A 56,928-nucleotide genomic window follows, 5' to 3' on the forward strand; every position below is an offset into this window, starting at 1 on the left:
GCCCCACGGGAGCAATGCGGATCATGAAGTGTCTCCTTCATTCCAGGCCGGGATCCGTCAGCACCGCCGAGCGTTCCCGATCGAATGCAGGAAACGTACAAAACCGTCGCATGATCCAACCAGATGCGGTGGGGAACTGTCGGCACTTGGATGCGGAGTCGTAATCACTCCTCAACTTACGGACCTGGGCAAGGACGCTTAATGTGCGATAGGTGAAGCGCATAACCCCCGTTCTTGCGACGGTGCTGCTCGCGGCCGGTTGCGGCACCACCGAACCGGCTTCATCTGCCCCTGCCGCGCCGCCGCCAGGGGTCACGGTCTCGCTGGCGCAATATCGCTCGGATGAAGCGGCCCACCGGCTTCTGGTGGCCGTCCGAAACATTTATGAAACACGCGTTTATTTCGCCGATGTCCAGCTCGTGTCGGCGTCCTTCAAGACCTTGCCGCCGCAGCGCGCCGACGCCGTCATCGGCAAAACCGAACGCACCGACCTCCCGCTCCCCTACGGCCCCGCCAACTGCCTGCCCAAGGGCCTGCCCGAGGTCGCACCCGCCAAGATCGTCGCCAGGATCAGCGTCGGTGACGAGCCGCCCAGGACCGTCGCCTTCCCGGTGCCGCACCCCGACCCGCTGCTGGCCAGGGTGCTGCGCGACGAATGCTCCGAATACCTGGTCAAACAGGCCGTCAACATCGAGTTCGGGCCGGAATGGAAGGAGACCGGCTCCGGCGCGGACGCGGTCATGCGGGGCGACCTCATCGTCACGCGGCGCGGCCCCGGCGCCGTCCGCCTCGTCTCCATGGGCGGCACCACCCACTACATCGTCGGCCACGACGAGCCGCTCGGCGTGCTCGACCCGGGAACGCAGCAGATCCGGGCGCCGATCCGGCTCTCCCCCGGCCGCTGCGACGCCCACGCCTTCGCCGAGGCCAAGAAAGCGTTCCTGTTCCCCGTACGCGTCACGCTCGACGGCGGAGAGGAGCGCGTCGTGATCGTCTCACCGCCCAAGCCCCTGCAGGACCGGCTCATCCTGTACGCCGCCCGCACCTGCGGCCTGCCCCAGCAGCCCGGAAGCCCCAAATGAAAGACCGCCTCCCCCGCGGGCGCGGCGCGGGAGAGGCGGTCTCGGTGACAGGCGGGATCAGCCCGCGATCTTGCCCGTCCGGTACTCGAGAGCCTTGCTCGGGTACTTGTTGTCGTCCCCGTACTGGTAGACGCCGATCGTCGCCACCTGCGGGTCACCGTTGTCGTCGAACTCGACCGGACCGCTGATGCCGTCGTAGTCGATGTCCTTGCCCGCCTTCAGCAGCTCGACGCACTCCTTGAAGCTCTTGCACTTCTCGCCTTCCTTGCTGACCTCGGGCAGCTTGGAGGCGATGGAGCGGCCGCTGTCGTCCTTGGCGGCCTCGGCGGCCAGCGCGATCAGGTTCGCGGCGTCGTAGGACTCGGCGGCGTAGGTGTAGTCGTCGAGGTCCTTGTTGATGTCCTTGAGCTTGTCCCTGAAGGCGTCCGGCGCCTCAGCGCCGGGAATGGTGCCCTTGACGCCCTTCAGCGTGCCCTTCGGCATGCCCGCGTAGTTGGTGTTCGACATGTTGCCGTCCACCATGTACCACTTGTGCTTGTCCGCCGTCAGGCCCTGCTTGACCAGCTCGGCCACGACCTTGGCGCCCTCCTCGAAGCCGATCAGCACGATCGCCTTCGGGTTCTTCGCCTTGATCTTGGCGACGTCAGCGGAGAAGTCGGCCGCCTTCGGGTCGTAGTCGACCCGCTCCACCACGCTCGCACCGGCCGCCTCGGCCGTCGCCGTCACCTGGTCGGCCAGGCCGGAGCCGTACGAGTCCTGCATCGCCAGGATGCCGATCGTGTCGTTGCCGTCGGCCGCGATCACGTCACCGAGGACGCGGCCCTGCAGCTTGTCCGGCGGAGCCGTACGGAAGTACAGGCCGTCGTCCTTGATCGTGGTGAACTTGTCGGAGGTGTTGGCCGGCGAGAACTGCACGATCCCCGCACCCGTGATCTTGTCGATGATCGACTCCGACACCGACGAGGACGCGGCGCCGATGATGGCGTCGGCGTTCTGCGCGATCAGCTTGTCCACCGACTGCGAGGCGATGTTCGTGCTGGTGTCGCCCGAGTCCGTGTGCACCACGTTGATCGGCTTGCCGAGCACGCCGCCGGCCTCGTTGATCTCCTTCACCGCGAGATCCACGCCTGCGAACTCGGGCGGGCCGAGGAACGCCAGCGAACCGGTCTGGGGCAGGACCGTGCCAAGCGTCAAGGTGCCGTCGCCCTTCGCCGCCGGGGCCGAGGAGGCCGCCGAGGACGCCGGGGCGGCGGACTCCTGCGCGGCCGTGTCGCCGCCGCCACTGCCACATGCCGTCAAAGCCAGGCTCGCCGCGGCCGCGACCGCCAGGACGCGCCCAGCCGGAGCAATGCGGTTCATCAAAATGAGACTCCCCCTATCTCAACGAAGGGACGATCGCCTTCGCCGGGTTTAACGGGCTCAGCATGCCCGGTGTGGGGTGAAATGGGGAGTTCTCCCGATGTTTTTATGCCGATTCGTAATGTCGCAAGCACGGATGGTAATGGTTTGTTTCATGAGCGTTACGAGCGTGGCCGACACCAGGACAGGGAGGTGATATTTCGGGATCAGCGGTCAAATACACCAACAGTCCCTTGCGTCCCAATTTCTGGGGCGACCGGGCGGCCACAGGGCGATCCGCGCCCAGGGTTCCGTACGGACCGAAACTCCCGGAAGCACGCCGAAAAGGCGTGCCCGACCGCGACACACACCGGAGCACGGCCGGGCACGCCCGACGACAGGGGCGGACACCGCCTTCAGCCCAGGCGCCACCCGCCCGAGAACCGGCGCACAGGAGCGCCAGGGAACCGCCCCCTCAGAGCTCAGAGGAGGCGCCCGCAGAAGCCCGGATCGGCACCCTCAGGAACGCTCCGCCGCGTCCTGGATGACGATCTGCGCGACCTCGCGCATGCTCAGCCGCCGGTCCATCGACGCCTTCTGGATCCAACGGAACGCCTGGGGCTCCGTCCACCCGTGCTGCGCCATCAACTGACCCTTGGCCCGCTCGACCAGCTTGCGGGTCTCCAGACGCTCGGACAGGTTCGACACCTCGTTCGCGAGCGCCACCATCTCGTCGTGCCTGCTGACCGCCATCTCGATCGCCGGCACCAGATCCGCCTTCGTGAACGGCTTGACCAGGTAGGCCATCGCCCCCGCATCCCGCGCCCGCTCCACCAGGTCACGCTGGGAGAAGGCGGTCAGGATGAGGCACGGGGCGATGCGCATCTCGGTGATCCGCTCGGCCGCCGAGATGCCGTCGAGCACGGGCATCTTCACGTCGAGGATGACCAGGTCGGGTTTCAGCTCGGCGGCCAGCCGGATCGCCTGCTCACCGTCACCGGCCTCGCCCACGACGACGTAGCCGTCCTCCTGGAGCATCTCCTTGAGGTCGAGGCGGATCAGGGCCTCGTCTTCCGCGATCACTACTCGCCGCTGCGTACTCACGAGCAGAAGAGTACCGACGTCCGGTAGATTAGATCCACGCTGGATCGATCCGGCCCATGCTTAGGCTAGGATTCCAACGCGCGGGACCCCCACGCCTCCGGACATATCCGGATCTCAGCCCCGGTATTCCAATTGGCAGAGAAGGCGGATTCAAAACCCGCACAGTGTGGGTTCGAATCCCACCCGGGGCACCTGACACGACCGCCTGGCATCCGGCCGGGCGGTTTTGTCGTACCCGGATGCGACACTCTCCGCGTGTACGATCTCACGGTCCGTGAGCAGGCCCTCCGCCTGCTCGCCTCAGGGCTCAGCATCAGCGAGGCGAGCCGTCAGACCGGAGTCAGCCGCGCCGCCATCCGCGAGTGGCGCGACCGTCCGGCGCACGACTCCCCCATGACCGGCACCTGCCCCCGCTGCGCGGCGGCGCCTCATCTCCCTGCGCCCACCGGCGACTACGCCTATCTCCTGGGTCTCTATCTCGGCGACGGCTGCATCTCCTGGGTCGGAGACCGGGCCAAGCGCGTCTGGTCCCTGCGGATCATGTGCGCCGACAGCTGGCCCGGCCTCGTGCGGGAGTGCGTCGAGGCGCTACGGGCGATCCGGCCGACCAACAAGGTCCGGGTGCTGCGGCGGCAGGGGTGCAGCGAGGTCAACTCCTACTCCAAGCACTGGCCGCACCTCTTCCCCCAGCACGGCCCCGGCAAGAAACACGACCGCGAGATCACCCTCCTCTCCTGGCAGAGGGAGATCGTCACCACGCATCCGGGGCGCTTCGTGCGCGGGCTGATGCACTCCGACGGCTACCGCGGGGTCAACCGCGTCCGCCGCGACCTGCCCAGCGGTGTCCGCTGGTACGAATACCCCCGCTACCTGTTCAAGAACGAGTCGGCGGACATCCTCGCCCTGTGCGGCGAGGCCCTCGACCTGCTCGGCGTCGCCTGGCGCTACAACAAGCGCAACGAGTTGTCCGTCGCGCGGCGGGAGGCCGTTGAGCTGCTCGATCGCCACGTCGGCCCCAAATACTGACCGTTTCTGCGGCAGATGGGGCGGGTGTGCGTGGAGGCGTCAGGGAGAGAACAGCGAAGGATGGTGGGTTCGGGACTTTTCGGAATCCCGCACAGCGGGAATCACCGTTCCAGATCGACGAACGCACGGGGGTGGGGTGGCATGCCGTTGAGCCTGGCTGACCGGGAGGAGTTCCTGGCGGAGCCGCACATCGCGAGCCTGGCGGTGGAGTCCGGTGACGGGCGGGGCCCGCTGACGGTCCCCGTCTGGTACGACTACTCCCCGGGTGGCGACGTGAGGTTCCTGACCGATGGGGATTCTGTGAAGGCCAGGCTGATCGCGAAGGCCGGGCGGTTCTCGCTCCTGGTGCAGCGTTCGAGCCCGACGTACCGGTACGTGTCCGTAGAGGGTCCGGTGGTGCGGTCGGGGCCGACGACGCTGGAGGACCTGACCAGGATCTCCTCCCGCTATCTGCCGCCCGACGCCGTGTCGGGCTATGTGCAGGGGTCCGATCTCAACGTGCTGGTGACGTTCAGGATGCGGCCGGAACATTGGCTGTCGGCCGACCTGGGCGCGCTGGGCTGAGCTGCGGACCGGTATTTTTGGGCCCGTGACTGCTATCGACCCGACCTCGATCGGTGCCTTCGGCACCGGCCTGGCGACCATCGCCGCTGACGGCACCGTACTCGACACCTGGTTTCCCGCCCCTGAGCTGGGCGACGCGCCGGCCGCGGGCACGCGGCGGCTGTCCGGCGATGAGGCCGGGGAGCTGGCCGAGCTGACCGGCCCCGACGCGGCGCGCGGGGTGGAGGTGGTGGCGGTGCGCACCGGCATCGCCAAGCTCTCCGAGCCTCCGGCCGACGCGCACGACGTCTACCTGCGCCTGCACCTGCTGTCCGCGCGTCTGGTCCGCCCGCACGGGGTGAATCTCGACGGCATCTTCGGCCTGCTGGCCAACGTGGTGTGGACCAACTACGGGCCGTGCCCGGTGCCGGACTTCGAGCGGACCCGGCTGCGGCTGCGCGGGCGTGGGCCGGTGACGGTCTACGGGGTGGACAAGTTCCCCCGGATGGTCGATTACGTGCTGCCCTCCGGGGTGCGCATCGCCGACGCCGACCGCGTACGGCTGGGCGCCCACCTCGCCCCGGGCACCACGGTCATGCACGAGGGCTTCGTGAACTTCAACGCCGGCACGCTGGGCGCCTCGATGATCGAGGGCCGGGTGTCGGCCGGTGTGGTCGTCGGTGACGGCTCCGACGTGGGCGGCGGCGCCTCGATCATGGGAACGCTGTCGGGCGGCGGCAAGCAGGTCATCTCCATCGGCGAGCGCTGCCTGCTGGGCGCGAACGCGGGGCTCGGCATCTCGCTGGGCGACGACTGCGTGGTGGAGGCCGGCCTGTACGTCACGGCGGGCACCCGCGTGTCCCTGCCCGACGGCACCGTCGTCAAGGCGGCCGAGCTGTCGGGGTCCAACGGGATCCTGTTCCGGCGTAACTCGCAGACGGGCGTCGTGGAGGCGCTGCCGCGCCAGGGCGGCAAGGTCGAGCTCAACGCCGCCCTGCACGCCAACGACTGACTTGGCGAATGACTCCAGGTGGGCCGCCGTGGAGCGGGCGGCCCACCTCAGGGCGGACCTGGGGCAGGACCGCCCGGGGCGGACGCAGGCGGACGAGCGTCGCCGTCGGCGGCCCCAGCGCTTCCTTACCGGCGGCCCGAGCGCCCCACTGACCAGGCGGGTTGGGTGAGCGCCGAACGCGGGGCAAGCCCTGGCGGACCCGGCGGGTGCCCAACGAGCCGTGTCAGCACCATCACCACCGAACCGAGCAGGCACCTCACTAGCCGCGGGGCGACCAGCGGAGGGACCGAGCGGGCGTCCGGAGGGAGTTAGCGGGCGTCGAGCGGGCGCGAAGCGGGCCGTAGATCCAGCCCCGCCACGGGGCGAGCTGCGGTGCCCGGCACGCCGGCCGCGTCAGGAGCCGGTGGGGCGTCGCGCCGCCAGAGGGCCAGCGCCTCGGCGACCACGCCGAACACCGGACCGGCGAGCGGGCGTCGAGCGGGGCCAAAGCGGCACCGGAGGCAACCCCAGGACAGTGGCCACGCCAGGCAGACCGGGCGGGCCCGGCCAGTGCAGCCCCCGACCCCGGACGGGCCAGGCCCGTGCCTGCCTACCCTCCAGGCGAGCCGCACCGGTCGGATGGCCGGTGCCGGACCGGACCGGCGGGCCAGTCGAACGCCGGACGGCCCGGAACGCCGCCTGTCAGTGGGCGTGAGAGACCGCGGAACCGATGGTGTGGACGCGGAGCGCGTTGGTGGAGCCGGGCGTGCCGGGAGGCGAGCCGGCCACGATGACGACCTTGTCGCCCTTCTCCAGCCGTCCGAGCGACAGCAGCGACGCCTCGACCTGGCGCACCATGTCGTCCGTGTGGTGCACGAACGGCACGTGGAAGGTCTCCACGCCCCACGTCACCGAGAGCTGGCCGCGCACATGGGGTGCGGAGGTGAAGGCCAGCAGCGGGATGGGCGAGCGGTAGCGGGCCAGGCGGCGGGCGGTCTCGCCGGACATGGTGAACGCGATCAGCGCCTTGGCGCCGACGATGGCGCCCACCTCGGCCGCGGCCCTGGCGATGGCGCCGCCCGTGGTCTCGGGCATGCGGTCGAGGGTGTGGGTGGCCTGCAGGGAGGACTTCTCCGCGGCGCAGGCGATGCGGTCCATCGTGGAGACGGCCTCGACCGGGTAGTTGCCGACGGAGGTCTCTCCGGAGAGCATGATCGCGTCCGCGCCGTCCATGACCGCGTAGGCGACGTCGGAGGCCTCGGCGCGGGTGGGGCGCGGGGAGTTCATCATGGAGTCGAGCATCTGGGTGGCCACGATGACGGGGTGGGCCTTCTCGCGGCACAGCTCGATGATGCGGCGCTGGACGATCGGCACCTGCTCGAGCGGCAGCTCGACGCCGAGGTCGCCGCGGGCGACCATGATGCCGTCGAAGGCGTCGACGATCTCGGGGAGGCGCTCGACGGCCTGCGGCTTTTCGATCTTGGCGAGCAGCGGCAGGCGTACGGCCTCCTGCTCCATGATGTTGCGCACCACGTCGGCGTCGGACGGGCGGCGCACGAAGGACAGGGCGATCATGTCGAAGCCGGTGCGCAACGCCCAGCGCAGGTCGGCTTCGTCCTTGTCGGTCAGCGCGGGGGCGCTGACGTTGACGCCGGGCAGGTTGAGGCCCTTGTTGTCGGAGATCATGCCGCCGATGACGACGCGGGTGATGACGCGCTCGCCGTCGACCCTGGTGACCTCGAGCACGAGGCGGCCGTCGTCGACGAGGATGGTGTCGCCCGGGTGGACGTCTTTGGGCAGCCCCTTGTAGGTGGTGGAGACCTGCTCGCGGTCTCCCGGCACGTCTTCGGTGGTGATGGTGAAGACGTCGCCGAAGCCGAGCCTGACGGGGCCCTCCTCGAACGTGCCGACGCGGATCTTGGGGCCCTGCAGGTCGGCGAGCACGCCTACACCGCGGCCGAGGTCGGCCGCCACCTCCCTGACCCGGTCGTACACCTCTCTGTGCATGTCATGGTTGCCATGGCTGAGGTTGAACCGTGCGACGTCCATGCCGGCGGCGATGAGCTCGCGGAGGCGTTCCTTGGACGATGTGGCGGGGCCTAGAGTGCAGACGATTTTCGCGCGACGAGTCACGAGTCCTACCTTAATTGGTACAGACCACTTAACAGTCACTGACGACGGAGAACGTACCCGGCATAAGAGAACAGAACGAGAACGGCGACCCCCAGTCGCGCCACGTTCGTGTACTCCTCCGGGTAGATCACGCCTTCGATGTAGTGGTCGATGAAGCCGCTGGGGGGCAGGCCGTCCTGGCCCGCCTGGCGACGTGCCCAGTCTTCCACGAGTGTGAGCGGGCATTCGACGCCTGTCACGACCGACATGGCTCCCCAGGCGGCGACGGCGAGGTGGATCCAGATCGTGCGCGGCCAGCGCCAGGCCAGGAAGCCGCCCACGGCCATGTAGGCGAGAAAGGCGAAGTGCACCACCATCGCGGCGTCGGCGAGGAGGCGGTACATCATGGCTCGGCGGTTGCCGCCTTCCAGGCGTTCACGACGCCGTGACCGTAGAAGCCGTTGTCGGAGGTGCCGCCCTCGCACAGGTGTTTCTGGGTCTGTCCGAGTGAGTCGTAGGAGTACTCGCGCGGCGTGGGGCACGCCTTGGGTGTGGCGGTCTTGTAGAGCAGCTCCTGGACGGTGTCGGGGGCGAGTTCGAGCCCGCCCTTGCCGGGCTTGCCGAAGCGGCTGATGAGGATGGCGGCGACGCCGGTGGCGTGCGGCGCGGCCATGGAGGTGCCTTCGAGGTACTGGTAGTAGGAGCAGGTGCCGCGGGTGCAGTCGCGTACGACGTCGGCGCCCTTGGGCTTGCCGTCGCGGTCGATGCGGCCGGTGGCGCGCAGCACGTGTTCGGGTGCGGCGGCCAGGATGCCCCTGGTGGCGTTGATGCCCTGCCCGTCGAGTACGTCGCCGCCGGGGGCGGACAGGTCGGTCTGCTCCACGCCGTAATCGCTGTAGGCGGCCTTGCGGCCGGAGGGGCCGAGCGCGGAGACGGAGATGACGCCCTTGGACTCGGCGGGCACGTTGATGCAGGAGTTGTCGATCGTGCGGGTCTTCTCGTCGCCCTTGGGGTAGCCGGGGCTCTGCCTGTCGATCTTGGGCTTGCCGAGGTCGGTGGAGCCGTTGCCGAGGGCGGAGATGAGCGTGACGCCGCGTTCGCGCGCGTAGTCGAGCGCACGCTGCATGCCGGTGATGATGGCGCGCTGTTCGAGCTGCTGCTTCTTGGTGTCGGACTTGTTGGCGCGGCAGTTGAACAGCCAGGGGTCGACGTAGTAGCTCATGTTGACCACGTCGACGCCGATGTCGGCGGCGTAGGTGAGGGCGTCCATGCTGGGCTTGAGGAAGAAGAAGCCGGAGTCCTGGCCCGCCCTGATGTTGACGATCTGGACGCCGGGCGCCACGCCGGCGATGCCGATGCCGTTGATGGGCGAGGCGATGGTGCTGGCGACGTGGGTGCCGTGGCCGTCGTCGTCGACGTCCACGGGGTCCTTGCAGTCGCGGGCCTCGCAGGGGCCGTCGAGCGTCTCGCCGTAGTCGTCCTTGGGACGGTCGGTGACGAAGTTGCGGCTGAGCTCGCGGTTGAAGTTGGGCGCGATGTCGGGGTGCTTGCCGTCCACGCCGGTGTCGATGACGCCGACGAGGACCTTCTTGCTGCCGGGGACCTTGGCGTTGGCGCGGTCGGCGCCGATCATGCGCATGTCCCACTGGCGGGGGGCGAGCGGCTCTCCCTTGCGCTTGGTGAACGCCTGCTCGTCGGGCAGGGCCGCGGGGTTGGTGATGAATCGTCCCGCGGTACGGCCGATGCTGCGATCGGGGGTGACGCCGACGACGGAGGGGTCGTCGCCCACGGCCGCCTGGAAGCCGTCGCCGCCGCTGGCCAGGAGGTAGCCGAGCCTGGTGTCGTCGGAGAGGGCGGTGCCGCCGGCGCGTTCGACGGCGGCCTTGGCCTGGCCCTGGTGGCCCCACTCGTAGAAGACGAGGTATTCGGGCCGTCCTGGTTTCGGTTCCGGCTTGCGGTCGGCCTGGCTCGGTTCCGGCTTGGGGCCGGCCTGGCTCGGGTGCGGCGCGGTGGCCGAGCAGGCGGCGAGTGCGAGTGCGGCGGCCAGAGCCGTCATGCCCGAGGCGACACGCCGCATATCTCCCCCTACGCCTGAATGCCGCAGAATCTGAATCTTCCCGACAGTCAACCAGTGATGCAACCGAGTGGTGAAATTTCGGTCGATGGTGGGCGAAGGGGACCCCTCGTCCTGCCCCAGCTCACGGGCGCGTGACGGCCGTGCCTGCCCGTCGCTCGGCGACGGGCAGGCGGACAGGCGGACAGGCGGGTAGGCGGACAGGCGGGTAGGCGGGTAGGTGGGCAGTCAGCCGATCGGGCGTCAGGCGTGGTGACTCGGCTGGGCGTCGGGCTCGCGACGGCCGGGCCGTACGTCCGCGGCTTCCGACCCCAGCCGTACGTCCGGCAGGAAGGCCAGCAGCGCCGCCGCGACCAGCATGATCGGCCCCGTCCACGCGAACACCCCGGTGATCGCGTCGGCGAAGGCGAGCTGCGTGGCGTGCCGGGTGGCCTCGGGCAGCGCCTGGATGGCGGCGGGGGTGAGTGACTCCTGGCCGGGCGCGAGTCCGGCGGCGAAGACGCCGCCGAGCACGGACACGCCCACGGCGCCGCCGACGTTCCTGGCGAACGTGACGGCCGAGGTGGCGGCTCCCCGGTCGGCCACGGGCGCAGTGGTCTGGACGGCGAGCATGAGGTTCTGCCCCATCACGCCGAGCCCGAGCCCGCACAGCACCATGTACGCCCCCGACACGACCGGGCCGGTGGTCACGTCCATGGTGGAGAACAGGATTCCGGCGATTCCGGAGCAGACGGCACCGCCCACGATGATCCACTTGTAGCGGCCGAGCCTGGTCACGATCTGCCCGCCGAGCGTGGAGGCGACGATCATGCCGCCCATGAGCGGGAGCAGCAGCAGCCCGGAGTCGGCCGCGCCGGCGCCGCGCACGAGCTGGAGGAACATGGGCAGGAACGTCGCCATGCCGACCAGGGCGGTGGCCAGGAGCACGATGGTGACGACGGGGATGGTGAAGGAGCGCGAGCGGAACAGCCGCAGCGGCAGGATGGGCTCGGCGGCGGTCCGTTCGACGAGGACGAACAGCAGGCCGAGGAGCACCGCGCCGGCGCCGAGCCCGATGATGACGGGTGAGGTCCACGCGTATGTGCTGCCGGCCCATGAGGCGAACAGGGTCAGGCAGGTGAGCACCCCGGCGAGGAGCGCGGCGCCGAGCCAGTCGATGTGGTGCGGCGAGGTGCGCTTGGGCAGCTTGAGCACGGTGAAGGCGACGGCCAGGGCGAGGGCGCCGAGCGGCAGGTTGATGTAGAAGATCCAGCGCCAGGAGATGTGCTGGGTGAGGAAGCCGCCGACGAGCGGCCCGGCGATGGAGGCGATTCCGAAGACGGCGCCGAACAGGCCTTGGAAACGGGCGCGTTCGCGGGGTGTGGACACGTCGGCGACGATGGTCAAGGTCAGCACCATGAGGCCGCCCGCGCCGATGCCCTGGAAGGCTCGGAAGGCGATGAGCTGCCCCATCGACTGGGCGACGCCGCACAGGGCGGAGCCGATGAGGAAGAGCACGATGGCCGCGAGGTAGAGGGTGCGGCGGCCGTACATGTCGCTGAGCTTGCCGAACAGCGGGGTGGCGATGCCGGAGGTCAGGGCGAACGCGGTGACCACCCAGGACAGGCTCTCAAGCCCGTGCAGCTCCCCCACGATGGTGGGCATGGCGGTGGCCACGACGGTCTGGTCGAGCGCGGCCAGGAACAGGGTGAGCATGAGTGACCCCATGACCACCCACAGTGTTCGCCGTGAGGTGGACTGCTGGGGGTTTGTCGCTACCATGAGCAGACTCCTTGCTTCTTTTTCGCGAGAGGGCAGGAGTGATCCGCGGCGATCGGGGGTGCCACCCCGGTCGCCGCCTTTGTCTTCAGGAGAGTCGAAATCCGTTTTCGAGCAGGGTGAACGCCTCCTCGATCAGCTCCTCGACCGGCCCGCCGCCGGCCACCGACTCCTGCACGGCCGAGACGGCCGCGCCGAAGGTGGCGACGACGAGGAGCCTGGCGTGCAAGGCGCCGGTGACGCCGGGACGGCTCCTGACGGCGCCCAGCAGGCTCTCCAGCAGCTTCGTCTCGTCGGCGGCCCTGGCCTTGGCGGCCAGCTCGGGGTAGCGGTTGCGCAGCTCCATGAACGGCTTGAGGTCGGCCATGACCGGCCGCAGCCGCTGCGCGAGCGCACGCGCCACGACCTTGAGCGACTGGAAGGCGGGCTCGTCCGCGGGCCTGGCGCTGAGCAGCTCGATGAACTCCTCGGGCGTCCACAGCGGCACGGGAGCGAGCGCCTCCTCCTTGGAGGCGAAGTAGTTGAAGAAGGTGCGCGGCGAGATGTCGGCCGCCGCGCTGATGGCCTCGACGGTGGCGGCTTCGAGCCCCTGGTCGAGCGCGATGCGGACGGCGGCGTTCCTGATCGCCTGCCGCTTTTCGGCTCGGCGGCGCTCGCGCCGCTCCTGCGGACTCTCCATGCTTTGCACTATATGCACCTTTTGCAGACTCTGCAAGTCATGCAGGTCATGCAAAGAATGCATGACCTGTAATCCGTACAGACCCTGCAAAAACCAAAGCGCCCGCCACAGGGGCGGGCGCTTCAGAAGAGGCGGGCTCAGACGAGCGGACGCGCGGTCGGCAGGATCGGGTACGGCAGCGCCGTGTCGCCCGTGAGGTACCGGTCCACGCCGGAGGCGGCGGAGCGCCCCTCGGCGATGGCCCACACGATGAGCGACTGGCCGCGCCCCATGTCACCGGCCACGAAGACGCCGTCGACCTTCGACATGTACGTCTTGTCGCGCGCCACGTTGCCCCTGGCGTCGAAGAAGCCGTCACCGGCGACCTCGGCCAGGTCCTGCAGCAGCGGGCCCTTCTCCGGCCCCAGGAAGCCCATGGAGAGCGTGACCAGCTCGGCCGGGATCTCCCGCTCGGTGCCGGGGATGGGCTTGAACCCGGTCTGCGGCCCCTCGACCTCGACCAGGCGCAGCGCCCGCACGTTGCCGTCCTCGTCGCCGACGAACTCGGTGGTGGAGACCGCGTACATGCGCTCTCCGCCCTCCTTGGCCAGCTCCTCGTGGGCGCTCTCCATCTTGAACAGCATCGGGTACGTCGGCCACGGCTGGCTGGCCGGCCGCGTGGCGGGCGGCTGCGGCATGATCTCCAGCTGGGTGACCGACTTGGCGCCCTGGCGGATGGCGGTGCCGATGCAGTCGGCGCCGGTGTCGCCGCCGCCGATCACGACGACGTGCTTGCCCTCGGCCGAGACGGGCGAGACGGGGAAGTCGCCCTCCTGGACCTTGTTGGACAGCGGCAGGTACTCCATCGCCTGGTAGATGCCCTTGAGCTCGCGCCCCGGCACCGGCAGGTCGCGCCACTGGGTGGCGCCGCCGGACAGCACCACGGCGTCGAACTGCTCGCGCAGCTCGGCGGCGGTGATGTCGACGCCGACGTTGACGCCGGTGCGGAACTCGGTGCCCTCGGCCCGCATCTGCTCCAGGCGGCGGTCGATGTGCCGCTTCTCCATCTTGAACTCGGGGATGCCGTAGCGCAGCAGGCCGCCGATGCGGTCGGCCCGCTCGAACACCACCACGTCATGCCCGGCCCTGGTGAGCTGCTGGGCGGCGGCCAGACCGGCCGGTCCCGAGCCGACGACCGCGACCTTCTTGCCGGTCTTGACGGCCGGCGGCTGCGGCCGCACCCACCCCTCGGCGAACGCGCGGTCGATGATCTCGACCTCGACCCGCTTGATCGTCACCGGGTCGGAGTTGATGCCGAGCACGCACGCCGCCTCACACGGAGCCGGGCAGAGCCGGCCGGTGAACTCGGGGAAGTTGTTGGTGGCGTGCAGCCGCTCGATCGCCTCGCGCCAGTCGGTGCGATAGACCAGGTCGTTCCACTCGGGGATGAGGTTGCCCAGCGGGCAGCCGTTGTGGCAGAACGGGATGCCGCAGTCCATGCAGCGGGCCGCCTGCTTGGTCAGCTTCTCGCGGGGGAAGTCCTCGTAGACCTCCCGCCAGTCGCTGATGCGGACGTCGACGGGACGGCGCGCCGGCAGCTCCCGCTCGTGCGTGAGGAAACCCTTCGGGTCAGCCATTCGGTACGCCTCCCTTAACCCTGAACCGCGGCCGCCATGACGGCCTCGTCGATGTCCCTGCCCTCGATGCGCGCGGCCTCGGCGGCCTCGAGCACCCGCTTGTAGTCGGTCGGCATGATCTTGCCGAACCTGGCCAGCGCCGCGTCCCAGTCGGCCAGCAGCTGCTTGGCGACCGGCGAGCCGGTCTCCGCGAAGTGCTTCTCGACGGTCTCCTTGAGGAACTCGGCGTCCGCCTCGGTGAGCTCCTCGATGGCGACCATCTCGCGGTTGACCCGCTCGGGCTTGAGGTCCAGCAGGTACGCGATGCCGCCCGACATGCCGGCCGCGAAGTTGCGCCCGGTGGGTCCGAGCACCACGGCCCGGCCGCCGGTCATGTACTCGCAGCCGTGGTCGCCGACGCCTTCGACGACGGCCGTGGCGCCGGAGTTGCGCACGCAGAACCGCTCGCCCACGACGCCGCGGATGAACACCTCGCCGGAGGTGGCGCCGTAGAGGGCGACGTTGCCGGCGATGATGTGGCCGTCGAGCGGCGCCTCCTCGTGCGGCCTGACGATGATGCGCCCGCCGGACAGCCCCTTGCCGACGTAGTCGTTGGCGTCGCCGGTCAGCCGCAGCGTGATCCCGCGCGGCACGAACGCGCCGAACGAGTTGCCCGCCGAGCCGGTGAAGGAGATGTCGATGGTGTTGTCGGGCAGCCCCTTGCCGCCGTGCCGCTTGGTCACCTGGTAGCCGAGCATGGTGCCGACCGTGCGGTTGACGTTGCGGATGGGCAGCTCCAGCGTGACCGGGGTGCCGTCGTCGATGGCGCCCTCGGCGAGCTGGATGAGCGTGTTGTCGAGCGCGTGCTCCAGCCCGTGGTCCTGCTCGACGACCTTGCGCAGCGCGGTGCCCGCGGGCAGCTCGGGCTTGTGCAGGATCGGCGACAGGTCGAGGCCGTTCGCCTTCCAGTGCTCCTCGGCCGCGGTGGTGTCGAGCATCTCGACGTGGCCGATCGCCTCGTCGAGCGAGCGGAAGCCCAGTTCGGCCAGGTATTCGCGGATCTCCTCGGCGATGAACTCGAAGAAGTTGACCACGAACTCCGGCTTGCCGGTGAAGCGCTTGCGCAGCTCGGGGTTCTGCGTGGCCACGCCCACCGGGCAGGTGTCGAGGTGGCAGACCCGCATCATGACGCAGCCGGAGACGACCAGCGGCGCGGTGGCGAAGCCGTACTCCTCGGCGCCGAGCAGCGCCGCGATGACGACGTCGCGGCCGGTCTTGAGCTGGCCGTCCACCTGCACCACGATGCGGTCGCGCAGGCCGTTGAGCAGCAGCGTCTGCTGGGTCTCCGCCAGGCCGAGCTCCCAGGGGGCGCCGGCGTGCTTGAGCGAGGTCAGCGGCGATGCGCCGGTGCCGCCGTCGTGGCCGGAGATGAGCACCACGTCGGCGTGCGCCTTCGACACGCCGGCCGCGACCGTGCCGACACCGACCTCGGCGACCAGCTTCACGTGGACCCGAGACTCCGGGTTGGCGTTCTTCAGGTCGTGGATGAGCTGGGCGAGGTCCTCGATCGAGTAGATGTCGTGGTGCGGCGGCGGCGAGATGAGGCCGACGCCGGGCGTGGAGTGGCGGGTCTTCGCGATCCACGGGTAGACCTTGTGGCCGGGAAGCTGGCCGCCCTCGCCGGGCTTGGCGCCCTGCGCCATCTTGATCTGCAGGTCGTCGGCGTTGACCAGGTATTCGGAGGTGACGCCGAAGCGTCCCGAGGCGACCTGCTTGATCGCCGACCTGCGGGCCGGGTCGTACAGGCGCTCGGGCTCCTCGCCGCCCTCACCGGTGTTGGACTTGCCGCCGAGCCGGTTCATCGCGATGGCGAGCGTCTCGTGGGCCTCCCTGGAGATGGAGCCGTACGACATCGCGCCGGTGGAGAACCGCTTGACGATGCTCTCGACGGGCTCGACCTCCTCGATGGGGATCGACTTGCCCTTGCGGAGCTTGAACAGGCCGCGCAGGGTCATCAGCCGCTCCGACTGGGAGTCCACGAGCCTCGTGTACTCCTTGAAGATCTCGTAGCGGCGGGTCCTGGTGGCGTGCTGCAGCTTGAAGACGGTCTCGGGGTTGAACAGGTGCGGCTCGCCCTCGCGCCGCCACTGGTACTCGCCGCCGACCTGGAGCCTGCGGTGCGGGTTCTCCACCCGCGGGTAGGCGTGGCGGTGACGCTGGGCGACCTCCTCGGCCAGCACGTCGAAGCCGACGCCGCCGAGGCGCGAGGTGGTGCCGGTGAAGCAGGAGTCGATGACCTCCTGGCTCAGGCCGAGCGCCTCGAAGATCTGCGCGCCGGTGTAGGAGGCCACCGTGGACACGCCCATCTTCGACATGATCTTGATGACGCCCTTGCCGTACGCCTTGATCAGGTTGCGCACGGCCTTGTGCTTGTCGACCTTGAGCACCCCGCTGTCGACCAGGTCCTCGATGGTCTCGATGGCGAGGTACGGGTTGATCGCGGCGGCACCGTAGCCGATCAGCAGCGCCATGTGGTGGCACTCGCGGGCCTCGCCGGTCTCGATGACCAGGCCGATCTTGGTGCGGGTCTTCTCCTGGATGAGGTGGTGGTGCACCGCGCCCGTCAGCAGCAGCGACGGGATGGGCGCCAGCGTGTCGTTGGAGCCGCGGTCGCTCAGCACGATGATGCGGGCGCCGTCGGCGATCGCCCTGGACGCCTCGGCCCTGATCTCCTCCAGCCGCCGCAGCAGCGCCTGGCCGCCGCCGGCGACCTCGTACAGGCCGCTGATGACGTACGGGTGGAAGCCCGGCAGGTCGTGCTCGTCGTTGATGTGGATGATCTTGGCGAGCTCGTCGTTGTCGATCACCGGGTACGGCAGCACGAGCTGGCGGCAGGAGCTCGGCCCCGGGTCGAGCAGGTTGCCCTCGGGCCCGAGCGTGCTGGCCAGCGAGGTGACCAGCTCTTCCCTGATGGCGTCCAGCGGCGGGTTGGTGACCTGCGCGAACAGCTGGGTGAAGTAGTCGAACAGCAGCCGCGGCTTCTCGCTCAGCACGGCCACGGGCGTGTCGGTGCCCATGGAGCCGATCGGCTCCTGGCCGGTGCGCGCCATCGGCGACAGGATGATGCGCAGCTCCTCTTCGGTGTAGCCGAAGGTCTGCTGCCGCTTGACGAGCGCCTCGTGCGTGGGGATCTCCCGCTGGCGGGCGGGCAGCTCTTCGAAGCGGACGAGCCCGGCGTGCAGCCAGTCGGCGTACGGCTGCTCGGCGGCGAGCTCCGCCTTGATCTCGTCGTCCTCGATGATCTTGCCGCGGGCGGTGTCGATGAGGAACATCCGGCCCGGCTGCAGGCGGCCCTTGCGGACGACGTCCTCAGGGGCGATGTCCAGCACGCCAGCCTCGGAGGCCAGCACGACCAGGCCGTCGGCGGTCACCCAGAAACGACCGGGGCGCAGGCCGTTACGGTCGAGCACGGCGCCCGCGACGGTGCCGTCGGTGAACGTGATCGAGGCGGGGCCGTCCCATGCCTCCATCATCGTGGAGTGGAACTCGTAGAACGCGCGCCGCGCGGGGTCCATCTCCGTGTGGTTCTCCCACGCCTCGGGGATCATCATGAGCACGGCGTGAGGGAGGCTGCGGCCGCCCATGTGGAGCAGCTCGAGCGCTTCGTCGAAGCTGGCGGTGTCGCTGCCATCCGGGTCACAGATGGGGAAAAGTCGCGAAATATCGCCCGGGATGTGGGCAGAGGCCAGCATCGCCTCGCGCGCCCGCATCCAGTTGCGATTGCCCTTGACCGTGTTGATCTCGCCGTTGTGGGCGATGAAGCGGTAGGGGTGGGCCAGCGGCCAGCTCGGGAACGTGTTGGTGGAGAAGCGCGAGTGCACCAGCGCGATCGCCGTCTTGTAACGCTCGTCGCTCAGGTCGGGGAAGAACGGCTCGACCTGCTCGGGCGTCAGCATGCCCTTGTAGACGATCGTCCGCGAGGACAGCGAGGGGAAGTACACCTTCGCCTCGTGCTCGGCCCGCTTGCGCAGGCAGAACGCCAGCCGGTCGAGGTCGAGCCCGGAACGACCGCCCGGGTCGGCCACGAACAGCTGCGCGAAGTGGGGCATCACAGCCCGCGCGCTCGGACCCGGCAGGTCGCGGTCGACGGGCAGCTCCCGCCAGCCGAGCACGGTCAGGCCCTCCTCGGCCGCGATCTCCTCGATCAGGCGGACGGCGGCCGCCCTGGCCTCGTCCTCGACCGGAAGGAAGGCGATGCCGGCCGCGTACGAACCGGCTTCGGGCAGCGTGAACGGCACACTGGCCCGGAAGAACTCATCGGGGATCTGCGTGAGGATACCGGCTCCGTCGCCGGTGTCAGGCTCGCTACCCTTGGCCCCCCGGTGATCGAGATTGCACAACGCCGTCAGCGCCTTGACCACAATGCCGTGATCACGCCGTCCCGCGACGTCGGCGACCATGGCGACACCGCAGGCGTCATGCTCGTTGGCGGGGTGGTAAAGACCCTGAGGCTCGGGGAACCCGAGGCGGGCAGCAGGCATTGAATCCCTCCCGTCGTCTTTCGTCTGTCTGGAACCGCTGTACAGGCGAGGGACGACGTTGGCCCTGCTGCATATCGTGGGTAGAGGTTACCTCACCCTGCCGGAATGGTGCCCGCCGCGTCCGTATTGCGAACATTTGGGCAGGTCCCGGCATCCGAACTTCCCATCCCAAACCCCGGACACCTGGCGCGGAATTCCCGCTGTAGACGGCGATCCCGGCGAGCGGGATCGAGTCCTCCCCCGGCCCCTTGAGGCCGGCACACGCTACCCCAGCCCGCGCCCCTGGCCCGGCTCCACGCGCGCCTTCCCCACCTCCACCCGCACCAGCCTCCGGACGCGCTTACTCCACACCTCCACATCCACCCCCACGAGCCCATGGGTGCGCTCCTCCCCCGGCGCCTCCGTCTTCGCCCGCACGGCCCCCACACCCCGGTCTCCCTGACCAGCGCCCACCCTCACCAGCGACATCGACGACCTGGCCGCAAGCGGGCGGCGTCAGGCGAGATCTTGGGGCCGCGGCACCGATAGGGTTCGCTCATGGAGCGCGACGGGGTGGAACGGCTGCTCACCGAGGCCGGGGCCGACAGCAGGCGGCTGCGGCACGCCCTGGCCCTGCTGTGCGACGGCCAGTGGTGGACGCTGCCCGACCTGGTCAGGGAGACCGCGACGTCACGGCGTACCATCGAGGCCCTGCTCGGAGAGCTGGTCCTGGAGCGCGACGGCGACCGGATGCGGGTCCCGCCCATCGACACCCCCGCCTATCAGGACCTCATCGCGGTCGCGCCGCCTCCTGAGGACCCGGTCGCGCACCTCGTCCCCCATTACGCCCACGTGCTCGACCGCCTCACCGGCCTCGTCGCCAAGGCGCCGCGCGCCCGCCACGTGCTCGACCACGTCTCCGCGACGCCCGGCACCGTGCTGCGGCGGGCGCTGCTGCTCGGTGCCCGGTTCTGGCTGCCCGGCGCGCGGCTGCTGTGCGTGGGCGACCACGACCTCACCTCGCTGGCCGTCAAGCTGGTGCATCCCGAGACGGACGTGACGGTGGTGGACGTCGACGAGCGCATCCTGGCCTACATCGACGAGCAGCGGCTGGGGGTCCGTACGCGCTGGGCCGACCTGCGGCTCGGCCTGCCTGCCTCGGCACGCGACCACGACCTGGCGCTCACCGATCCCCCGTACACGCCGGAGGGCATCGGCCTGTTCGTGGCGCGCGCGGTGGAGGGGTTGCGCGAGGACGGGCGGGTACTGCTGGCGTACGGGGCGAGCGAGCGTACGCCGATGCTGGCGTTCAAGGTCCAGCAGGAGCTGACCGAGCTGAACCTCGCCTACGAGGCCATCTATCCCGACTTCAACCGGTATCTCGGGGCGGAGGCCATCGGCTCGGCCGCCGACCTGTACATCCTGCGTCCCACCAGCAAGACCCGCCCCGCTGTGCAGTCACGCCTGTCACGCCAGTCCACGGCCATCTACACGCAGGGGCCGCAGGCGGTCGAAAGCGCGGGTCCGTCCGTGGCCCCGGCCGAGGCGCTCGCGGACTTCGAGCCGGACCTGCTGGTCGGCGAGTGGCCCAAGGAGCTCTCCCAGCCCCGGGTCAGGCTCTCGACGTGGCTCGCCAAGCCCTACGCCGCCACGCCGTCCCGGGTGGCCGTCGCCGTGCCGCCCGGCCTGGAGGCGGCGCTTGCGCGCCTGCTGCTGGCCACGCGCGCGGAGCACGTCCGCGTCGTCGGCTCGGCTCTGCCGCCTCTCCCCGAGGTTCTCACCACCGTGTACGAGGTGCGCAACGCGAGCGAGACGGCCTTCGACGCCGTACGACGCCCTCAGCCCACCGGCGAGGCCGAGACGGTGCTGCGCAGGATCCTCGACAATGGGCACGGCAAGCTCGCCAACTCCTGGCGCGAGGGCCTGATCGCGGTCGCCCGGGCCCAGGGCACGACGCTCACCAAGAACGAGGCCCGCGCCCTGATCCGCGAGGCCGCGGGCTGGTCGGAGGGGCTGACCCCGATCGAGGCGCCCCTGCACCGGCTGTCCGCCCTGCCGTCCGCCGTTCAGACGACGGTGACCGCGCTCACCAGCACGACTTGACCACGCGTCAGATGCGGCTCCGAACCAGACGTCAGGTGGCCGTCACGATACGGCTCCGGGCCAGGCGTCAGGTGGCCGCCACGATGCGATCCTGGACCACCCGTCCCAGGCCGTCGAGCGCGATGAGTGCGGTGACCAGGTCCTGTGCGGACGCCTTGCCGCCCACCCAGCTCACCGTCACGTAGTGCCCCATGGCCCGGACCTGGGCGCTGCTGCCTTTGACGTCGAACGGGATGTCCTGCCGTACGAACGCGTCCTGGCGCAGCGCCGCCACCAGCGCGTCGGCCGCCTTGCCGTCGGCGAGGTTGAAGATGACGAACTGGCCGGCCAGGGAACCGCCCTTGTACGTCGCCCGCAGCGCCTGCGTGCACCCCTCGGCCGAGGCGCCCACGAGGAGTTCGGAGCAGTCGGTGAACGCGTCCGCCGCGACCCGCTTCAGGGTCCCCAGGGTCTCGGACGAGGCGGGGAAGACCTCATCGGGGGTGAGCGGCGCGGCGTCGCTCTGACGGCTGTCGATGGCCGCGTAAAAGGCGGAGGTGGACTCGGCACGCAGGGCGGACGGGCGCGGTGTCTCGGCCCCGAACCACAGCCACCCGGCCACGCCGAGGCCCACGACCAGCACAAGGGCCGCCACGGACAGAAGCACACGCCTGGACATCAGGACGACGGCCCCGTGATCGACACGACCCGGCGGTAGACCGCCTTCTCGGCGCCGCGCAGGGCGAGGGTGAGCGTGACGTAGTCGTCCTTCGCGGTGGGCTCGGCGCCGTCCACCCGGCCCAGCCACACCAGGCCGACGTAGTGGCCGAGCGCGTAACCGCCCGCCTCGGAGTAGCCGCCGGGCGGGAAGACGGCCTTGCCGGACGACAGCGGCTGCACCCAGCCGCCCCGATAGAGCACCTTCAGCTGCTCCACCAGCTCGCCCGCCGACTCGGCGTCCTCAAGGTTGAGCAGCGTGTACTGGCCCACGTAGCGGCCGTCGGAGCTGAGATACAGGCCGCGGGCGGTCTGGGTGCAGCCCGCGTCCTCCGCCAGTTGCAGCAACTCCTCCCCCTGCAACGCCTGCGTACAGTCGCTGTCGAGCTTCTTGGCGGCGAGCTTCAGCTTGAGCTTCTTGGAGACGGTCAGCTCCTTCTGGCTGAACACCTCCTTCTCCGTCAGCGGCTTGGCGTCCTTCGCGCGCTCCGCCACGGGGTCGAACAGCTTGGGCGACTCCCAGCCGTGGAACACCGCGGGCAGCACCGCGTCCGGCGCGAGCACCGCCGCCGTGGCCTGCCTCTCCGGCTGGTACGTCCCCAGCGACCTGACCACGGACACGAACCCGACCCCGGCCGCGATCACCCCGACCACCGTCGCGATGATCACCAGCAGCCGCTGACGCTCCGGCGGCATGCCCATCTCGGTGAGCACCGGGAACTGCCAGTCGGACCGCGGCGTCCTCCGCCGCTTGCGCGACGCCGCCTTGCCATCATCCAGACCGCCGTCCCGCCCGTCGGGCCGTGCACTGGCGTCCGACCGCCCATCAGGCCGAGCGCCGGCACCCGGCCGCCCATCGGATCGAGCGCCCGCGCCCGACCGCCCATCGGCGCGAGGAGCCGCGTCCGGCCACTCATCGGACTGAGAGCCGGCGTCCGACCGCCGCCCGGCGCGAGGAGCCGCGTCCGGCCACTCATCGGACTGAGAGCCGGCGTCCGACCGCCGCCCGGCGCGAGGACCCGCGTCCGGCCACTCATCGGACTGAGAGCCGGCGTTCGGCCCCTCGGCGCCGTCATCCCGCGTACGCCCGCCGCTCCCGGGCCGACCGGCCGCCCGCTTACGGCTCGCGACGATCCCGCCCGGCGGCATGCCCAGGCCGAGCTCGTCCTCCGGTCCAGCCGAAATACCGGATCCGCTCTCCGCCCGCGACCCGGCCTCGGACTCCTCACCGGACCGCTTGCCGCCGCCCTTGCCCCGGCCACGCCCCAGCAGCCCCAAACGCCGCCGCTGCGAACCACCCTCGTCCGCGCCGGGGTCGGCGCTCCAGAAGTCCTCGTCGCCGTCGTCCGCAGCCCAGCCGCCGTCGCCCGAGGCGTCGGCCCGGCTCTGACCCTTGCCGCGGCCCCGGCCATCACTCTCAGCAGCAGCCCGACGACGGTCCTTATCACGACCGGCCCTTCGGCGGCCGTCAGGGTCACCGGCAGCGTGGCCAAGCCCCGCCTCGCCAGCATCCCCGACGGGCTCAGCCTCGGCGCCCCGGCCACGACCAGCGCCCTCGCCAAGGTGACGGTCGCCGCGACCGGCAGCCCGACGGCCACCACCCTCGGCACCGGCCCGTCCCCGGCGGCCCCCATCGGGGGCAGCGTGGCCGAGGCCGACGACCTCGGCTTCATCGGGACCACCATGGCCTTCAGCCCGAGCGCGACCATCAGGCTGAGCTGCTCCCCAGCCCTGGTCGTCACGGCCCGTGGCTGACCGGCCGCTGTCGCCGCTCGCGCGCCGTCGGCCTCGACCGGCAGCACGCCCACCGTCCTCGGGCGTGGCAGCCGAACGGTCACCGCCCGCGAACCCGTCGCCCTCATCGGCGACCGACCGCCGCCCCCGACCATACGCGGCGCGCCCATCACCGTCCGGCCCGGCCGCCGGCCACTCACCACTGGCGGCAGACCCGGCCACCGGCCACTCACCGCTGACAGCCGATGCAGCCGACGACCGCTCCCCACCAGAAGACGGCCTGCCCACCGGCCACTCACCACTGGCAGACGGCCGACCAGCCGGCCACTCACCACTCGCGGGAGACCCGGCCACCGGCCACTCACCACTGACAGCCGATGCAGCCGACGACCGCTCCCCACCAGAAGACGGCCTGCCCACCGGCCACTCACCGCTAGCGGACGGCCTGCCTGCCGGCCACTCTCCGCTGGCAGGCTGGGCGCCCTGCTCGGCTCGGCGAGCAGCCCTGCGCCCGAGCCGACCGCGCGCGGAACGCCTGGACGGCTCACCCTCGGATCGGCCCTCAGCACCCGATCCCCAGACGTCGCCCGAGCCCGTTACCGCCTGACCGGCTCCCGTTGCCGCCTGACCGCCCTCGTCACCGGACGCCGACGGCCTGCCGCTCTCGGCCGCCTGCCAGCCGCCGCTCCGGGTCCCGGCACCGTGCCTCCCGGGGTCCGTCCCAGCGGCCGACCAGACATCGCCGGCCGTTCCGTCACCCGTCGCGGGCCACCCACCGGCGTCCGTGCCCGTGTCGGCAGACCGGCCGTGACGACGCGAGCGCCGCCCCGCCGAACGTCCTCTCCTGCCGCCCTCGGCCTCCGCCTCCGGCACCGCGTCACCGGCCGGGCGACCGCTCCCAGGCTCACCGCCGTCTCCAGCGGAACGCCCCTCGCCGATGAACCAACTACCAGTGCCAGGCCGGCTGCCACCCGAGGCACCAAGGTCACCGACACCCCACCCGCCGGTCCCCGACCGACCATCACCGGCAGCCCAGCCACCGGTGCCCGATCGACCGTCACCAGCGGACCAGCCTCCGGTATTCGAGCGCTCCTCATCCGCGGCCCAGCCACCAGTGTCCGACCTGCGGTCCCTGGAACGCCGACCACCGGCGCCCGAGCGATCGTCCTCACCGGCAGGCCAGCCACCCGTACTCGTCCGGCCATCACCCGCAGCCCAGCCGCCTGTACCCGACGGGGCATCACCCGCGGACCAACCGCCGGTCCCCGACCGGCCATCACCTACGGGCCAGCCGCCAGTGCCGGAGCGACCGTCGGCGGCACGCCCGCCGCCCGCACCCGAGCGGCCGTCATCACCAGCAGCCCAGCCACCCGTACTCGACCGACCATCACCGGCAGCCCAACCGCCAGTCCCCGACCGACCATCACCCGCGGGCCAACCACCGGTGCCTGCCTGGTCACCCGCCGCGGACCAGCCGCCCGTACCCGACAGGCCGCCGTCGGCAGGCCAGCCACCTGTGCCTGACCGGCCGTCGCCGGCGGGCCAGCCGCCCGTGCCGGAGCGGCCGTCGTCGATGGGCTGAGGGCCGGTCGGCGGTTGAGGGCTTCCGGCAGCACGCCGGCTGCGGCGGCGGCTCCGGCCACGGCTCTCTCCGAACGCCTGCCCACCATCAGGCCCCACGCCATGGCCGTCGTAACCGCCCGCACCGCTGTCATGGCCGCCGGGCGTCCCGTCGCCGTGATCCCCGCGGGCCCCACGGCCGCCGAGCCTGCCGCGTGCACCGCCCGAACCACCAGGTGCGGCGCTCGGCCAGTCGCCGTCCGCGCCGCCACCGGCAACGCCACCGACGCCGCCACCCGCGCCATCGTCGAAGAAGCCGCCGGTAGAGCCGCTGACGGCGCCGTCACGTCGTCCGGCGGCGGGGACGTCCGCGCCGGGCCGGCCACGCCCGCCGACCCCGGCACCAGCCCCGTAATCAGCACCGGCTCCATACTCAGGCCCAGATCCAGGCCCGGTTCCGTAGTCAGCCCCGTACGCAGGCCCAGCCCCGGTCCTGGTCCCGGTTCCGTAGTCAGACCCGTACTCGGGCCCGGTCCCGGTCCCGGTCCCGTAGTCAGACCCGTACTCGGGCCCCACTCCGGACCCGTACTCAGGCCTCACCCCGGACCCGTATTCGGAGCCGGGCTCGAATTCGGCCCCGGAGCCAGGCGGGGTGCGGCGGGTGCGGCGGGAGCGGCCGGTGCCGTCGCCGCCGGAGCGGCCGGAGCCCGGGGTGCCGCGTCGGCGGGCCATCACAGCCCCGCCGCCCCGATGGCGTTGCCGACGGAGAAGGTGACCGCCGCCGCCACCGCCCCGACGAGCAGTTGCCGCAGCCCGGAGTACCACCAGGTGCGGGCGGTCACCGCCGACACCAGCGCACCGGCGGCGAACAGCGCGCAGCAGGACACCGCGGCCGAGATCACCAGCTCGCGCGCCCCGAACAGGTACGGCAGCAGCGGCAGCGCCGCCCCCACCGCGAACGACAGAAACGACGAGACGGCGGCCACGACCGGCGACGGCAGCTCCCCGGGCACCACGCCGAGCTCGTTACGCGAGTGCACCTCTAGCGCGCGTTCGGGGTTCTGCGAGATCTGGCGGGCGACCTCGGCGGCCAGGTCGGGCGCCACGCCCTTGTCCACGAAGGTCTGCGCCAGCTCTGCCTGCTCGTCCTCGGGATGGTGGGCCAGCTCGCGCTGCTCTGCGGCGATCTCGGCCTGGGCGAGCTCGCGCTGGCTGGCGACGGAGACGTATTCGCCGCCCGCCATGGACAGGGCTCCCGCGGCCAGCCCGGCGACGCCGCCGAGCGCGACGACCCTCGGGTTGGCGGTGCCGCCCGCCACGCCTGCGATGAGCGCGAAGTTCGACACCAGGCCGTCCATCGCGCCGAACACCGAGGGCCGTAGCCACCCTCCGGTGACGTCGCGATGGGCGTGGTGGGCCTCCGCGCGTTCGCTCATCGAGTGTTCTTCTCCTTCGTCACCGTCTCGGCTTCGGCGGGCCCCGCCTGCTCACCCTCCTCCTGGCCGCCTGAGGTGACGCCCTCGGGCTGCGCAGGCTCGGCGGCGGCCTCCGGTTGCGCGTCACCGGACGGCGTGTCCGCGCCATCGCCGGACGCGGAGTCACCGGCCGTGGACCCGCCGGACGCGGACCCGCCGGACGCGGACCCACCGGACGCGGACCCACCGGACGCGGACTCGTCCGCCTGCGCCGAGGACTCGCCGGCACGGGGGTCGGCCTGGCCCGCGTCGTGGGCCGGATCGACCGCCTTGCCGTCGGAGCCGGACTCGGGCACGACGACGATCTCCTCGCCGGTCTTGCCGCGCGTGGCGAAGAAGTACACCAGCGCGAGCACGAACAGCACGATCGAGGTCCACTGGTTGATGCGCAGCCCCAGGAACATGACCGCGTGGTCGACCCCGCCGACGGGGTCGATGCGCAGCCCCTCGATCCAGAAGCGGCCGAGCGTGTAGCCCGCGACGTAGAGGGCGAACAGCCGGCCGTGGTGCAGCGCGAAGCGGCGGCCGGCGAAGATGAGCGCGAAGCCGAGCGCGACGTCCCACAGCGACTCGTACAGGAACGTCGGGTGGTAGAGGACGCCGGGCTCGCCGCCGTGGTCGACGTCGATCTCCAGGCCCCAGGGCAGGGTGGTCGGCGAGCCGTAGAGCTCCTGGTTGAACCAGTTTCCCCAGCGGCCGATGGCCTGCGCGAAGGCGATGCCGGGCGCGACCGTGTCGGCGACGGCGCTCATGGACAGGCCGCGCTTGCGTACGGCCAGCCAGACGCCGAGCGCGCCCAGCGAGATGGCGCCCCAGATGCCGAGGCCGCCCTCCCAGATGAACAGCGCCTGGTAAGGCTCCTTGATCGCCCGGCTGCCGAAGTAGGTCTGCCAGTCGGTGATGACGTGGTAGAGCCGGCCACCGATGAGGCCGAAGATGACCGCGGGAACCGCGATGTCCACGATCGTCCCCGCCTGGCCGCCGCGGGCGCGCCAGCGCCGCTCGCTCAGCCAGACGGCGACGATGACGCCGAGCACGATGCAAAGCGCATAAGCCCGGATCGGGATGATTCCGAGATGCCAGACCCCTTCTGAAGGGCTGGGAATCGAGGCTAGGGGCATGTCAGGTGAGGGTAGCGGAAGCGGGCCTACTTGGCCGCCTCGGTAATCTCTTCACGCAGCTGAGAAGGAGTGAACAGTACCTGATTGTCGATTTCTGTTCCGTTCAATTTCACTGTCGGCGTGTGGTCGAGCTTCTGCTCGTCACTGACCTTCTTGCTGTACGAGAGCTGCGCGTCGGCGTTCTTGTTGCTGGTCACGCACTGGTCGAACCCGGGCGTGTCGACCCCCGCCTCCTTGCCCCACTCCTTGAGCTGGTCGGGCAGGAAGCCCTCTTCGGTCTCGGGCGGCTGGTTCTTGAAGAGCAGGTCGTGGAAGGCCAGCCACTGCTTGCCGTCGGCGATGCAGCGGATGGCGCTGCCGGCGCGCACGGAGTTGGCCCTGGTCGGGTCCTGAGAGAAGATCGTGATCGGGTGGTAGACGACCTTGGCCTTGCCCTCGGCGGCGAGGTTCTTGAAGGTCTGGCCGCTGACGCGCTCCAGCTCCTTGCAGGCCGGGCACTGGAAGTCCTCGTAGATGTCGACGACGGGCGAGGTGACGCCGTTCTGGGCCATCACGACGCTGCCGTCGGACTGCACGGTGATCGGCGCGACGGTGCCGAGCGCCTCCTCAGAGCGCGACTGGCTGGCGGTGTACCACCAGCCGAGGCCGACGGCGGCGATGGCGACCACGCTCGCGGTCGTGTACGTCACGATGCGCCGCCGCTTCTCGCGGGCCCGCTGGGCGGCCTGCTGCGCTTTGATCTTTTCGCGCGCCGACTGCGCCTTCGTCTTGGTGCGCTCGCCTTTGCTCATTGTTCGTCCTCCCCCTCATCAACACCATTGTCGCCCCCGAGGCCGAGAGCTCCGTCGAGCGCGAAACGGCCCGGCGGGAAGCGCACAGTCCACGCGCCGAGCAGCACGAGGCCGAAGTCGCGCAGGATGTCGAGCAGGTAGGTCGGCTCCTGTCCGGCACCCAGCTGGCCACCACCGCCGAAGCAGCCGCAGTCGATCCGCAGGCCGTGCGCCCACGCCCAGGCGATGCCGAAGACGAACGCGAACATCAGCAGCGCGGCGATCACCGCGGCCACCCTGGTCAGCAGACCGACGACGAGCAGCACGCCGACCACGATCTCCACGATGGGCAGCGCGTAGCCCACCGCGATGGCGACCGACTCCGGCAGCAACTGGTAAGCCTTGACCGCGACCACGGAGTCGGCCGGGTTGCCGATCTTCAGCGCACCCGCGACGATCAGCACCCCGCCCAGAACCAGCCGGGCGACGGTCGTCACCCAGGGTATCGCCGTTCTCGCCCATGGTGACGATTGAGACGCGGCCACGAGTCCTCTCCTCTTTTCTCTGCGCCGGAATGCGCACAGTACCCGGTCCCATCCGATCACGTCTGGGATAAGCGTCAGCTAAGCGCGTATCCCGCCGCTGACCTGGGAGGGTCTTCGCAATAAGCCATCAATCGGACAAAGTGGAAGGCCTGCGTTCCGATACATATTCAGGCGTGCCTCGGCGAGTTTCGCGCCCCGAGCGCGGTCCGGCGGCAGGCGTCCGCACGCCCGAGCCCCGTCCCGCTCCGCGCGCCTCTGCGCGGCGCCCGAGCCCGGCCAGACGCACGCATCCACAGCACACCGAGGCGGACCGGCGGCACGCCCACGACGACGCGCCGGCGCGCGCCCCGAGGCGGCCGATGAGACCGGACGGCTAGCGGCTGCGGACGCCCTTGGCCATGTCGCGGGCCAGCGCGGCGATGGACTCGCGCCCAGCGGCCTCGTCGGGCGCGTCGAGCATGCGGCGGATGAACGCCGAGCCCACGATCACGCCGTCGGCGTACGCGGCGACCTCGGCCGCCTGGGCGCCGGTGCCGACGCCGAGGCCCACGCACACGGGCAGCTCGGTGTGGGCGCGGGTGCGCTCGACCAGGCCCTTGGCGGCGGAGTTGACGGTCTCTCTGGCGCCGGTGACGCCCATGAGCGAGGCGGCGTAGACGAAGCCGGTGCAGCAGTCGACCACGGCCTTGATGCGCTGCTCGGTGGAGCTGGGCGCGACCAGGAACACCGTGTCGATGCCGGCCGCCGCGGAGGCCGCGCGCCACGGCTCGGACTCCTCGGGCGTCAGGTCGGGCGTGATCGTGCCGACGCCGCCCGCGTTGGCGAGGTCGCGCGCGAAGCGGTCGGCGCCGTACTTGTCGATCGGGTTCCAGTACGTCATGACGAGCGTCGCGGCTCCGGTGGCGGCCACACCCTCGACGGTGCGCATGACGTCGGCGATGCGGGTGCCGTTGGTCAGCGACCGGTGCACGGCGTCCTGGATGGTCGGCCCGTCCATGAGCGGGTCGGAGTAGGGCAGGCCGATCTCGATGACGTCGCAGCCGGCCTCCACCAGGGCCGCGGCGGCGGCGATGGCGCCGTCTTTCGACGGGAAGCCCGCGGGCAGGTAGCCGACGAGCGCGGCCCGGTTGTCCGCCTTCGCCTTGGCGAAGACCGTCTGAAGAGTCGTCATGTCTGTCCGTTTCGAAGGTCTAGTCCCACCATGATGCCCTGCTCCGCGCCCGGTTCGAAGCCTCTCAGGACGTCGTGTCGAGGGCGCGGGCGTCCGCGGGCCGGCGGTGTCACAGGTTGAAGTACTTCATGGCGGTGCCCATGTCCTTGTCGCCGCGCCCGGAGAGGTTGACCAGGATGATCGCCTCGGGGCCGAGCTCGCGGCCCAGCTCGAGCGCGCCCGCGAGCGCGTGGGAGGACTCGATGGCCGGGATGATGCCTTCGGTCCTGGCCAGCAGCGAGAACGCGGCCATCGCCTGATCGTCGGTGATGCCGTGGTAGGTGGCGCGGCCGGAGTCCTTCAGCCAGGCGTGCTCGGGGCCGACACCCGGGTAGTCGAGGCCGGCGGAGATCGAGTGGGACTCGATGGTCTGGCCTTCGTCGTCCTGCAGGACGTAGGTGCGCGAGCCGTGCAGCACGCCCACCGAGCCGGCGGTGAGGGTGAGCGCGTGCTCGCCGCTCTCCAGGCCACGCCCCGCGGCCTCGTAGCCGTGGAGCTGCACGCCCTCGTCGCCGATGAACGCGTGGAAGGCGCCGATGGCGTTGCTGCCGCCGCCGACCGCGGCGCACACCGCGTCGGGCAGCCGGCCGGTCAGCTCCAGCATCTGGCGGCGCGCCTCGACGCCGATGATGCGGGCGAAGTCGCGCACGATCTCGGGGAACGGGTGCGGGCCCGCGACGGTGCCGAACAGGTAGTGGGTGGTGTCGACGTTGGTCACCCAGTCGCGGAACGCCTCGTTGATGGCGTCCTTCAGGGTCTGGGAGCCGTTCTTGACCGGCACGACGGTGGCGCCGAGCAGCTTCATCCGCGCCACGTTGAGCGCCTGGCGCTCGCAGTCGACGGCGCCCATGTAGATGGTGCACTCCAGGCCCATCAGGGCGGCGGCGGTGGCGGTGGCCACGCCGTGCTGGCCCGCGCCGGTCTCGGCGATGACCCGCTTCTTCCCCAGCCGCTTGGTCAGCAGCGCCTGGCCCAGCACGTTGTTGATCTTGTGGGCGCCGGTGTGGGTGAGGTCTTCGCGCTTGAGGATGATGCGGGCGCCGCCGGCGTGCTCGCTGAACCGCGGCACCTCGGTCAGCGTGGTCGGGCGGCCCGCGTAGGTGCGCAGCAGGTGGTCGAACTCCTTGATGAACTGCGCGTCGTTCTTGGCCTTCTCGTAGACCGCGGCCACCTCGTCGAGCGCCGGGATCAGCGCCTCGGGCACGTATCGGCCGCCGAAGATGCCGAACTTGCCGTGCACATCGGGGTCGTCGCCGTGCGCGCCGTTGCCCGCCAGGTCGGCGGCGGTCAGAATGGTGCCTTCGTTTGCCACTGCTATCCCTCTGTCGAGTGGTCGGGGCGCGTCGACGGATGTGCACCGGCGGTCACCAGCGCCTCCACTGCCTTGCGCGGGTCCTTGCCGGTGACCAGGCTCTCCCCCACCAGGACGGCGTCGGCGCCGGACCTGGCGTAGGCGAGCAGGTCGTGCGGACCGCGCACGCCCGACTCTGCGATCTTGATCACATTATCGGGGATCTTAGGCGCGATCTTCGCGAAGACATCGCGGTCGACCTCGAGTGTCTTGAGATTTCTCGCGTTGACCCCGATGACCCGCGCGCCGGCCGCCACGGCCCGCTCGAGCTCCTCCTCGGTGTGCACCTCGACCAGCGGGGTCAGACCGATGGACTCGGCGCGCTCGATGAGCGACACCAGCGCCTCCTGCTCGAGGCAGACGACCATGAGCAGCGCCAGGTCGGCGCCGTAGGCGCGGGCCTCCCAGAGCTGATAGGAGGTCAGGATGAAGTCTTTACGCAGGATCGGGATGTCGACACGGGCACGGACGGCCGCGAGGTCGTCGAGGCTGCCGCCGAACTTGCGCCGCTCGGTCAGCACGCTGATGACGTGGGCACCGCCCGCTTCGTAGTCGGCCGCCAGCGCGGCCGGATCGGCGATCGCGGCGAGCGCGCCCTTCGACGGGCTGGAACGCTTCACCTCGGCGATCACCGAGACCCGATCGCCCCCGAGCGCGGCCATGGCGTCTCTGGGCGGCTGCGCACGCTCGGCTCGCCGCTTGAGCTCGTCGATAGAGACGGCCTGCTGACGGGCGGCGAGGTCGGCGCGCACCCCGTCGAGGATGTCGTCGAGGACACTCGGCCCTTCCGTCCGCTCACTCACGCGCTTGAGGTCCCTCCGGTCGGCTGTAAGGGGGTGGCGGAGAGTTCGCGTCGCGTCCGCTCTCTGCCTTGTCCTGCGATGGTATCGGCCTCTGCGGGGCGCGCTCACCACCGGTCCCCGCCTAGGGGGCGAGGAACGCCCCGAAAGGCAGATTACGGACTACCCAGTAGACCATGACGACGGCGATGAACGCCCACAGCCACGCCGGGTGAGGCACGGCCGTGCTCGGCGGCCTGCCCTGCCACGCGCGCACGACCCAGCGCACCCACCAGAACAGCAGGATCGGCATCATCGCCACGAACAGCGGGTTGAGGCCGAGCGCGGCGACGGGGTCGAGGTGGGCGAGCGCGTGCATGGTGCGCAGCGTGCCGCACCCCGGGCAGTAGAGGCCGGTGAGCCACAGGAACGGGCAGGTCGGGTAGTGGCCGGGCTCGTTGGGGTCGACCAGCCCCGCGACCGCGAAGGCCGCGGCCGTGACGGCCGCGACGCCGAGCGGCGCAAGCAGCGCTCTCATACGCCGCGCGCGCGGCCGCTCGATGGTCGCGAAACTCATGCCCCCGATGTCCGCCTTCCCGGTCGGCCCGTGCCGCGTGGCCGGGTCAGTAGTCGTAGGTGGTGCTGGCGGCTCCGGCCAGCCCGACCAACGACAGCAGGATACCGCCGAGGAAGATCCAGGTGAGCACCCAGATCACGACGGTGATGTAGGACGTGACCAGGCCGCCGATGGCCAGGGCCGAGCCCTCTTCGCCGTTGCGCTTGATCCGGTTGAGCGCGATGTGGCCGCAGATCACGCCGGGGATGCTGGTGAGCCCGCAGAAGACCAGGCCGATGATGCCGAGGACGAGCGAGGCCACCGCCATGCCGTTGGTCGGGCGCTGCGGCTGGCCGTAGTAGGCCTGCTGCTGGTCGTAGCCGCCGTAGCCCGGCGGCTGGGCGCTGTAGCCGCCGCTCGCGGGCATCTGGCCGTAGCTGAGGTCCTGCGGGTAGCTGGGCGGCTGCTGTCCATAGCCGCCGCTCGGCTGCTGCTGACCGTAGCCGCCGCTGCCGGGCTGCTGACCGTAACCTCCACCGCTCGGGGGCTGCTGGCCATAGCCGCCGCCGCTGGGAGGCTGCTGGCCGTACCCGCCACCTCCGCTCGGCGGCTGCTGGCCGTAACCACCGCTGGAGGCCTGCTGTCCATAGCCTCCGTCGTAGCCGGGCTGCTGCCCGTAGCCGCCGCCGGGCGGCTGCGCGCCGTAGCCGCCGCTACCGCTCTGATCCCCGTAGCTCATGAGCTGGCTCCTCAATCGTTCGTGGCGAGTTGGTACGGCAGCTTAGTGAGGATTTCTTTGCCAAGAAGACAAGGATTCAGAACAGTGGAGGTTTCGTCAGCGCCGCGAGTCAGCGGCCTTCGGTGGGGTCGTCGCCCCTGTCGAGCGCGTCCCACAGCGCCCGATCGTCGCTGACCTGCGCCTTCGCCTCGCCGTCCGGTCCCTTGGCGCGGTCGTAGCGCGCGGACATGCCCGCCCAGCGACCGCCGCGCACGATCGCGGTGATCCCGCCCGCGAGCATCAGCAGCGCGCCCGCCGCGGCTACGGCGGGCCACAGCGGCGCGGCCTCCCAGGGCACGCCCGAGGCGCCGTGGAGCACGTTGCGCTCGCTCAGCCAGCCGGTGACGTTGCCGCCGTCGATCGCCGCCCAGGTCGCCGCCGCCACGCCCGCGCCGCACAGGGCGAGCACCGCGCCGACGACGCGCCTGCCGGTGCCCCTGGTGGCGAGCACGGCCACCACGCCGGCCAGCCCGGCCAGCGCCACGGGCGTGAGCGCCGGGCTCAGATCGCCGCCGGTGGGCCCGGTGGTCACGCCCGCCGCGCCGTCCTGAAGCACCCGCACCCACTCGCGGCCGGCGGCGAGCAGCACCAGCAGGCAGCCCAGGGCGGTGGCGACGACCCAGATCGACAGCTCCCGCTTGTCGCTGCGCATGGTGCTAGCCGATCGCGATCTCGAGCTCGTCGGCGTCGAAGCAGGTGCGGTCGCCGGTGTGGCAGGCTCCGCCCACCTGGTCCACCTTGACCAGGACGGTGTCGCCGTCGCAGTCGAGCGCCACCGACTTCACGTGCTGGACGTTGCCCGAGGTGGCGCCCTTGACCCACAGCTCCTGGCGGCTGCGCGACCAGTAGGTGGCCTTGCCGGTGGTGAGCGTCCGGTGCAGGGCCTCGTCGTTCATCCAGGCCAGCATGAGCACCTCGCCGGTGTCGTACTGCTGGGTGATCGCGGGCACCAGGCCGTCGGAGTTGCGCTTCAACCGCGCGGCGATCTTGGGATCGAGGGACATGCTGCCATTCAACCAGGCCGCCCGCGCGCCCCGGCCGTCAGGCGAGCGCCTCGGGCAGGGTGTCGTAGATCGGGAACAGCGGCGCCAGGTTGGTGCGCCTGAGCCGGCGCAGCACCAGGCCGTCGGGGGCGACGAGGGCCATGGTGCGGCCGCGCTCGCGCAGCGAGGCGAGCAGGCGTACCAGCACCCCCAGACCCGTGGTGTCGATGAACGTCAGCCCCGTCAGATCGACCACGAGCCGCGGCTCGTTCGTCGCGACCGCCTCATCCAGACATTTCCGCACTTGGGAGACGTTGTCGACGTCCATCTCCCCCGACAACCTCACCACCACCGAGCCCCCGTGATCGTGTCGCGACATCTCCAGCACATCCACGCCCATGTTCCTCATGACCCCTCCCGTGGGCGGCTCCGCCGAAAACGTACACCCGTCCGCCTCGCATCACGGTGGGTTTTGCTGAGAATGCGGTACGTGATCACATCCGTGCGAGTACCTTCTGACCCGACCTTCGCGTGCTAGGGAGGACAGGATCGTGGTGCACGTCGCGGGCTCCGTCCTGGACCCGGATCTGGGCGACCATGTCTGCCTGCCGTTCGACGGCGAGCGCGAGCGGATGACGGTCACCCGGGTCTTCACCGTGAACGGCCTGCTCCGCCGCGTCAAAGTAGTGATCATGACGCACACCGACACCCCCGAGCGCACGCGCACCTGGCTGGCGCCGCTGGTGCCGGGGTTCGCCGAGGCCGAGTCGGCCGGCCGGATCGAGATCCTGGCCTGCGCCGACACCCACTTCACCGACGGCTTACTCGATCCGGCGCGGCTGCGCACGGGCCTCGCCGCCGCCCGCGACCGCGCCGGAGGACACGGCGTGTACGCGCTGGTCGACGCCTCCTGGGGCCTCGGCGACGCGCCGGGGCACGCGGCGTTCGAGGCGGCCGTCAACGAGCTGTTCGGCGAGGGCTGGCTGGCGGCGGTCTGCCAGTACGACCGCGGCGTCTTCCCCCGCGACGCCCTGGAGGAGGCGGCGGCCGTGCACCCGATCTCCCCCGAGCAGGCGCTGCTGCGCTTCGCCCGCGCCGGGTCCGGGCTGCGGGTGTGGGGCGATGTGGACCTGACCAACCGCCCGGCGTTCGCCTCCCTGCTGCGGCCCCTGGTCAGGCAGCCGGGCGAGGTCGTGATCGACGCGGGCGGGCTCGGCTTCATCGACGCGGGCTCGGCCCAGCTGCTCGCCACCACGGCGATGGCCAGGCCGCGCGGCACGACGACGGTGATCTGCCGCGCCCCCATGGCGCGGGTGCTGCGGCTGATCGGCGCGGACCAGCATCTCGCCGTACGGCGGGCCGACGATGACTAGCCAGGCGCTCCGCACCAGCTTCGCCCGCGGCCGCATCACGCTCCTGCGCAGGACCGTCACCGAGCACGCCAGGCGGCACGGGCTGACCGGCGGCCGCCTCGAGGACTTCGTGCTGGCGGTCAACGAGGTCGCCACGAACGCCGTGCTGCACGGCGGCGGCCACGGCCGGCTGCGGATGTGGTCGCACGGCGGCCGCCTGTGGTGCGAGGTCAGCGACGAGGGGCCGGGGCTGCCCGCCGGGTGGATGGGCGACGGCCGGCCGCCGGAGCGGCTCGACCACCGCGGGCGCGGGCTGTGGCTGACCGGCATGCTGTGCGACCAGGTCATGATCGTCTCAGGGCCGGCGGGGACGACCGTGACGTTCGCCGCCCTCTGCGACTGAAGCCCGCCAGGCCCGCGAACCCCCTCCCGTAGCGACGCGCGGCGGGCGGGCGCGCTCCCGAGGCGACGCGGCTCGGCCTGCGAGCGCATCTACGAGTTGCGGGTCGTCTCCGAGCGCGCCGCCGACACCCAGGAGGCGTGCAGGTCGGCGTACACGCCGGGCTCCTGCACGAGCTGGGCGTGCGGCCCGCGCTGCACCAGCCGGCCCGCGTCGAAGACCAGCACCTCGTCGGCGTTCTCGGCGGTGGACAGCCGGTGTGCGATGGAGACGGCGGTGCGGCCCCGGGTGACGCCTTCGAGCGCGCGGGCCAGGCGCACCTCGGTCGCCGGGTCGACGGCGGAGGTGGCCTCGTCGAGCAGCAGCAGGTCGGGGTCGGCGAGGTAGGCGCGGGCCAGCGCGACGAGCTGCCGTTCGCCCGCCGACAGCGACTCGCCGCGCTGCCCGACCGGGGTGTCGAGGCCCGCGGGCAGGCCCTCCAGCCAGTCGGCCAGGCCCAGCTCGGTCAGCGCCAGCTCGATCTCCTCCCTGGTGGCCGACGGCTTGCCGTAGCGGATGTTCTCCTCCAGCGTGCCGTCGAACAGGAAGCCGTCCTGCGGCACCATGACGATGCGCTCGCGCAGCGAGGAGAAGCGCACGTCGCGCAGATCGTGGCCGTCCACGGTGACCCGGCCCGAGGCGGGGTCCATGAGCCTGGTGAGCAGCTTGGCGAACGTGGTCTTGCCCGAGCCGGTCTCGCCGACGATGGCGACGCGCGAGCGCGGCGGGATGGACACGGTGACCTCGCGCAGCACGGGCGCGCCGCCGGGGTAGGCGAAGTGCACGTTCTCGAAGGCCACCTCGATGGGGCCGCGCGGCAGCGTCACGCCGCGCTCGCCGGGGTCGGCGACGTCGGGCGGGGTGTCGAGCACACCGAGGATGCGCCGCCAGCCCGCGACGGCGTTCTGCGCCTCGTTCAGCACCTCGGTGGCGGTCTGCAGCGGCGAGATGAACAGCGTCACGAGGAACAGGAACGCCACCAGCTCGCCCTGCGAGATGCCGCCCGACAGGCCGAGCCGCACGCCGAGCAGCACGATGCCGGCGATGGCGATCGCGGCCACGATCTCGGTCAGCGGGAAGACGAACCCGACGATGGTCTGCGCCCGCACCTGGGCCCTCTTGTTGGCGTCCACGGCCCTGTCGATGCGTTCCGCGGTGCGCCGCTCGGAGGCGTAGGCCCTGATGACGGCGGCGCCGACCACCGACTCGCTGACCGCGGCCAGCATGTCGCCGGTGCGCTCGCGCACGGTGGTGTACGCCCGCGACAGCAGCCGCTGGAAGCGCGGCAGGGCGATCATCAGCGGGATGAAGCAGGCCCACACCAGCAGCGTGAGCTGCCAGGAGTAGACGAACATCAGCACGGTGGCCACGAAGAGCTGGCCGAGCGAGACGATGATCATCAGCCCGCCCCACTGCATGAACGTGCTGATCTGGTCGATGTCGTTGGTGACGCGGGAGACCAGGGCGCCGCGGCGCTCGGAGTTCTGGGTGAGCACCGACAGGTCGTGCACGTGGCGGAAGCCGCGTACGCGCAGGGTGGCCAGCGAGGACTCGGTGGCCTTGTAGAGGCGGACGTTCATGACGTAGCCGGCCAGGGCCGTCACCACCACGGCGACGGCGCAGATCACCACGGCCCGCGTGATGTACGGGATGTCGGGCGTGCCGCTCTTGAGGCCGGTGTCGATGACCTGCTGCACCGCGATCGGCACGATGACCTTGCCGATGGTGGCGACGACGGCCAGAGCCAGCGTGCCGAGCAGGCCGGTGCGGAACTCGGGCGTCAGCGACAGGCCCTGCCGGATGGTGGCCAGCGCGGAGCGCTCGGCGTTGCCGTGGATGCTCTGCGCGGTCATGCGCTGACCCCTTCTTCCTCGATGTCGATGTCGGACAGCTCGATCGCGGCCCGCTCGGCCTCTTCGCGCTCGTAGGCGGTCACCAGGTTGCGGTAACCCTCGCAGCGCCCGATCAGCTCCTCGTGCGTGCCCCGGTCCACCACGCGGCCGTGGTCGAGATAGACGACCTCGTCGGCCAGGGAGATGGTGGCCATCCGGTAGGCGACGACCACGACGGTGGACGCCTCGGCGGCGTCGCGCAGGCCGTGCAGGATCTTGGCCTCGACCTGCGGGTCCACGCTGGAGGTCGCGTCGTCGAGTATGAGCAGGCGGGGGCGGCGCACGACGGCGCGGGCCAGGGCCAGGCGCTGGCGCTGGCCGCCGGAGAGCGAGGCGCCGCGCTCGCCGACGCGGGTGTCCAGGCCATCGGGCAGGCGGCCGACGAAGCCGTCGGCCTGGGCCAGGCGCAGGGCGGCCCGCACGTCCTCGTCGGTGACCTCGCCGCCGAGCGCGACGTTGCCGCGTACGGAGTCGTCGAACAGGAACGTCTGCTGCGGCACCAGCGCCACCGATGCGGCCACTCCGCCGTAGGGCAGGTCGCGCAGGTCCACGCCGTCCAGCAGCACCTGACCCGAGTCGGGGTCCACCAGGCGCACCAGGAGCTGCACGAGCGTGGACTTGCCCGAGCCGGTGGGGCCGACGATGGCGACCGTGCGCCCGGCCGGCACGTCGAAGGTGACGTCGTGCAGCACCTTCGACTCGCCGTAGGCGTAGGAGACGCCTCTGACGCTCAGCTCGGCGGGGCCGGCGGAGGTGCCGGGGGTGGCGGTGCCGTACTCCATGGAGCCGGTGGCGTCGAGCACGGCCTGCACCCGCTGCCAGCCGACGACGCTGCGCGGCAGCTCGGCGAGCACCCAGCCGAGCGCCCTGATCGGGAAGGCGAGCAGCGTGAACAGGTACGCCACCTGCACCAGGTCGCCGGGGTCGATCGCGCCGGCGGACAGCCGGGCCGCGCCGACGCCCAGCACGGCGAGCACGCCGAGCGTGGGCAGCGCCTCCAGCATGGGGTCGAACAGGCCGCGCACCCGGCCGACGGCGATGTTGGCGTCGCGCAGCTCCTGGGCGCGCCGCCGGAACCGCTCGGTCTCCAGCTCCTCCCTGCCGAGCGTCTTGACGACGAGCGCGCCGTCGAAGCTCTCGTGGGCGATCTCGCTGACCTCGGCGCGCAGCTGCTGCGCGCGGGTGGCCAGCGGGCTCAGCTTGCGCTGGTAGACGAGGTTGAGCACGGCGATGGCCGGGAAGATGAGGAAGCCCACGAGCGCCAGCGCGAGGTCGGTGAGCACCATCGCGACCGCCGCGGTGATCAGCATGACGATCACGCCGACGGCCATCGGCAGCGGCGCGAGCGGCGCCCAGGCGGCCTCGGCGTCGGAGCTGGCGTTCGACAGCAGCTGCCCGGTCGGGTGCCGGTGGTGCCAGGCCAGCGGCAGCCGCAGGTACTGCTTGGTGACGTCGCGCCGGGAGCGCGCCTGCATGCGGTACTGCAGGAGACCGGCCAGGATGCGCCGCCCCGCGACGCCGATCGCCTTGAGCAGCGCGGCGCCGACGATGAGCGACACGCCGGTCCAGAGCGCTCCCGCGGTGACGTCGCCGTCGCGGAACGCGGCCAGTACAACGTTCTGTGTCGCCCATCCGAGGGCGGAGGCCGAGGCGACGGTCATGCCGCCGTACACGGCGCTGGCCAGCACCGCGAGCGTGAAGACCGTCTTCTCCGTGCGAATGGCCACCCCAAGGACGCGGAGCCCTTGACGCATCACGGCCGAGGTGACCTTGCTCGCCACTCGGTACGTTTCCTTCCAGGTCTGATGTTTGTACGTATGTCCCTATCACGCCCGATCACACGGTTATTCCCAGCGGTAGGCTGATCCACGTGACTCACGCTCGTGGCGAACGCGCTGCGCTCTGCACCCTGCTCGACCGGCTCGGCCCGGACGCGCCGACCCTGTGCGCGGGCTGGAGCACCTATGACCTGGCCGCGCACCTCGTCGTGCGCGAGCGCAGGCCCGACGCCATGCCGGGCATCGGGCTCAAGCCGCTGGCCGGTTACACCGCCAAGGTCCAGCAGCGGATGAAGGAGGCCCACCCCTACCCCGAGCTGGTCGGCCTCGTCCGCCGGCCGGGCGGCGTCTACGGCCTGGTGCCCGCGCTCGACTCGGCCGTCAACACGCTGGAGATGTTCGTCCACCACGAGGACGTGCGCCGCGCCCAGCCGTCGTGGGAGCCCCGCGAGCTGGACCCCGAGTTCGAGCGGCTCATCTGGAAGCGGGTGTCCGCAGGGGCCCGGCTGATGCTGCGCAAGGCGCCCGTCGGCGTGGTGCTGCACCGGCTCGGCGGCGGCGTGGTGCTCGGCGGCCCCAAGGGACGCTCGCGCGTGGAGGTCACCGGCAGAGCGGCCGAGCTGCTGATGTTCTGCTTCGGGCGGCAGCGACACGCCCGGGTCGAGCTGACCGGGGACCCGGCGGCCGTGGAGGCGCTGCGCGAGGCTCCTCTCGGGGTCTGACCTGCCCCCGTGGGGGCGGCTCGGTGTGCGGAATGCCCGGAAAACCCGGCGGGGCAGGCGCTCGCGTTCCGGACACTGCACTTACCATGGCAAAGGAAAGAAGCCCCCCGGTTAGGATCTTGTACATCTATAGAGATGCCTAAGGATCGCCCAGACTCGGGTATATACGGCTGGGAACGGACTGCAGGAGGCCCCCCATGCAGGTCAAGAAGGTGATCACCTACGTGGCTATCGCGTTCGTGGTCTTCTACCTGTTCACCCGGCCGGCCCAGGCCGCCGCCGCGGTCAACGGTGTGTTCGACGGAATCATCCATGGAGCCAACCAATTGGCGGTGTTCTTCTCGAGCATCCTGACCTGACCTTGGGTTCTGTCTGCGTGCGGTGCTTCCGCGCACCGCCGGTTCGTGTTACGCAGGCAGGGTGACAGATCGCCCCACCGGCACCAGACCGCATCAGCTCGGCGCCGCCGCCCGGCGCACCCTCGAGCGAGCCGAGCTCGAGGGCATCGAGCTCATCCGTTTCCTGTACGCCGACCACGGAGGCGTGATCCGCGGCAAGGCGGCGGCCAGGTCCCGGCTGGCCGAGCGGCTCAGCTCGGGCATCGGGCACACGGTGGCCATGATGGCGATGAACATGCTCGACCAGTTGCAGGAGGTCGAGCACATGGGGCCGGTGGGCGAGGTGCGCATCGTGCCCGACGCCGCCACGTACGTGCCGCTGCCGTACGCTCCGGGCGCCGCCGCGATGCTGTCGGACCTGTGCCTGCCCGACGGCAGCCCGTGGGAGGCGTGCCCGCGCACGTTCCTGAAGGACGCGATCGCCGAGCTGCGTGATGAGGGCTACGCGCTGGAGGCGGCGTTCGAGCCGGAGTTCACGCTCGGCCGGCGGCTGCCCGACCCGTCGGGCGGGCCCGACCGGCTGGTGCCCATCGACGACGCCCTCTGCTACGCCGCCATCGGCTTCGACATCGCCCACGACTACACGATGGCGCTGGTGCGCGCGCTGGAGACGCAGGGGCTGCGCGTCGAGCACTACCATCCCGAGCTCGGCCACGGCCAGCAGGAGCTGTCGATCCGCCACGCGCCCGCGCTGCGCGCCGCCGACAACCACGTGCTCTACCGCGAGACCGTGCGCGGCGTCGCCCTGCGCATGCAGATGTGGGCCTCGCTGGCCCCCAAACCGCTGGCCGACCAGGCGGGCAACGGCGCCCACCTGCACCTGTCGCTGTGGAACGACGGCCGCAACGTCTTCGCCACCGGCAACGAGGTGCGCGACGCCTTCATCGGCGGCCTGCTCGCCCACCTGCCCGCGCTCACGGCGCTGACCTGCGGCAGCGTCAACAGCTTCCGCCGCCTGGCGCCCCGCATGTGGTCCAGCGCGTACGCCGTCTACGGCCCCGACAACCGCGAGGCCGCCGTCCGCGTCTGCTCACCGCTGGGCGAGACCGGCGAGCCGAACCTGGAGCTGAAGCCGTCGGACTCCTCCGCCAACCCCTACCTGTCGCTCGGCGCGGTCATCCACGCCGGCCTCGACGGCATCAGGCGCAAGCTCGACCCGGGCGAGCCGGTGGACGTCGATCCCGACACCCGGCCCGGCCGCTATCCCCGCCTGCCGTCCTCGCTGGATGAGGCGCTGGACGCGCTGGAGGCCGACGAGGTGCTCATGGAGGCGCTCGGACCGCTGCGGCGCAGCGCGTATCTGGCCGTCAAGCGGTCCGAGGCCGCGGCGTTCGCGGGCGAGGACGCCTCCTTCGAGCTCTTCCACCACATGCGGGTGTTCTGAGCCCCCGCTCAGCGGACCGGGTGGCCGGAGTTCCTGAGCGTCTCCTTGACCTCGGAGATCTTCAGCGTGCCGAAGTGGAACACGCTCGCCGCCAGCACGGCGTCGGCGCCCGCCGCCACCGCCGGAGGGAAGTGCTCCAGCCGGCCGGCGCCGCCGCTGGCGATCACCGGCACCCGCACGGCCGCCCTGACCGCGCGCAGCATCTCCAGGTCGTAGCCGTCGAGCGTGCCGTCGCCGTCCATCGAGTTGAGCAGGATCTCGCCGACGCCGAGCTCCTCGCCGCGGGCGGCCCACTCGACGGCGTCGATGCCGGTGCCGCGCCGCCCGCCGTGCGTGGTCACCTCGAACCCGCTGGCCGTGCCCGGCGCCCGCCGGGCGTCCACCGACAGCACGACGCACTGCGCGCCGAACCGCCTGGACGCCTCGGTGAGCAGCTCGGGCCTGGCGATGGCGGCGGTGTTGAGCGACACCTTGTCGGCCCCCGCCCGCAGCAGCCGGTCGACGTCGTCGACCGAACGCACCCCGCCGCCCACGGTGAGCGGGATGAAGACCTGCTCGGCGGTCCTGCGTACGACGTCGAGCATGGTCTCGCGCTCGCCTGAGGAGGCGGTGATGTCGAGGAAGGTCAGCTCGTCGGCGCCCTCCTCGTCGTAGCGCCTGGCCAGCTCGACGGGGTCGCCCGCGTCGCGCAGGTTCTCGAAGTTGACGCCCTTGACCACGCGGCCGCCGTCAACGTCGAGACAGGGGATGACTCTTACCGCCACGCTCATGTTCGCAGTGCCTCGATCTCGATCTCTACCAGCATTCTCGGGTCGACCAGCCCGGCCACCCGCACCCCTGTGCAGGCGGGACGCACCTTCGAGAAGACCTCGTGGATAGCCTTGCCCACGGGGTCGAAGTGGCGCTGCTCGACCACGTAGTAGCGGACCATGACGACGTCCTCACGCGTCAGGCCGCCCATCAGGACGGCTTCGAGCGCGATCTCGATCGCGGTCAGGGCCTGCTTGTACGGGTCGCCGACGTGGCGTACCTCTCCGTCGACCGTGGCCGTGCAGCCGGACACGATCACCCGGCCGCCCGCGACCACCGCGCGGGCGTAACCGTACTTCTCCTCCCAGATGCCGCCTGAGAACACTCGGTAACCGGTGCTCTCCATGCCGATGCTCCCGATACTCATCTCGCCCCCTCCTGGCACGGTCACACGCGTACCGCTGCCAGCGCATCTTCCAGGGTGAACGCGCGAGCGTACAGGGCCCTGCCCACGATGACCCCCTCCAGGCCGTCGGGGACCAGGGAGGCGAGGGCGACCAGGTCGTCGATGCTGGAGACGCCGCCGCTGGCCACCACGGGCTTGTCGGTACGGGCCAGGATGCGCCGGTAGAGGTCGAGGTTGGGGCCCTGGAGCATGCCGTCCTTGGTGACGTCGGTGACGACGTAGCGGGGGCAGCCGTCGGCTTCGAGCCGGTCGAGCACCTCCCACAGGTCGCCGGCGTCCTCGGTCCAGCCGCGCGCGGCCAGTGTGGTGCCGCGCACGTCGAGGCCCACCGCGATGCGGTCGCCGTACTCGGCGATGATCTTGCTGCACCAGGCGGGGTTCTCCAGCGCGGCGGTGCCGATGTTGACCCGGCGGCAGCCGGTGGCCAGCGCCTGGGCCAGGGAGTCGTCGTCGCGGATGCCGCCCGACAGCTCCACGTTGACGTCGAGCCTGCCGATCATCTCGGCGATCAGCTCGCGATTGCTCCCCCGGCCGAAGGCGGCGTCGAGATCGACCAGGTGGATCCACTCCGCGCCCGCCTCCTGCCAGGCCAGCGCGGCGGCCAGCGGCTCGCCGTAGCCGGTCTCGGTGCCGGCCTCGCCCTGCACCAGGCGTACGGCCTGGCCGTCGACGATGTCGACGGCGGGCAGCAATGTGAGTGACATCAGGTCCTCCGGTCGAAAGCGAGCGTCACGACGACGGGCACGAACAGCACCGACAGCACCAGGACGGCGAAGCTGGCCAGGAGCGACCCCCACACCAGCCACGCGATCACCTGGACGAGCAGGAAGCCGAGCGCCACCACGGCGTTCTGGGCGCGATGGCGGCGGGCCAGCAGCCCGCCCTGGCGGCGGATGCGCACCGGGCGCGGCGTCAGCCGGGCGATGAGGGCGCGACGCCTGGCCCTGCGGGCCTGCCGCTCCTCGTTGGCCCGGATCGCGCGCGCCCGCTCGGCCTCCCGCTCCGCCCTGCGGCGCGCACGCTCCTTGCTCACGGCAGCGCCTTGACCCAGTTTCGCAGCAGGGCCGCGCCGGCGTCGCCGGACTTCTCCGGGTGGAACTGGGTGCCCATGAGCGGGCCGTTCTCCACGGCGGCCACGAACGGCACGCCGTGCTCGGCCCAGGTGACGAGCGGCTCGGAGAAGCCGTCGCCGGTGCGCAGCACCCAGTCGCGCACGCCGTAGGAGTGGACGAAGTAGAAGCGGGTGTCGGCGTCGAGCCCGTCGAACAGCACGCTGCCCGCGGGCGCCTTGACGGTGTTCCACCCCATGTGCGGCAGCACGGGCGCGTCGAGCTGCTCGACCGTGCCCGGCCACTCGCCGCAGCCCTCGGTCTCGACGCCGTGCTCGACGCCGCGCGCGAACAGGATCTGCATGCCGACGCAGATGCCGAGCACGGGCCTGCCGCCGGACAGGCGGCGGCCGATGATCTGCTCGCCGCGCACCGCCTTCAGGCCCTCCATGCAGGCGGCGAACGCGCCCACGCCCGGCACCACCAGGCCGTCGCACTCCTGGGCCGTCTGGAAGTCGGACGTCACCGTCACCTCGGCGCCCGCCCTGGTCAGCGCGCGCTCGGCCGAGCGCAGGTTGCCCGAGCCGTAGTCGAGCACCACGACGTTCTTCTTCACCACCACAACACTCCCGCCGTAATCGCCATCACCGCGCCGACCGCGCACATCGCCGCGCCCGCCTTCAGCCCCTGCTTGGCCAGGGAGTACACGCCGCCGCCGAGGAACAGCCCGATGAACACCAGCACCGGGGCGAGCAGGTTGTCGGTCACAGCACGCCCTTGGTGCTCGGCACCCCGCTCGCGCGCGGGTCGAGCTCGGACGCCTCGCGCAGCGCCCGCGCCAGCGCCTTGAACTGCGCCTCGACGATGTGGTGCGCGTTGCGGCCGTAAGGCACATGAACGTGCAGGCAGATGGCCGCCTGCGCGACGAACGACTCCAGGATGTGGCGGGTCATCGTCGTGTCGTAGTCGGGGCCGATCATCGGCGCCATGCCCTCGGGCTCGGTGTGCACGAGGTAGGGGCGGCCCGACAGGTCGACGGTGACCTGGGCGAGCGACTCGTCCAGCGGGCACGACGCGCTGCCGAACCGCCTGATGCCGGACTTGTCGCCCAGCGCCTCGCGGAACGCGGCGCCCAGCGCCAGCGCGGTGTCCTCGATCGTGTGGTGGGAGTCGATGTGCAGGTCGCCCTCGGTCTTGACCGTCAGGTCGAACAGCCCGTGCTTGCCGAGCTGGGCCAGCATGTGGTCGTAGAAGCCGACCCCCGTGGACACCTCCACCCGGCCGGTGCCGTCGAGGCCGACCTCCACCAGGACCGAGGTCTCCTTCGTGACACGCTCGACGCGACCTACGCGGCTCACATTGCTCCTTCCAGGGCGGCGCGGAAGGCCGCCATCTCCTCGCCCGTGCCGATCGTCACCCGAAGCCACTCCGGCGGGCCCACCTCGCGGATGAGCACTCCACGCTCCAGCAGCCCCTCCCACACCTTGCGCCGGTCGGGGAAGCGCCCGAACAGCACGAAGTTGGCGTCGGAGTCGGCGACCTCCAGCCCCTTGCCGCGCAGCCAGTCAACGGTGGCGTCGCGCTCGCGGCGCAGCGCGTCGACCGTGCCGAGCAGCTCGTCGCGGTGGCGCAGCGCCACCCGCGCCGCCGCCTGCGTCAGCGTGGACAGGTGGTACGGCAGCCGCACCAGCAGCAGCGCCTCGACCACCGCCGGGTGCGCCGCGAGGTAGCCGAGGCGGGTGCCGGCCATCGCGAACGCCTTCGACATCGTCCTGGTGACGATGAGCCTCGGGTGGTCGGGCAGCAGGGTCAGCGCCGACGGCGTGCCCTCGCGGGCGAACTCGGCGTACGCCTCGTCGACCACCACCATGCCCGGGGCCGCCGCCAGCACCGCCTTGATCGTCTCCAGCGGCTGGGCGGTGCCCGTGGGGTTGTTGGGCGAGGTCAGGAAGACCACGTCGGGGCGGTGCTCCTCGATCGCGGCGACCGCCTTGTCCGGGTCGAGCGAGAAGTCGCCCTCACGGGAGGCACTGATCCACTCGGTGCTGGTGCCGCCCGTGATGATCGGGTGCATGGAGTAGGAGGGCTCGAACCCGATGGCGGTGCGGCCGGGGCCGCCGAACGCCTGCAGGATCTGCTGGAGCACCTCGTTGGAGCCGTTGGCGGCCCACACCTGCGCGGCCGTCAGGCCGTGGCCGAGGTAGCCGGCCAGGTCGGCGCGCAGCTCGGTGGCGTCCCTGTCGGGATAGCGGTTGAGCTCGCCCGCCCGCCGCCCGATCTCCGCCGTCAGGTCGGCGACCAGCTCGGGCGATGGCGGGTAGGGATTTTCGTTGGTGTTGAGACGTACGGGCACGTCGATCTGGGGCGCGCCGTACGGCGTCTTGCCGCGCAGATCGTCACGGATGGGCAGGTCGTCGAGGTTCACGAGGTCTCCGTCGGCACTCGCCAGTCGAATCGGGCGCGGATCGCGGCGCCGTGTGCGGGCAGGTCTTCGGCGTCGGCCAGCACCGACACATGGGCCGCCGCGCCGGCGAGCGCCTCGCGGGTGTAGTCGACGACGTGGATGCCGCGCAGGAACGACTGCACCGACAGGCCGCTGGAGTGGCAGGCGCAGCCGCCGGTCGGCAGCACGTGGTTGGACCCGGCGAGGTAGTCGCCGAGCGAGACCGGCGAGTAGGGGCCGACGAAGATCGCCCCGGCGTTGCGCACCCGCGCCGCCACGGCGGCGGCGTCGGCGGTCTGGATCTCCAGGTGTTCGGCGGCGTAGGCGTCGACCACCTTCAGGCCGTCGTCGATCGAGCTCACCAGCACGATGCCGGACTGGCGGCCGCTCAGCGCCTCGGTGATGCGCTCGGAGTGCTTGGTCGCCGAGATCTGGCCGGGCAGCTCCTTCTCGACCGCGTCGGCCAGCTCGGGGCTGGTGGTGACCAGCACGGAGGCGGCGATCACGTCGTGCTCGGCCTGGCTGATCAGGTCGGCGGCGACGTGGACCGGGTCGGCCGTCTCGTCGGCGAGGATCGCGATCTCGGTGGGGCCCGCCTCGGAGTCGATGCCGATGCGGCCCTTGAGCAGCCGCTTGGCGGCGGCCACGAAGATGTTGCCGGGGCCCGTCACCATGGACACCGGCTCGCATTCCTCGGTGCCGTAGGCGAACATCGCCACCGCCTGCGCGCCGCCGACGCTGTAGACCTCGTCCACGCCGAGCAGCGCGCACGCGGCCAGGATCGTGGGGTGCGGCAGCCCGCCGAACTCCTTCTGCGCCGGGCTGGTGACCGCCAGCGAGCCGACGCCGGCCTCCTGGGCGGGCACGACGTTCATCACGACGCTCGACGGATAGACCGCGCGGCCACCGGGGACGTACAGGCCGACCCGGTCGACCGGCACCCACCGCTCGGTCACCGTGCCGCCGGGCACGACCTGGGTGGTGACGTCGGTGCGCCGCTGGTCGCGGTGGACGAGCCTGGCCCGCCTGATCGACTCCTCAAGGGCGGCGCGCACCCGCGGGTCGAGCGCGGCCAGCGCGTCGCGCAGCGCCTCGGCGGGCACGCGAGTAGAGGCGATCTCAACGCCGTCGAACGTGGCGGTCAGCTCCCGTACGGCTGCCGCCCCGCGATGGCGCACGTCCTCACATATCGGCCGCACCTTCTCCAGGGCGGCCTCGACGTCGAGCTCGGCGCGGGGCAGCACGTCGCGCAGGTCCGCAGGCAGGGAACCGCGCATGTCGATACGGGAAATCACCCTCACAGTCTACGGAGTCCGGGCTCCGGTTCAGGTTGCGTCCATCATGCGGACAGCGCGGACGCCCCGCGGCCGGTGCTCGACGGCCGCGGGGGCGGCGCTCGCCGACGCACGCCCCTCGCGGCCGTCGCGGCCCCGGACCGGGCCTGCCGGGGCCGGCGCCGTAGCCGTCACGGGGGTACGGCCACGGCCGGGGAAAGTCACGGGAAACTCCACTGCCCGGGAGACACGGTCTCTAACCCGGATTCTCAAGACAAACTTTGCGGCGCGACAAGGTGACGTTGCGTGATTTTTAGCCACATCTTCCAGCCGTCGCGCGGCGTGACCGGCTCGGCGGGCCTGTGGCGCTCCGGGACTGCGGGGACTTCGGGACCGCGGGAACTTCGGGGCCGGAGGCTTGTGGCGAAACGCCGGAAACCGCGCGGCGCGGTACTACGGCGAGACGTGGAGCGGGACGCCGGAGATTATCTGTCCATTATGTCCGTCCTTTTACCCTTAGCGGCATGGGACAGTGGCACGGACCCGACGGCATCCTGGTCGAGGCGATCATCCTGGACGATCGCCCGCTCCTGCGCGTCTCCCATCGCGTCAACGGCCGCACCTACCTGCGCGGCTACTGCGCCACCGTCGACGAGCTCAGCGAGCACGGCGTCGACCTCGCCGAGCTCGTCGAACGCGCCGACGACCGGCCGCTTGACCATCTGCAGACCCCTGACCGCCACTGACGAGCAAGCGGACGGGGTACGGCATGCACCATGGTCCGGCTGCCGGTCTACGCCCCGATGCTGGCCCAGCCCGGCACCCTGACCGCCGTCCAGGGCCCCGGCTGGGCCGTGGAGATGAAATGGGACGGCGTGCGCGCCCTCGCCTACATCGAGGACGGCGCCGTACGCCTGATGTCGCGTAACGCCAAGGACATCACCCCCGCCTACCCCGAGCTGCAGCTCATGGCCGGCGCCACCGGCGGCCGCGACGCCGTCATCGACGGGGAGATCGTCGCCTTCGACGAGACCGGGCGGCCCAGCTTCGAAGCCCTGCAGCCCCGCATGCACCAGCGCAACCCGGCCGCCGCTGCCGCGCTGGCCAGGGCCGTGCCGGTGACGTACATGGCCTTCGACATCCTGCATCTCGACGAGACCAGCACCGTCTCGCGGACCTACACCGAACGCCGCGAGATCCTGGAGAGCACGCTCACGCCCGGCTACCGGTGGCAGGTGCCGGTCTGGTTCACCGACCACGCCACCCGCGCCTTCGAGTCCTCCCGGCGGCTCGGGCTCGAAGGGGTCGTGTGCAAGCGGCTCGGCTCGCCGTACCGGCCGGGGCGGCGCAGCAGCGAATGGACCAAGGTCAAGAACGTCAGCACCGCCGAGGTCGTCATCGGGGGGTGGAAACCGGGCAGCGGGCGGCGTGCGAGCACGATCGGGTCGCTGCTGCTCGGCGCGTACGACCAGGGCGGCGGGCTGCGCTTCGTCGGCCACGTCGGCACCGGGTTCACCGACCGGGCGCTGCGCGACCTGCGCGACCGGCTGCTCCCCCTGGAGCAGCCGGAGCCGCCCTTCGACGAGGAGGTGCCGCGCGAGCACGCCCGCGACGCCCATTGGGTACGCCCCGCGCTCGTCGGCGAGGTCCAGTACGCCGAGGTCACCGGCGACGGGCGGCTGCGCCACCCCTCATGGCGGGGGCTGCGGCCCGACCGCGAGCCCGCCGAGGCCCGCACCGACGGGCTCCTCCCCCACCGGGGCGACGCCGCCGCCGGCTGACACGTAACGGCTTATCCCTGACACACCACCCCTGACCACGAATAGTCCCCATATGGTGACTTAGAGTTACCGAGAGGCACATTGAACGGTTCGGGGGACATCGTGCGCAGAACTCTCGTCACCACCATGGCCGGGCTGGCCGGGCTCACCGGCCTGGCCGCCGCCACGCCCGTCCCGCATGCGACCGCCGACCAGCCGCCCGCCGTCTCCACCCAGGCCGCCCATCAGGCCGCGCCCGCCGTCAGGCACGGCGACCGGCAGATCTCCCCCACCGTCGCCGGCCGCCAGGCCCCGTCTCTCGTCACCGACCCCCAGGCCCCGCCCCTCGTCACCGACCGCCGGGCCCTGTCAAGCGCCGCCGGCCGGGAGGCCGCGCCGCCCCCCACCATTAGCACCAGCACCACCACCGGCACCGCCACCCAGGCCGCGGCCTTCCCCTGGGGCGCCGAGGCGTCGCCGCTGATGCGGCCGGGCCGCGCCGTCAAATACTGGACCGCCGCCAAGCAGGCCGAAGCCAGAACCGCCGACCTGCCCCAGAGCCCCGAGCCCAAGAGCCGCATCGGCGCCGCCCGCACCGTCGCGCTGCTCAGCGTCCCCACCGCCAAGCGCCTCACCCCCGGCGGCGACGTCAACGGCTACGCCCGCGTCCCCAGGCCGTACACCGCCGTCCCCTACAGCCGCATCAGCGGCCGCCTCTTCTTCATCAACTCCTCCGGGCAGGGCGACTCCTGCACCGCCTCCGTCGTACGCTCGGCCAGCGGCCTGCTCATCGCCACCGCCGCCCACTGCGTCTACAGCGTCTCCGAAGGCACCACCATCGGCCGCTGGCACCGCGACTTCGCGTTCGTGCCCGCCTACGACGGCCGCGCCACCACCGTGCGCGGGCGCGAGCCGTACGGGCGCTGGGGCGGCCGCCGTGCGTGGAAGCCCGACGGCTACACCGGCTTGCACGGCGGCGACTGGAACTCCAGCTACGACATCGCCCTCATCGAGGTCGGCAAGCGCGACCGCACCCTCCAGGACGCCGTCGGCGCCTTCACCCCCATGCTCAACCAGGGCGGCAGGTACACCATCGCCACCACCGGCTACCCGGGGCTGCTCGGCAGGCAGCCGTACGACGGGCGCGACCAGCTCTGGTGCCTCGGCAGGACCCGTCAGACCGCCGGCGTCGCCCCGGCCGAGACCGTGCTCGCCGCCCACACCACCCACCTGCCCGCCACCGACCGGGCCACCAGGGACGGGCGCATGGCGACGTACAACTGCCACCTCTACAAGGGCCACTCCGGCGGGCCCTGGTTCCTCAAGGACACCGGCGACCTCGTCGGCGTGCTCTCGGCGGGCAAGGAGGACGGCGAGGCCGACGGCAACTCCGTCGCCACCGCGCTCAACCTCGAAGGCTACGGCGCCATCGTCCGGCAGGCCGACCCGAAGGGCGTCTACGACGCCCTGTCCGTCAAGCTGACCGGCCCTGCAACAGCCGTTGAGCGCGGCGAGAACACCACCGTCACCGCCACCGTCACCATGCGCGGCGTCATGGCCGCCGCACGGGTGCCCGTCACGCTCAGCGCGCCGCGCGGCGCCGGGCTGACCGCCGTGCGCGGCGTCGCCTGCAAGCCCACCCGCCGCCACGCCACCTGCGTCATCCCGGTCGTACGTCCCGGCAAGCCCGTCAAGATCACCGCCCGCCTGCACGTCGCCGCCGACGCCCCGCGCCGCCTGCCCGTCACCGCCCGGGTCGTCTCCACCAGCCTCGACCCGGACCAGCGCGACAACACCGGCACCCTGCGCCTGCGCGCCCGCCACTGACCCCGCTCACGCCGGCTCGGCCGCGGGCAGCGGCTCCGGCTCCTTGATCGTGCGCGCGAGCAGCCAGGCGAGCACCGGGAACACGATCAGGCAGGCCAGCGCCGTACGCAGCGACGACGCCTCCGCCACGGCGCCCACCAGCGGGCTCGCCAGGCCGCCCACGCTCACCGCCAGGCCCAGCGTGACCCCGCCGGCCGTGCCCACCCTGTTCGGCAGCATGTCCTGGCCGAGCGTGACGTGCAGGGAGAAGGGGGTGTACAGGGCGATCGAGGAGGCCGCCACGAACACGTACGCCGCCGGGCCGGGCACCAGCACCACGCCCGCCACCGCGGGCACGGCCAGCGCGTACGCCATCCGCATCGTGCGCACCCGCCCGTACCGCGCCGCCAGCCTGCCGCCCAGCACCGTGCCCACGGCGCCGCCCGCGAACAGCACGAACAGCGCCACCGCACCCGCCGCGCCGCCGCCCATCAGCAGCGCCACGAACGCGCTCAGCCCCACGTACACCACCGAACGGAAGACGATCACCAGCGTCAGCCTGGCGAACGCCGCCCAGTCGTCCCTGCCGCGCGCCACCGGCGCGGCCTTCGCCGCCCGCGTGCCGCCCGTCAGCGCCCGCACCGCGGGCAGCGTCGCCAGCGCGCCCGCCACCGCGGGCACCACCAGGAACGGCGACGCCTCCAGGCCGCCCACCGCCAGCAGCGGCGTCACCAGCACCGGCGCGCAGGCGAACCCCAGCGTCCCGCCCAGCGAGAACCAGCTCATCCGCACATGGCCGCCCGCGCTCGCGATCCGCGCCAGCCGCGCCGACTCCGGGTGGTACGCGGCCACGCCCAGGCCCGACAGGGCCACCGCCAGCCACGTCAGCGCGTACGAGCCGGACAGGCCGCCCGCCGCCACCCCCGCCCCGGCCAGCACCGTGCTCACCGGGATCAGCCACGGCATCCGCCACCTGTCCGTCAGCACTCCGAACATCGGCTGCACGATCGACGACGACAGCGTGGCCGCCAGCACGATGCCGGACGCGGCCACGTACCCGTAACCGCGCTGCGCCACCAAGAACGGCACCAGCGCGGGAACCGCGCCCTGGTAGAAGTCCACCGCCGCGTGACCCGCGGCGAGCGTAGGAATCCTGTTCATGCCTCCGATGGTGATTCGGACGGCCGCTGGCACGCTTCCGATAAAGTGCCAATGTATGTCGAATATCCGCCACATGCCGGAGGCGCCCACCGGACACCGGCCCCTCACCACCGGCGCCGGCATCGACGCCCACCGCCACGACACCCACCAGATCGTGTACGCCTGCCGGGGCGTCCTGTCCGTCACCACCGACGCCGGCACCTGGGTCGCCCCTGCGAACCGCGCCATCTGGGTGCCCGCAGGCACCGTGCACGAGCATCGCGCCCACGGCGACACCGACCTGCGCCTCGTCGGGCTCACCCGCAACCCGCTGCGGCTCGGACGGCCCGCCGTGCTCGCCGTCGGTCCCCTGCTGCGCGAGCTGATCATCGCGTACACCGCCGAATCCGCCGCTTCCGAGCCTGAGCGCGCCCGTCTCCTCGCCGTCCTGCTCGATCAGCTCAAGCGCGCCCCCGAGCAGCCGTTTCACCTGCCCACCCCGCGTGACCCGCGCCTGGCCGCCGCGTGCGCCGCCCTGCACCATGACCCCGCCGACGCCGCCACGCTGGCGCAGCTCGCCGCCCGCGCCGGCACCAGCGAACGCACCCTCGCCCGGCTGTTCAGGGCCGAGCTCGGCATGAGCTTCCCGCAGTGGCGCACCCAGCTCCGGCTGCACCACGCGCTCCTGCTGCTGGCCGACGGGCTGCCGGTGACCGCCGTCGCGCATCGCTGCGGGTGGGCGACGGCCAGCGCGTTCATCGACGTGTTCAAGAAGGCCTTCGGGTACACCCCCGGCCGGGCCTTTACATTGTAGATTCGCTACGCTGGAGGGTTGTGAGCAAAACGAAGGGCAAGGGCGGCACCCCGGCCACCATGGCGCTGACCAAGGCCGGAGCCGAGTTCACCCTCCACCCCTACGAGCACGACCCCTCCGCGCAGGCCTACGGCGAGGAGGCCGCCGACGCGCTCGGCGTCCCCTACGAGCGGATCTTCAAGACGCTGGTCGTCGAGGTCGAGAGCGGGCTGGCCGTGGCCGTCGTGCCCGTGGCGGGCAAACTCGACCTCAAGGCGCTGGCCGGCGCGCTCGGCGGCAAGCGGGCCGCGATGGCCGACGCCGCCAAGGTCGAACGCGTCACCGGCTACGTCGTCGGCGGCATCAGCCCCCTCGGTCAGCGCAAGCAACTGCCCACCGTGGTCGACTCGTCGGCGCTCGACTTCGAGACCATCTACTTCTCGGCGGGCAAGCGCGGCCTCCAGGTCGAAACCGCCCCCGCCAACCTCATCACCCTCACCCGCGCCCTCACCGCCCCCATCGCCAAACCCGCCTGACCACCCGCTTCGGCAGGGCAGGGGTGTCGGCGCTTCCACAGGGCCAGGGTGCGACGGCGCTTCCGTAGAGCCAGGTGCGCCGACCGAACCGTGGGAGTCTGCCCGCCCTCGACCGGCTCGCCGAGCACACGCCTGAGCGCCCCGGACGAGCCCTCCGAATGCGTGACCGCCCGCCCCGGACGAGCCCCCTCCGAACGCGGGACTACCCGCCCCAGACCGGCCTCCCGGCACCTCAGACCAGCTCCCGGCACCTCGGGTGAGCCTCCCGGCACCTCGGGTGGGCCGCTCTGGCTGAGACCGGCCCGGCGCCGCGCCGGGGAGTGACAGGCCGCATTCAACCAAGACGAGCCGCCTGCGACCGGCCACCGCAGGGGCTGGCGATGGTGCCTGGCTAGACGGCTCGAAGCGGTGCCGAGCGGAGCCTCGCAAGGAAGCCTGCGCTCCGCTTGCCGCAGGGCCAGGGCAGGACGCCTGCGACCAGGCTGACGACCTCGCCGTGGTGGCAAGCTGCGCCCCACCCGAAATGCTGCACCGCGCCGACGACTGCGCCGGAGCCGCAAACCATGCCTCGCCCGAGGAGCCCCGGGCCGTGGGACGACAATTGGCCGGAGGCACCCTAGCGACGAGTTTGCGAGAACCCGGCCACCGACCGCGCCAGAGCGGGACCCTACGGCGAGTTCGGCCCTGCCACCCTGCGCCCGGCCTGCCCCGCCACCCCTGCGCACGACCTGCCCCGCCGCTTTGTGCATGGCCTGTCCCGCTCCCTTGCGCGCGATCACCAGCGGACGGCTGGAGGCAGTGCTGAGCGCGCGTGGGCGGGGGCTGGAGGCACGCTCGCAGGCGGGTCTGCGGGCGCGCTGGCCTCTGGCCCGACGGCCCCTCCGAGCCACGCAACCACGACTGGCGAAACGAGCTGCGGCGGGCCCGCTAGGACTGGGGCGGAGCAGCACCCTGTGCGCGGTCTGCCCGCCACGCTGTGCCCGGCCCGGACCCGCCACGCAACACGCGGCCAAATCAGCCGCCCTACGAACGACCCGATCCGCCACCCTGCGCCCAACCCGAACCCGCCACGCAACACGCGGCCAAATCAGCCGCCCTACGAACGACCTGACCCGCGACCCTGCGCCCGGCCGGATCCGCTGCCTTGCGAGCGGTCACCAGCAGAAGGCTGCCGACGCTGCTGAGCAGACGGCTGTGAGCGGTTCTGAGCAGGGCCCTGAGGGCGAGACTGCGCAGGGGGTTGCCTGCGGGGCTGCGCCGCCTGTTGCGGACGCGGTTGGGCGGCCGGCTGCGGACGCGCCTGCGGGCGGGACTGAGCAGGCGGCTGCGGGCGCGCCTGCGCGGGCGGCTTCGGACGCGATTGGACGGGCGCCTGCGGGCGCGATTGAGCTGGCGCCTGCGGGCGGGACCGCGCGGGAGGCTGCGGGCGGGACCGCGCGGGAGGCTGCGGGCGCGCCTGCGCGGGTGGGGCCGTGCTCGGTTGGGCGGGTGGGGCGGTGTGGGTGGCGGGGTGGTGGCGGCGGAGCGGGGGCCATTCGAGGGTGAACTCCGTGCGCCCACGCCGCGGCGAGGTGATCGCGTCCTGCCCGAGCAGCCACTCGAAGAGCCGCCGGTGCCGCCGCAGGAAGGGGTGCATGCGCCGCTTGCGCTCCTCCTCGGCGAGCGCCTTCTCCAGGCCGGGCGTGTGCCCGCCACCGAAGCGGGACATGTCGGGCTTGTGGAAGCGGGTCGGCTCCGTACGCCGCAGAGCCTTCCGCATCGACTCCACCCAGATCGGCCCCGGCAGCGACGCCCCCTGCACCGACCCGTAGTGCCGCCCGCCGATCTCCACGCCCTGCAGCGGATACCGGTACGACCCCCGGATGTCCCCCACGCTGACCGCCGCCGCCAGGTCGGGCGTGTGGCCGGCGAACCAGGCGGAGGTGTAGCCGTTGTTGGTGCCGGTCTTGCCGGCGGCCGGCCGCCCGATGCTCTGCCCCTTCATCGTGCCCTTGTCGAAGACGCCGGTGAGCACGTGGTTGACGGCGTCGGCGACGGGCGCCTCGATGGCCTGCTCGCAGGCGGGCGGGATGTGCGTGCGCCGGCCGTCCCTGCCGGTGATCTCGACGATGGCGAGCGGCCGGCAGTAGCGCCCGCGCGCCGCGAAGGCCGCGAACGAGGCCGCCACGGTCACCGGGTCCATCTCGTTGATGCCGAGCGTGAACGTCGGCACCTCGCGCAGCGGCTGCCCGTCGGCCCTGACGATGCCGAGCTTCTTGGCGGTGCGGACGACGTTGCAGAGCCCGACCTTGCGCTCCAGCATCATGTAGAAGATGTTGACCGACTTCCAGGTGCCGGTCTCGATGCTGTGCGGGCCGCCCTCGCCCTCGCCGCTGGCGTTGTGGATGCGGGTGCCGGGGTCGTTCACGGGGCGTCCCGCGCAGTTGCGGTAGCCCTGGGACGGCGTCAGCGAGCCGGGCGTCT

53 protein-coding genes and 1 tRNA gene (2 of these 54 cut by a window edge) are annotated in these 56,928 nt (G+C 71.5%); 17 read left to right on the forward strand and 37 right to left on the reverse strand.

The window, feature by feature from the left end:
• On the reverse strand, positions 1-25 hold the start of the coding sequence (locus tag AB0K67_RS07800; protein WP_364054614.1) for an ABC transporter substrate-binding protein. 1,268 nt of this gene lie to the left of the window's left edge; only the first 25 of its 1,293 coding nucleotides appear in the window; it begins with the start codon at positions 23-25; its stop codon lies off the left edge, out of view.
• A gap of 394 nt (positions 26-419) precedes the next feature.
• Here AB0K67_RS07800 and AB0K67_RS07805 point away from each other — a divergent pair, with 394 nt between their 5' ends.
• Positions 420-1,082: a hypothetical protein gene (locus tag AB0K67_RS07805; protein ID WP_364054617.1), complete on the forward strand. Its 663-nt coding sequence runs from the start codon at positions 420-422 to the stop codon at positions 1,080-1,082.
• A 57-nt stretch (positions 1,083-1,139) separates the two neighbouring features.
• On the opposite strand, the gene AB0K67_RS07810 is transcribed toward AB0K67_RS07805, so the two are convergent.
• Positions 1,140-2,441, reverse strand: a complete 1,302-nt coding sequence (locus AB0K67_RS07810; RefSeq protein WP_364054620.1) for an ABC transporter substrate-binding protein — start codon at positions 2,439-2,441, stop codon at positions 1,140-1,142.
• Between the two features lie 498 nt (positions 2,442-2,939).
• Positions 2,940-3,524, reverse strand: coding sequence for a response regulator (locus AB0K67_RS07815; protein ID WP_364054623.1), 585 nt, complete (start codon positions 3,522-3,524; stop codon positions 2,940-2,942).
• A 117-nt stretch (positions 3,525-3,641) separates the two neighbouring features.
• On the opposite strand from AB0K67_RS07815, the gene AB0K67_RS07820 reads away from it, so the two are divergent.
• From AB0K67_RS07820 to dapD, 4 genes are all read left to right on the forward strand, one after another.
• Positions 3,642-3,715, forward strand: a tRNA-Leu gene (locus AB0K67_RS07820).
• Positions 3,716-3,779: 64 nt separating this feature from the next.
• Positions 3,780-4,550, forward strand: coding sequence for a helix-turn-helix domain-containing protein (locus tag AB0K67_RS07825; RefSeq protein WP_364054626.1), 771 nt, complete (start codon positions 3,780-3,782; stop codon positions 4,548-4,550).
• 141 nt (positions 4,551-4,691) lie between these two features.
• Positions 4,692-5,114: a pyridoxamine 5'-phosphate oxidase family protein gene (locus AB0K67_RS07830; RefSeq protein WP_364054629.1), complete on the forward strand. Its 423-nt coding sequence runs from the start codon at positions 4,692-4,694 to the stop codon at positions 5,112-5,114.
• Between the two features lie 25 nt (positions 5,115-5,139).
• Complete coding sequence (gene dapD / locus AB0K67_RS07835; RefSeq protein ID WP_364054632.1) at positions 5,140-6,105, forward strand: 2,3,4,5-tetrahydropyridine-2,6-dicarboxylate N-succinyltransferase; 966 nt, start codon at positions 5,140-5,142, stop codon at positions 6,103-6,105.
• Positions 6,106-6,786: 681 nt separating this feature from the next.
• Here dapD and pyk read toward each other — a convergent pair.
• From pyk to gltB, 7 genes are all read right to left on the reverse strand, one after another.
• Positions 6,787-8,217: a pyruvate kinase gene (pyk, locus tag AB0K67_RS07840; protein WP_364054635.1), complete on the reverse strand. Its 1,431-nt coding sequence runs from the start codon at positions 8,215-8,217 to the stop codon at positions 6,787-6,789.
• A 35-nt stretch (positions 8,218-8,252) separates the two neighbouring features.
• Positions 8,253-8,603: a DUF2784 domain-containing protein gene (locus AB0K67_RS07845; RefSeq protein WP_364054638.1), complete on the reverse strand. Its 351-nt coding sequence runs from the start codon at positions 8,601-8,603 to the stop codon at positions 8,253-8,255.
• Entirely contained in the window at positions 8,600-10,273 is a 1,674-nt protein-coding gene (locus AB0K67_RS07850) for a S8 family serine peptidase (RefSeq protein ID WP_364054641.1), read from the reverse strand. The genes AB0K67_RS07845 and AB0K67_RS07850 overlap by 4 nt, the downstream gene beginning before the upstream one ends.
• A 240-nt stretch (positions 10,274-10,513) precedes the next feature.
• Positions 10,514-12,031 (reverse strand): MDR family MFS transporter, encoded by a 1,518-nt coding sequence (locus AB0K67_RS07855; protein WP_364054644.1) that lies wholly within the window; start codon positions 12,029-12,031, stop codon positions 10,514-10,516.
• A gap of 85 nt (positions 12,032-12,116) precedes the next feature.
• The gene (locus AB0K67_RS07860) at positions 12,117-12,707 is read right to left on the reverse strand and encodes a TetR/AcrR family transcriptional regulator (RefSeq protein WP_364054647.1); all 591 of its coding nucleotides are present in this window, start codon (positions 12,705-12,707) and stop codon (positions 12,117-12,119) included.
• A 137-nt stretch (positions 12,708-12,844) separates the two neighbouring features.
• Complete coding sequence (locus AB0K67_RS07865; protein WP_364054650.1) at positions 12,845-14,323, reverse strand: glutamate synthase subunit beta; 1,479 nt, start codon at positions 14,321-14,323, stop codon at positions 12,845-12,847.
• Between the two features lie 14 nt (positions 14,324-14,337).
• Positions 14,338-18,843, reverse strand: coding sequence for a glutamate synthase large subunit (gene gltB / locus AB0K67_RS07870; RefSeq protein ID WP_364054653.1), 4,506 nt, complete (start codon positions 18,841-18,843; stop codon positions 14,338-14,340).
• Positions 18,844-19,380: 537 nt separating this feature from the next.
• Between gltB and AB0K67_RS07875 the strand changes: the two genes are divergently transcribed.
• On the forward strand, positions 19,381-20,925 hold the full coding sequence (locus AB0K67_RS07875; RefSeq protein ID WP_364054656.1) for a bis-aminopropyl spermidine synthase family protein: 1,545 nt from the start codon (positions 19,381-19,383) through the stop codon (positions 20,923-20,925).
• Between the two features lie 67 nt (positions 20,926-20,992).
• Here AB0K67_RS07875 and AB0K67_RS07880 read toward each other — a convergent pair whose 3' ends face one another.
• A complete protein-coding gene (locus AB0K67_RS07880; protein ID WP_364054659.1) occupies positions 20,993-21,559 on the reverse strand; it encodes a hypothetical protein in 567 nt (188 codons plus the stop codon).
• Between the two features lie 23 nt (positions 21,560-21,582).
• On the reverse strand, positions 21,583-22,335 hold the full coding sequence (locus AB0K67_RS07885) for a hypothetical protein (protein ID WP_364054662.1): 753 nt from the start codon (positions 22,333-22,335) through the stop codon (positions 21,583-21,585).
• A 771-nt stretch (positions 22,336-23,106) separates the two neighbouring features.
• Here AB0K67_RS07885 and AB0K67_RS07890 point away from each other — a divergent pair.
• Complete coding sequence (locus AB0K67_RS07890) at positions 23,107-23,376, forward strand: hypothetical protein (protein ID WP_364054665.1); 270 nt, start codon at positions 23,107-23,109, stop codon at positions 23,374-23,376.
• 2,270 nt (positions 23,377-25,646) lie between these two features.
• On the opposite strand, the gene AB0K67_RS07895 is transcribed toward AB0K67_RS07890, so the two are convergent.
• The 12 genes from AB0K67_RS07895 to AB0K67_RS07950 all read right to left on the reverse strand — a co-directional run bounded on the left by AB0K67_RS07895 (position 25,647) and on the right by AB0K67_RS07950 (position 34,892).
• Entirely contained in the window at positions 25,647-26,351 is a 705-nt protein-coding gene (locus AB0K67_RS07895; RefSeq protein WP_364054668.1) for a VIT1/CCC1 transporter family protein, read from the reverse strand.
• The gene (lgt, locus tag AB0K67_RS07900) at positions 26,348-27,511 is read right to left on the reverse strand and encodes a prolipoprotein diacylglyceryl transferase (RefSeq protein ID WP_364054671.1); all 1,164 of its coding nucleotides are present in this window, start codon (positions 27,509-27,511) and stop codon (positions 26,348-26,350) included. The genes AB0K67_RS07895 and lgt overlap by 4 nt, the downstream gene beginning before the upstream one ends.
• Positions 27,512-27,537: 26 nt before the next feature.
• Positions 27,538-28,302, reverse strand: coding sequence for a DsbA family protein (locus tag AB0K67_RS07905; RefSeq protein WP_364054674.1), 765 nt, complete (start codon positions 28,300-28,302; stop codon positions 27,538-27,540).
• Entirely contained in the window at positions 28,299-28,778 is a 480-nt protein-coding gene (locus AB0K67_RS07910) for a MauE/DoxX family redox-associated membrane protein (protein WP_364054677.1), read from the reverse strand. The genes AB0K67_RS07905 and AB0K67_RS07910 overlap by 4 nt, the downstream gene beginning before the upstream one ends.
• Before the next feature lie 421 nt (positions 28,779-29,199).
• Entirely contained in the window at positions 29,200-29,997 is a 798-nt protein-coding gene (trpA, locus tag AB0K67_RS07915; protein ID WP_364054680.1) for a tryptophan synthase subunit alpha, read from the reverse strand.
• Positions 29,998-30,106: 109 nt separating this feature from the next.
• Positions 30,107-31,312: a tryptophan synthase subunit beta gene (trpB, locus tag AB0K67_RS07920; RefSeq protein WP_364057488.1), complete on the reverse strand. Its 1,206-nt coding sequence runs from the start codon at positions 31,310-31,312 to the stop codon at positions 30,107-30,109.
• Between the two features lie 38 nt (positions 31,313-31,350).
• On the reverse strand, positions 31,351-32,190 hold the full coding sequence (trpC, locus tag AB0K67_RS07925; protein ID WP_364054683.1) for an indole-3-glycerol phosphate synthase TrpC: 840 nt from the start codon (positions 32,188-32,190) through the stop codon (positions 31,351-31,353).
• A gap of 121 nt (positions 32,191-32,311) precedes the next feature.
• Entirely contained in the window at positions 32,312-32,743 is a 432-nt protein-coding gene (locus tag AB0K67_RS07930) for a DUF2752 domain-containing protein (protein ID WP_364054686.1), read from the reverse strand.
• Between the two features lie 46 nt (positions 32,744-32,789).
• Positions 32,790-33,461 carry a DUF4190 domain-containing protein gene (locus AB0K67_RS07935; RefSeq protein WP_364054689.1) on the reverse strand — a complete coding sequence of 224 codons (672 nt, stop codon included), beginning with the start codon at positions 33,459-33,461 and terminating at the stop codon, positions 32,790-32,792.
• Positions 33,462-33,570: 109 nt separating this feature from the next.
• Positions 33,571-34,152, reverse strand: coding sequence for a Trp biosynthesis-associated membrane protein (locus AB0K67_RS07940; RefSeq protein WP_364054692.1), 582 nt, complete (start codon positions 34,150-34,152; stop codon positions 33,571-33,573).
• A 4-nt stretch (positions 34,153-34,156) separates the two neighbouring features.
• Complete coding sequence (hisI, locus tag AB0K67_RS07945; protein WP_364054695.1) at positions 34,157-34,516, reverse strand: phosphoribosyl-AMP cyclohydrolase; 360 nt, start codon at positions 34,514-34,516, stop codon at positions 34,157-34,159.
• 25 nt (positions 34,517-34,541) lie between these two features.
• Entirely contained in the window at positions 34,542-34,892 is a 351-nt protein-coding gene (locus AB0K67_RS07950) for an STAS domain-containing protein (protein WP_364054698.1), read from the reverse strand.
• Positions 34,893-35,034: 142 nt separating this feature from the next.
• Between AB0K67_RS07950 and AB0K67_RS07955 the strand changes: the two genes are divergently transcribed.
• The gene (locus tag AB0K67_RS07955; protein WP_364054700.1) at positions 35,035-35,856 is read left to right on the forward strand and encodes an MEDS domain-containing protein; all 822 of its coding nucleotides are present in this window, start codon (positions 35,035-35,037) and stop codon (positions 35,854-35,856) included.
• On the forward strand, positions 35,849-36,238 hold the full coding sequence (locus AB0K67_RS07960; protein WP_364054702.1) for an ATP-binding protein: 390 nt from the start codon (positions 35,849-35,851) through the stop codon (positions 36,236-36,238). The genes AB0K67_RS07955 and AB0K67_RS07960 overlap by 8 nt, the downstream gene beginning before the upstream one ends.
• 89 nt (positions 36,239-36,327) lie before the next feature.
• On the opposite strand, the gene AB0K67_RS07965 is transcribed toward AB0K67_RS07960, so the two are convergent.
• Together AB0K67_RS07965 and AB0K67_RS07970 are read right to left on the reverse strand one after the other, a co-directional pair.
• Positions 36,328-38,127 carry an ABC transporter ATP-binding protein gene (locus tag AB0K67_RS07965; RefSeq protein ID WP_364054705.1) on the reverse strand — a complete coding sequence of 600 codons (1,800 nt, stop codon included), beginning with the start codon at positions 38,125-38,127 and terminating at the stop codon, positions 36,328-36,330.
• On the reverse strand, positions 38,124-39,920 hold the full coding sequence (locus AB0K67_RS07970; RefSeq protein WP_364057491.1) for an ABC transporter ATP-binding protein: 1,797 nt from the start codon (positions 39,918-39,920) through the stop codon (positions 38,124-38,126). Before AB0K67_RS07970 ends, AB0K67_RS07965 begins: the two co-directional genes overlap by 4 nt.
• A gap of 116 nt (positions 39,921-40,036) precedes the next feature.
• On the opposite strand from AB0K67_RS07970, the gene AB0K67_RS07975 reads away from it, so the two are divergent.
• From AB0K67_RS07975 to AB0K67_RS07985, 3 genes are all read left to right on the forward strand, one after another.
• On the forward strand, positions 40,037-40,666 hold the full coding sequence (locus tag AB0K67_RS07975) for a TIGR03085 family metal-binding protein (RefSeq protein ID WP_364054708.1): 630 nt from the start codon (positions 40,037-40,039) through the stop codon (positions 40,664-40,666).
• A 197-nt stretch (positions 40,667-40,863) separates the two neighbouring features.
• A complete protein-coding gene (locus AB0K67_RS07980; protein ID WP_364054711.1) occupies positions 40,864-41,025 on the forward strand; it encodes a hypothetical protein in 162 nt (53 codons plus the stop codon).
• A gap of 61 nt (positions 41,026-41,086) precedes the next feature.
• Positions 41,087-42,448: a glutamine synthetase family protein gene (locus tag AB0K67_RS07985; protein ID WP_364054714.1), complete on the forward strand. Its 1,362-nt coding sequence runs from the start codon at positions 41,087-41,089 to the stop codon at positions 42,446-42,448.
• Positions 42,449-42,456: 8 nt separating this feature from the next.
• Here AB0K67_RS07985 and hisF read toward each other — a convergent pair whose 3' ends face one another.
• The 9 genes from hisF to hisD are packed head-to-tail and all read right to left on the reverse strand — an operon-like array spanning position 42,457 to position 48,451.
• Complete coding sequence (gene hisF / locus AB0K67_RS07990) at positions 42,457-43,218, reverse strand: imidazole glycerol phosphate synthase subunit HisF (protein WP_364054717.1); 762 nt, start codon at positions 43,216-43,218, stop codon at positions 42,457-42,459.
• Positions 43,215-43,625, reverse strand: a complete 411-nt coding sequence (locus AB0K67_RS07995) for a Rid family hydrolase (RefSeq protein ID WP_364054720.1) — start codon at positions 43,623-43,625, stop codon at positions 43,215-43,217. Before AB0K67_RS07995 ends, hisF begins: the two co-directional genes overlap by 4 nt.
• Before the next feature lie 20 nt (positions 43,626-43,645).
• The gene (gene priA, locus AB0K67_RS08000; RefSeq protein ID WP_364054723.1) at positions 43,646-44,368 is read right to left on the reverse strand and encodes a bifunctional 1-(5-phosphoribosyl)-5-((5-phosphoribosylamino)methylideneamino)imidazole-4-carboxamide isomerase/phosphoribosylanthranilate isomerase PriA; all 723 of its coding nucleotides are present in this window, start codon (positions 44,366-44,368) and stop codon (positions 43,646-43,648) included.
• Positions 44,368-44,697: a hypothetical protein gene (locus AB0K67_RS08005; RefSeq protein WP_364054726.1), complete on the reverse strand. Its 330-nt coding sequence runs from the start codon at positions 44,695-44,697 to the stop codon at positions 44,368-44,370. The genes priA and AB0K67_RS08005 overlap by 1 nt, the downstream gene beginning before the upstream one ends.
• The gene (gene hisH, locus AB0K67_RS08010; RefSeq protein ID WP_364054729.1) at positions 44,694-45,329 is read right to left on the reverse strand and encodes an imidazole glycerol phosphate synthase subunit HisH; all 636 of its coding nucleotides are present in this window, start codon (positions 45,327-45,329) and stop codon (positions 44,694-44,696) included. The genes AB0K67_RS08005 and hisH overlap by 4 nt, the downstream gene beginning before the upstream one ends.
• The gene (locus AB0K67_RS08015; protein ID WP_364054733.1) at positions 45,326-45,481 is read right to left on the reverse strand and encodes a hypothetical protein; all 156 of its coding nucleotides are present in this window, start codon (positions 45,479-45,481) and stop codon (positions 45,326-45,328) included. Before AB0K67_RS08015 ends, hisH begins: the two co-directional genes overlap by 4 nt.
• Entirely contained in the window at positions 45,478-46,071 is a 594-nt protein-coding gene (gene hisB, locus AB0K67_RS08020; protein WP_364054736.1) for an imidazoleglycerol-phosphate dehydratase HisB, read from the reverse strand. The genes AB0K67_RS08015 and hisB overlap by 4 nt, the downstream gene beginning before the upstream one ends.
• Positions 46,068-47,162, reverse strand: coding sequence for a histidinol-phosphate transaminase (locus AB0K67_RS08025; RefSeq protein WP_364057494.1), 1,095 nt, complete (start codon positions 47,160-47,162; stop codon positions 46,068-46,070). Before AB0K67_RS08025 ends, hisB begins: the two co-directional genes overlap by 4 nt.
• On the reverse strand, positions 47,135-48,451 hold the full coding sequence (gene hisD / locus AB0K67_RS08030; protein ID WP_364054739.1) for a histidinol dehydrogenase: 1,317 nt from the start codon (positions 48,449-48,451) through the stop codon (positions 47,135-47,137). The genes AB0K67_RS08025 and hisD overlap by 28 nt, the downstream gene beginning before the upstream one ends.
• Positions 48,452-48,954: 503 nt before the next feature.
• On the opposite strand from hisD, the gene AB0K67_RS08035 reads away from it, so the two are divergent.
• The 3 genes from AB0K67_RS08035 to AB0K67_RS08045 all read left to right on the forward strand — a co-directional run bounded on the left by AB0K67_RS08035 (position 48,955) and on the right by AB0K67_RS08045 (position 52,017).
• Positions 48,955-49,176 carry a hypothetical protein gene (locus tag AB0K67_RS08035; RefSeq protein WP_364054742.1) on the forward strand — a complete coding sequence of 74 codons (222 nt, stop codon included), beginning with the start codon at positions 48,955-48,957 and terminating at the stop codon, positions 49,174-49,176.
• Between the two features lie 30 nt (positions 49,177-49,206).
• Complete coding sequence (ligD, locus tag AB0K67_RS08040) at positions 49,207-50,211, forward strand: non-homologous end-joining DNA ligase (RefSeq protein ID WP_364054745.1); 1,005 nt, start codon at positions 49,207-49,209, stop codon at positions 50,209-50,211.
• A gap of 102 nt (positions 50,212-50,313) precedes the next feature.
• A complete protein-coding gene (locus AB0K67_RS08045; protein WP_364054748.1) occupies positions 50,314-52,017 on the forward strand; it encodes a trypsin-like peptidase domain-containing protein in 1,704 nt (567 codons plus the stop codon).
• Positions 52,018-52,023: 6 nt separating this feature from the next.
• Here the strand turns inward: AB0K67_RS08045 and AB0K67_RS08050 are convergent, their stop codons facing one another.
• Positions 52,024-53,157: an MFS transporter gene (locus tag AB0K67_RS08050; protein ID WP_364054751.1), complete on the reverse strand. Its 1,134-nt coding sequence runs from the start codon at positions 53,155-53,157 to the stop codon at positions 52,024-52,026.
• Positions 53,158-53,212: 55 nt separating this feature from the next.
• Between AB0K67_RS08050 and AB0K67_RS08055 the strand changes: the two genes are divergently transcribed.
• Both AB0K67_RS08055 and ybaK read left to right on the forward strand, forming a co-directional pair.
• Positions 53,213-53,950, forward strand: coding sequence for a helix-turn-helix transcriptional regulator (locus AB0K67_RS08055; RefSeq protein WP_364054754.1), 738 nt, complete (start codon positions 53,213-53,215; stop codon positions 53,948-53,950).
• A gap of 59 nt (positions 53,951-54,009) precedes the next feature.
• Positions 54,010-54,465, forward strand: a complete 456-nt coding sequence (gene ybaK / locus AB0K67_RS08060) for a Cys-tRNA(Pro) deacylase (protein WP_364057497.1) — start codon at positions 54,010-54,012, stop codon at positions 54,463-54,465.
• 1,096 nt (positions 54,466-55,561) lie between these two features.
• Here the strand turns inward: ybaK and AB0K67_RS08065 are convergent.
• On the reverse strand, positions 55,562-56,928 hold the 3' portion of the coding sequence (locus AB0K67_RS08065; RefSeq protein ID WP_364054757.1) for a transglycosylase domain-containing protein. 1,282 nt of this gene lie beyond the right edge of the window; only the last 1,367 of its 2,649 coding nucleotides appear in the window; the start codon falls outside the window, past its right edge — the gene reads right to left on this strand; the stop codon is at positions 55,562-55,564.

The sequence above is a fragment of the Nonomuraea sp. NPDC052634 genome, from assembly GCF_040678535.1.
Lineage (GTDB): Bacteria > Actinomycetota > Actinomycetes > Streptosporangiales > Streptosporangiaceae > Nonomuraea > Nonomuraea fastidiosa.

What these genes read in the sequence shown, in the direction of transcription:
- AB0K67_RS07810 (WP_364054620.1), bottom strand. Translation starts at nt 2,441, where the DNA reads ATGAACCGCATTGCTCCGGCTGGGCGCGTCCTGGCGGTCGCGGCCGCG.
- AB0K67_RS07830 (WP_364054629.1), top strand. Translation starts at nt 4,692, where the DNA reads ATGCCGTTGAGCCTGGCTGACCGGGAGGAGTTCCTGGCGGAGCCGCAC.
- AB0K67_RS07845 (WP_364054638.1), bottom strand. Translation starts at nt 8,603, where the DNA reads ATGATGTACCGCCTCCTCGCCGACGCCGCGATGGTGGTGCACTTCGCC.
- AB0K67_RS07850 (WP_364054641.1), bottom strand. Translation starts at nt 10,273, where the DNA reads ATGCGGCGTGTCGCCTCGGGCATGACGGCTCTGGCCGCCGCACTCGCA.
- AB0K67_RS07855 (WP_364054644.1), bottom strand. Translation starts at nt 12,031, where the DNA reads ATGGTAGCGACAAACCCCCAGCAGTCCACCTCACGGCGAACACTGTGG.
- AB0K67_RS07860 (WP_364054647.1), bottom strand. Translation starts at nt 12,707, where the DNA reads ATGGAGAGTCCGCAGGAGCGGCGCGAGCGCCGCCGAGCCGAAAAGCGG.
- AB0K67_RS07865 (WP_364054650.1), bottom strand. Translation starts at nt 14,323, where the DNA reads ATGGCTGACCCGAAGGGTTTCCTCACGCACGAGCGGGAGCTGCCGGCG.
- gltB (WP_364054653.1), bottom strand. Translation starts at nt 18,843, where the DNA reads ATGCCTGCTGCCCGCCTCGGGTTCCCCGAGCCTCAGGGTCTTTACCAC.
- AB0K67_RS07875 (WP_364054656.1), top strand. Translation starts at nt 19,381, where the DNA reads ATGGAGCGCGACGGGGTGGAACGGCTGCTCACCGAGGCCGGGGCCGAC.
- AB0K67_RS07895 (WP_364054668.1), bottom strand. Translation starts at nt 26,351, where the DNA reads ATGAGCGAACGCGCGGAGGCCCACCACGCCCATCGCGACGTCACCGGA.
- lgt (WP_364054671.1), bottom strand. Translation starts at nt 27,511, where the DNA reads ATGCCCCTAGCCTCGATTCCCAGCCCTTCAGAAGGGGTCTGGCATCTC.
- AB0K67_RS07905 (WP_364054674.1), bottom strand. Translation starts at nt 28,302, where the DNA reads ATGAGCAAAGGCGAGCGCACCAAGACGAAGGCGCAGTCGGCGCGCGAA.
- trpA (WP_364054680.1), bottom strand. Translation starts at nt 29,997, where the DNA reads ATGACGACTCTTCAGACGGTCTTCGCCAAGGCGAAGGCGGACAACCGG.
- AB0K67_RS07930 (WP_364054686.1), bottom strand. Translation starts at nt 32,743, where the DNA reads ATGAGTTTCGCGACCATCGAGCGGCCGCGCGCGCGGCGTATGAGAGCG.
- AB0K67_RS07935 (WP_364054689.1), bottom strand. Translation starts at nt 33,461, where the DNA reads ATGAGCTACGGGGATCAGAGCGGTAGCGGCGGCTACGGCGCGCAGCCG.
- AB0K67_RS07940 (WP_364054692.1), bottom strand. Translation starts at nt 34,152, where the DNA reads ATGCGCAGCGACAAGCGGGAGCTGTCGATCTGGGTCGTCGCCACCGCC.
- AB0K67_RS07950 (WP_364054698.1), bottom strand. Translation starts at nt 34,892, where the DNA reads ATGAGGAACATGGGCGTGGATGTGCTGGAGATGTCGCGACACGATCAC.
- AB0K67_RS07960 (WP_364054702.1), top strand. Translation starts at nt 35,849, where the DNA reads ATGACTAGCCAGGCGCTCCGCACCAGCTTCGCCCGCGGCCGCATCACG.
- AB0K67_RS07965 (WP_364054705.1), bottom strand. Translation starts at nt 38,127, where the DNA reads ATGACCGCGCAGAGCATCCACGGCAACGCCGAGCGCTCCGCGCTGGCC.
- AB0K67_RS07970 (WP_364057491.1), bottom strand. Translation starts at nt 39,920, where the DNA reads ATGCGTCAAGGGCTCCGCGTCCTTGGGGTGGCCATTCGCACGGAGAAG.
- AB0K67_RS07980 (WP_364054711.1), top strand. Translation starts at nt 40,864, where the DNA reads ATGCAGGTCAAGAAGGTGATCACCTACGTGGCTATCGCGTTCGTGGTC.
- hisF (WP_364054717.1), bottom strand. Translation starts at nt 43,218, where the DNA reads ATGAGCGTGGCGGTAAGAGTCATCCCCTGTCTCGACGTTGACGGCGGC.
- AB0K67_RS07995 (WP_364054720.1), bottom strand. Translation starts at nt 43,625, where the DNA reads ATGAGTATCGGGAGCATCGGCATGGAGAGCACCGGTTACCGAGTGTTC.
- priA (WP_364054723.1), bottom strand. Translation starts at nt 44,368, where the DNA reads ATGTCACTCACATTGCTGCCCGCCGTCGACATCGTCGACGGCCAGGCC.
- AB0K67_RS08035 (WP_364054742.1), top strand. Translation starts at nt 48,955, where the DNA reads ATGGGACAGTGGCACGGACCCGACGGCATCCTGGTCGAGGCGATCATC.
- ligD (WP_364054745.1), top strand. Translation starts at nt 49,207, where the DNA reads ATGGTCCGGCTGCCGGTCTACGCCCCGATGCTGGCCCAGCCCGGCACC.
- AB0K67_RS08050 (WP_364054751.1), bottom strand. Translation starts at nt 53,157, where the DNA reads ATGAACAGGATTCCTACGCTCGCCGCGGGTCACGCGGCGGTGGACTTC.
- AB0K67_RS08055 (WP_364054754.1), top strand. Translation starts at nt 53,213, where the DNA reads ATGTCGAATATCCGCCACATGCCGGAGGCGCCCACCGGACACCGGCCC.
- ybaK (WP_364057497.1), top strand. Translation starts at nt 54,010, where the DNA reads ATGGCGCTGACCAAGGCCGGAGCCGAGTTCACCCTCCACCCCTACGAG.